Below are 45310 nucleotides of genomic sequence, written 5' to 3' on the forward strand. Positions count from 1 at the left end.
CCATCAGCGCTATACCGATCGGTCAGCTTGAAGCGGCAAAGGCTTTCGGTATGAACGGGCGCCAACGTTTCATCCGCATCATTTTGCCTGCCATGCTGCCCAATGCACTGCCGGGCCTTGCCAATCAATGGATGTCCGTCACCAAGGATAGCGCATTGATTGCCATTGTCGGCTATCAGGAATTGACTTTGGCAACCCGGCTTGCCGCCGGCAACACCAAACATTATTTTCTTTTCTTCCTGACGGCGTCTTTTCTATATCTTGCCATCACCTTGATTTCCAATGGTGCTTTTAAAGCGCTGGAACGTCGCTTTCGTCGTGGCCAGAGGCAAAGTCTGGGAAAGGTGAGCTAGGGCGATGGATTTCACTTGGCTTTCAACCTATGCCCCGCTTTTGCTTAACGGCGCCTATATGACGGTTTTGCTGTTGGCGATTTCGTGTTGTTTTGGTTTTCTATTGGCGCTCTGGCTCGCCTTCATTCAAATCAACGGTTCCGCCTTGGGCAAGCTTATCGCCCGCGGTTTTTGCATCTATATTCGCGGCACCCCGCTTCTATTGCAGTTGTGGCTGATTTATTTTGGGCTCGGCTCTCTATTGCCCTTGATTCCGGGGATCAGAGGCAGTTTCATATGGCCGATAGCGCGGTCGGGTTTTACCTATGCCTGCCTCAGCTTTATCATCAATTACGCAGCCTATCAGGCAGAGGTGATACGCGGGGCGCTGCTTTCTGTCCCCTCCGGCGAACTTGAGGCAGCACGTGCTTTCGGGTTGAGCAAATCGCAGATCATCCGCCGTATCTGGTTGCCAAGGGCTTTGCGCATGGCCTTGCCGACCATTGCGGGTGAAGTTGTGTTGATGCTGAAATCAACGCCTCTTGCATTTACCGTTACAGTCGTAGACCTTTATGCGGTGGCCTATAAAGTGCGGCAGGATACTTTGCTGGTCTATGAACCGCTCATTGTTGTCGCCATATTTTACATTTTTCTCAGCTACGTCATCACCCGTATTTTCAAACATGTCGAACAACGCATTCCGTTGCGCCAGAACTGATAAATAGGAGACCAACATGTCTAAAACCCTTATTCTCGATGGTGGCATGAGCCGTGAATTGCTGCGCTTGGGCGCGCCTTTGAAACAACCGGAATGGTCGGCACTAGCGCTGATGGAAACGCCGGAACTGGTCGAGCAGGTGCATCGCGAATTTATCGAAGCCGGTGCAGACGTTATCACCACCAATAGCTATGCGCTCGTGCCTTTTCACATCGGTGAAGAGCGGTTTCAACGTCAGGGTGCCACCCTGCTTGCCGATGCCGGCCGCTTGGCCCGTCAGGCAGCCGGGCAATTTCCCGCAAGAAAAATTACGGTTGCAGGTTCGTTGCCACCTATTTTCGGTTCCTATGAACCTGAACGGTTCGATGCGGCCCATGTGCAGGACTACCTGAGAATTTTCGTCGATAATCTTGCGCCCTTTGTTGATGTCTGGCTCGGTGAAACCCTCAGCCTAATTGCCGAGGGACAGGCGGTTGCCGAAGCGGTCAAAGCAACCGATAAGCCGTTTTGGATCTCCTTTACCTTGAACGATGACGCAGATGCTTTAAACGGTGCCGAGGCACGACTACGCGGCGGAGAAAGCGTTGAAGCGGCAGCCCATTGGGCCGCGAATGCCGGTGCATCGGCGCTATTATTCAATTGTTCACGGCCGGAAGTCATGCAAAAAGCCGTCGCAACCGCCAAGGCTGTTTTTGACGCAAAGGGTGTAAAACTGCCAATCGGTGTCTATGCCAATGGTCTTGACGATAATGAGGGTCAGGCCAATGAAGGCCTTAGCGATGTGCGAGACGATCTGAACGCATCATCTTACAGCCATTTTGCTTGCGACTGGGTGGCAGCGGGTGCCAGTATGGTCGGCGGCTGTTGTGGCATCGGCGCATGCCACATTCAGGAGCTTGCACACATCGTCAATCGACCGGCCTGATATGAGAGCATTTCCAACAAAAGTTGACAGACTTTTGTGTCAGGACAATGCGGTAAAACAAAGAGTGAGAGTGAATCTATGCCTCGATCAGAAACGGATTCACTCTAAACCGGCCAATGTTACAGTTGCGCACCGAGGAGCGAATGGTGCAATGCGTTGGCCTTGCCCGGAATAGCGGAGATAAGGTCGCGGGTATAGGCCTGTGCCGGATGGGTGAATATCTGCTCCACCGGCCCGCTTTCTATCTCAACGCCGCCTTTTAACACCGTCACCGTATCCGATATCTGGCGCACGACCGACAGGTCATGGCTGACGAAAATATAGGTCAATGCATGATCGCGCTGCAAACGCTCAAGCAATTGTAATATCTGCGCCTGCACGGTCACATCCAAAGCCGACACCGCTTCATCCAGCACCAGAACTTCAGGGTCCAATATCAGTGCACGAGCAATGGCAACACGCTGTCTTTGCCCACCGGAAAGACCACGCGGCCTGCGGTCGAACACTGTTTTGGGCAACTCCACCTGATCGAGTAGCTCCAGCACACGGCGGTGGCGGGCCTGTTTGTCGACATGTTTGAAATTCAGCAATGGCTCCTCAATGATCCGGCCAATCGTATGGCGCGGGTCAAGTGAACCGAATGGATTCTGGTAAACCAGCTGAATGCGTCTGCGGAAATTGCGCAACGCTTCGCCACGCAAGGTCACCATATCGACACCATCAACAGCGATCTCCCCTTCACTCGGCGTAAGAAAGCCGCACAAGGCGCGGATGGTTGTGGTTTTACCTGAGCCGGATTCTCCAACAATGGCATGGGTCGTCCCACGCTTAACGCTGAAATAGAGATTTTGCACAGCACGGAATTTATCTTTACCGGGATAATCGATGCAGAGATTTCTGACATCCACCAGTGTTTTTTCGTTCTGCGCGACCATGCGCCGCGGTACAGCCGGTGTCAAAGAAGGATCATTGGCGACAAGACGTTTGGTATAGTCCGATCGCGGTGAAGACAACACCGCCTGACTTTCCCCACTTTCCTGAATGCGGCCATGCTGCATGACGATGATGCGATCTGCCCGATCTGATGCTACACCCAAATCATGCGTAACCATTAAAAGCGATGCGCCATGCTCGCGGCGGATATCATCAATCAAATCCAGAATGCGCTTCTGCACGGTGACATCCAATGCTGAAGTCGGCTCATCGGCGATGATCAATTGCGGTTTCAGAGCAATGGCAATGGCAATCAACACGCGCTGTTTCATGCCGCCAGACAATTCGTGCGGATATTGGTTGGCCCGGCGTTCCGGCTCGCTTAAGCCTACCTGCTCCAAAAGCTCGATCACCCGTGGTTTGACGAGATGCGATGGTAGCACTTTATGAATACGGAAAATTTCTGCAATCTGGTTGCCAACCTTCATCAAAGGATCGAGCGAAGAAGATGGATCCTGCGGAATGAGACTAATGACCTTGCCACGTAGATTACGCAGACGCTTTGGCGACCAGCCACTGACATCGTGACCGTTTATTGCAATTTCGCCGCTATCAATACGGGCGTTTTCAGGCAAAAGACCAAGGATGGATTGGGCCGTCGTGGTTTTACCCGAACCGGATTCTCCAACCAAGGCCAAAGCTTCTCCAGCATGCAGGTCAAACGATATATCATGGGTGACGCGGTTCCACTGGCGATCATCATGATAAGCGATGGACAGGTTTTTTATTGAAAGAAGCGGTGTTGTCATGACGAACCCTTTCCAGTGATCGCACGGCTGATACGGTTGGCGGCAACGACAAGCGCGATGACAAACACGCCGGGCATGACGGTCAACCACCAACCGGTCGCAATGTAATTGCGCCCTTCGGCAATCAATAGTCCCCATTCAGGTGTCGGTGGCTGGACGCCATAACCAAGAAAACCCAATGTGGCAATTTGTAATAGTGCATGGCCAAATTGCAATGCGGCATACCCCACAACCGTATAAAGTGCGTTGGGTAGAATGTGCCGGTGGAGAACCTGAAAAAAGGTTGCGCCCGAACCATAGGCCGCTTCGATATATTCAGCACTGCGGATGCGGGCAACTTCTGCTCTTGAAAGACGGGCAAAACCCGCAACCGACGTCACGCCCACCGCGACAGCAACCTGCAATGTACCAAAACCCAACAAGGTTATGATACTCAATGACAGGAGCAATGATGGAATTGACAAGAGAACATCGATAAAGCGCATCACCAAAGCATCGACGGCACCCCCCACAGCACCCGCGACCAGCCCCAAAAGCCCGCCTACGATAAATCCGAATAGGACTGCCGCCAAAGCGCCGCTTAGCGAATGCACCGCGCCATAAACAATGCGCGCATAAAGGTCACGTCCCAATTCGTCGGTGCCCAACCAATGCTGTGCATCGGGTGCAGCCATATGAGGCCCGACCTCATCAACCGGACTATAACCGGTAAACAGCCATGGTGCGACAACGAAGGCAAATGCCAATAAAACTATCAAGACCGCTAACACCAGACCGGGACGGATCGATGAAAATACAAGCCGTGATGGCACCTTGTTGAGACTATCGGTCTCGACCGAAATATTATTGCTCATCACACTCTCCCGCTGCGGTTTTTCAACCTTGGGTCGATTAAAGGAAATAGAAGGTCAATAACCAGATTGATCAGGACAAAAGCGGCAGCCGATATGACCACGATGGATTGCAACACGGTTACGTCCTGCGAACGGACGGCCTGTTCCGTAATTTTTCCAATACCGCTCAGTCCAAAAACCGTTTCAGTCACCACAGCGCCACTGATCAATTCGCCAAATAGCAGGCCGGCAATGGTGAGCACCGGCAATGCCGAGTTGCGCAAACAATGCGACCACAAAATGCGAAATCGCGATGCCCCTTTTGCCTCCAAAACCATGATAAATGGACGCGTCTGTATTTCATCAAGCGAGCGCATGAGGATTTGCGCCAAAGGTGCTGAAATCGGAATGGCCAATGCGGTGACCGGCAGGATCATCGCCTCTATAGGCCCGGGCACAATGACGGAAATCCAACCGAGGTAGAATGAAAAAATCTGAACCAGAATAATTCCAAGCCAAAACAGCGGGATGGCCAAAAATAAACCCGGCAGTGCCAGAACAAGGTTCTTGATCCAGCGGAATGGCGCGAAAGAAGAAATCAACGCAATGATGAACGCCAATATAACCGCAGCCAAAAATGCAAAGCCCGCAAGCCTTAGCGTTGATGGCAGATTTGTCGCGATCTGCTCGGCAACCGGCACACCCGCTTGAATGGAAAAACCGAGATTGCCGGTCAGGAAATTCCCCAATGTCTTGAAATATTGCACAAGCAGCGGGTCATCTAAACCATAGGTCGATCTTAGTTCGGCAATCTGGCTTGCATTCAAACCATATTCCGGACTGAGGAACTTAATCAATACCGCATCACCGGGCATGACCTGCAACAGGATAAACGAGACGGTAAATGCTGCCCAGAGCACAATAACAGCCTGGCCAAGCCGGGAGAGACAATATTGGAGCATTATTGATCCTGTTTGCTGTTGTCGTTGGCAGTATGGCGCCTCATCAAGAACTGCACCATACTGCCGAACACGTTTTCAACGGGAGGATAACGAAGCGCCTACTTCGCAATCCAAGTATTGTAAAAGGCTGGTCGACCGACGGATTCAAAGCCTACCCCTTCAACCTTCGGCGAACCGCCATAGACCTGCGGCTCTTCAAAAATCGGAATCGCATAGGCGTGATCGATGATGTAATCGGATGCCTGAATGAGAATAGCATTGCGTTTCTGCTTGTCTGTTTCCGCCGTGACATCTTCCAATAGCTTATTCAAATCAGGGTCGATGAAGCTCTTGACCTTGTCACTCAAGCCACCTTTTTGCAAAAGGGCATCGCGGTTTTTAGGGTAGAACAGGCTTTTGAGAACATCGGGGTCTGCACGCCCCACCATGAGCGGCATGACAGGTGCCTTTTGCGGATCAAGATTGTCAATCACGCTGTTCGCGCCGTCATAGGCCTTGACGTTCAATATAACGCCCGCGCGCTTCCATTGCTGCGCAATCAATTGCAGCATGGCTTTGCTCTGCGGCTGTTGTGCAGCTTCATAAGCGGTCAAGATCAACTGGTTGCCGTCTTTAGCGCGGATACCATCCGCCCCCACCTTCCAACCCGCTTCATCGAGAAGGGCTTTGGCCTTATCCAGATCAAAGGTTAGCTTGGCGCTCTGGTCGGAATAACCGAAAGCATTATGTGCCATCAATGAAGTCGCCAAAGGGTAATTGCTGGAATAAAGGGTTTTGACGATTTCTTCGCGGTTGGTGGCATGCAACAACGCTTCGCGCACTTTTATGTCGGCAACCAAAGCATTATCCGGCCGAAACATGATCGAATTGTTGATGCCGCGTGTGCCAACCGAATAAACCTTATTGCCTGACTTTTCTACCCGCGCCTCATCATACGCCTGAAGTTGGCGGATAAAATTGGCTTGTCCGGCAATCAACGCTCCGATGCGCACGCTATCTTCCGGCACTGTCAGATATTTCATCTCGTCAAGATAGGCGCGTCCCTGATGGGCTGATTTTTCTGGCGCCCAATTATAATCTTCACGCACTTTGAGGTCGATTTGTTTGCCCAGCGTTTCACTCTGCACAACGAATGGACCGGATCCGATAATTTTTGTTGCATCTCCCATCTGGTCGAAGGGCAACGCCAATGTCTTCAGCGAGATTATACCGGAATTGATAACCGATGTGCCCTGCAAAAAGCCCGGCGAAGGACGTTTGAAATAGAATTTCACCGTCAACGGATCGATCACTTCACTATGATCGTAATTGTTCACAACCTCGGAAACCGGCTGGCGCAGCTCTTTATTGCCCAAGCCATAAACATCGAAATTCTTGGCAACAACCGTTGCATCCAACGGTGTTCCATCGGAGAATGTTACACCGGGGCGCAGTTTGAACGTGTATTGGGTGGCGTCATCATTCACCTCCCAAGACTGCGCAAGCCAAGGCTCGATTTCCAGCGTCTTTGGATTTTGATAGGTCAGACGGTCAGTAATCTGGTTCAAGATACCGCCATTGGTATAGGTGCCTGCAAGCGGGGGATAGAGATTTGTATGTACCTGCTTGTCAAGATAAACGAGTACCCCGCCCTTGACCGGCTCGTCAGCCTTGGTCGCGACCATGGAAAGACTCAAAACCCCAGCAAGCGAGGTGGCCAGTAAAAGAGATTTCAAAAAAGGTTTCATGCGAAGCGATCCTCTAAATAAGATATGCGATAAGGATAAAGCTTTCGTTCAGCTTTTGAACGCATGACCGAATTGCTCTTTAAAGAAAATTAAAAAATTATTCTCTTTTTCAAGACTAAAATGAAAATGGTTGCCTCATTTTTTCTAACAAAGCATTTTTTGAAAACAGAATTTTAAATTCCGCCCATCAATGAGCATGTCATACCAATCGCGGCCCGCCTTGAATATCAACAAGACCATATGAACAAGGCTTTACTGGATAGCATAACCAAAGTATTGCGGTTTTTTCAGCTTTTCTGAAAAGCAGGTAAATCAATCCCCAAAACAGCATAATTGCAGAAATTTATATTCAGCTTTCGCGCCTTTGTGAAAAGGATGTGCTAGCGAGCGCTGTTTTTCCTATGCTACCGTCATAAAAATTGAACAGAACACAACAGGACGCGATCAATGACACATCCGGTAAAAGGTATCGACCATTGCTATATTCTGGTGGATGACCTTGAACAAAGCGCTGCAACTTACCGCCAGCTTGGTTTCACCCTTTCGCCACGTGGATTGCATAGCAAACACAAAGGCACCGGCAATTACACAATCATGTTCAAGCATGATTATTTGGAGCTCCTGGGTATCGTCCATGAAGCAGAAGGCAATATCAAGCAACGCCAAAGGCTGGCTGAACAAGGTCAGGGCCTGCATGCCATTGCAAGCCGCATAGATAACGCTGTTGCGGGGCGTGAAGCACTGGAACAGCTTGGGTTCGACATGGATGTTGTGAATAGCTTTTCCAGACCGATCACTCTGCCGGATGGAAGTGAAGGCGTCGCGGCATTTGATACGGTCATGTATGGAGAGCGCGAGGTGCCGCAAGGGCTGTTGTTTATGTGCCAGCATAAAACGCGGGATATGGTTTGGCGCCCTGAACTGCTCAACCATGCCAATGGTGCCCAGGGTCTGGCCGCTATTTCTGTTATATCATCATCACCGGATGAGACGGCCAGCGGTTATGCGCGGCTCTATGCCCATGGCAAAGTGCATGAGAAACATGGCCTCTATCACGTTGAGACAGGACCGGATTCTGCACCGATTCTGGTAATGGATAAAATCGCGATCGAAAAGCGCTTTCCAGGTTTTGACAGCACCAAAACACCGGCCAAAGCCTATGCCTCACTCGCCATTTCTGTCGATAGTCTGGCACATACAAAAACGGCGCTTGATGCTGGTGGCATTATCTGGAATGACACACCGCGCGGCACCATTGCTGTCTCACCCGAGCAGGCATGTGGCACAATTCTTGAATTTATAGCATTATAAATAGCGGGCTTTTAGAAGGAGGCGGAATATGGCGATTGAAAATTGGGTGTCACAGCAACTGGACGATCTTATAGCCTTTCGCCGCGATCTTCATGAAAATCCGGAATTGCTTTATGACCTCCCCCGCACATCCGCCCATGTGGCGCAGGCCTTGCAAGCCGGCGGACTGGATGAGGTTGTCACCGGGATTGGCAAAACCGGTATTGTGGGTGTCATCCATGGCCAAAGCAATAAATCCGGAAGGACCATTGCCCTACGGGCAGATATGGATGCTTTGCCGATCCATGAGAAAACAGGCAAGCAGTGGGCGTCGAAAGTTGATGGCAAGATGCATGCCTGCGGCCATGACGGCCACACCGCTATGCTTTTGGGGGCAGCCCGTGAACTGGCGGCAAGCCGCAGCTTTGACGGTACTGTCCTCGTTATCTTCCAACCGGCAGAAGAAGGTGGTGCGGGTGCTCGCGCGATGATTGAGGACGGACTTTTTACCCGATGGAAGGTGGATGAGGTTTATGGCATGCATAACCGGCCCAACCTGCCAGTGGGGCATTTCACCATTAATTCCGGTGCCATTATGGGTTCAGTCGACCTGATTGACATAACAATTGAAGGCGTCGGCGGTCATGCTGCCGCACCCCACACCTGTATCGATCCCATACCCGTTGCAGCATCGCTTCTTCAAGCCATTCAAACATTGACGGCCCGCACCATCGACCCCATCGATTCTGCTGTTATATCACTCACAACACTGAGCGCGGGTGACGCATTCAACGTCATTCCCACATCCGTACACATGACCGGAACTGTTAGAACCTTGAAAGAGACCGTACGCGACCATATTGAGGTGCATTTGAGAAGAGCTGTTACCCATATTGCCGAGGCATTTGGAGCAAAAGGCACATTGGTTTATGACCGGCGCTATCCCGTAACAGTCAACCATCGCCAAGAAACTGAATTGGCGGCTGAAGCGGCGCTGGCAGTAACCGGTGGGGTAAACGTAACGCGCGACATGCCCCCAACCATGGGCGGCGAAGATTTTTCCTTCATGCTGAATGAAGTACCCGGCGCAATGATTAAAATAGGCAATGGCCCGAGTGCGGAGCTTCATCATCCTGAATATGATTTCAATGATGATATCATCGCCTGGGGTTGTTCCTATTGGACAACGCTTGTGCATCAGCGTCTGCCAATCATTTAGGCTTTCGTTCTGTTCACCCGATCACAGACGTATCAACACCTTTCCTCAACAGCTTGGTCAATGCTGCCTGAGCTGTTAAAGTGTAGCTGTAGAGATCTAGATCACGCTTTTCGGATATCAGGCTTTGCTTTGATTTAAGGTCACCACTTTATAATTTGAAACAATGGCCGCGCCATAGAAAAGATTGTTACGTTTTTGCGGACCACGAGGGAAAACATGTGGTGCTTGTTGAAAGCAAGCGATGCCACACAGATCATTTTTCACGCAAAACCGGAAGGGTTGGTCATAAATTTCACCTGAATACGTCCAAAAAATTTCGCAGGAACCACACCGGCTGCGCTTTTTCCTGTTCGACCAAACTTTTTCACCAACGCAACGAATTCTGAAATTGCCACCACGCTCTAAAATGCGCCTTGACAAGCCTTACAAAATATTTAAGTTGACCAAAATTATCATGTATTGAAAAAGCGCTCGCGTTGCAGCTTGGAATAGCGGCATACATTTATGGCTTTTTCATTACAACCTGTAGGTGAAATATTTGGAGTTGAAGAGACATTGGCGTGTTTTCTCGGCTTTTGAAAATGATGGTTCAAACAAGGGTGTTTTGTCGGCTGATTTTCGGATAATTTGTCCTGATATGATGAGATGATGTCGCCTGATATGATGAAATTATGTTGATTGAGAAAAACGGGCCGAAACAGATTCTGATGTGGACCAGTGCCGCCGTAGCGGTCGTTGGTATCCATGTTGGTGCCGGTTATCTTGCGGCATCTCTGCAAGGCGACCGAAATGCTGTCATGGGTGGCCCGGAAGCTATTATGCTCGAATTTGCAGAAGAGCCGATGGCACCGGACGTTGAAGACGTTTCAGAAACCATTCAGGAAGAAACGGTCAAGGACGCTCCCGAAGAGCTGAACGAACAGGAAGAAGAAACACCGCAGGAAGTTGCCGAGGCTGAACCGGAGAAGGTCGAGCCCGAGCCGCTGAAGTCCGACATGGTGGAAGAAATCAAAAAGCCGGAACCACCCAAAGAACCGGTTAAGCCGAAAGTCGAACAGCGTAAAGCCGAACCGAAGAAAACGGCGCCGAAACGTGATGTGAAAAAGGCTGAAAAATCGCAAAAGGCCACCGGTCCGCAGATTGCCGCCAAAAAGGGGCCAACCTTTGCTGCACCGACGACCAATCGCAGTTTTGGCAATAATGGGCGTCTGGTGGCATCGTGGCAAAACAAGGTGCAGCGGCGTATTGCATATATGGCTTCGCGGGCAAAAAGGCCGGGAAAAGCCGGCAGGGCTTCAGCCTATGTCACATTCAACTTCGATCAAAGCGGCAATATCACCAGCGCGCGTACATCACGCTCTTCCGGTGATCCTTCGATCGATGCATTGGCATTGCAGATTGTGCGCAAGGCAAGCCCCATCCCGTCACCGCCCGAAGGTTGGAGCGGTGCGCTCACCGTGCCTGTGGAAGTACGCTGAAGACAAGCTTTCTCAACGTTGAAACGTCACCGGGCGTTTTTCTCTCTCATCAACGCCTAAAGAAAACACATCGGGGCGGGCATAATGGCCAACCACGTCAAAATCGTAACGGGCGGCTACAAGGTCATCAACGTCAATCTCTGCATTGACCAGCGTTGTTTGATTGAATACCGGCTCTGCCAGAATGTCACCCAGTGGGCCAACGATAAACGAACCGCCACGGATCAACGGTGTCTGATCATCCCAACCGGTGATTTTCATGCCCAAGGCATCAGGCGACGGCTGCACCTGACAGGAGCTTATCACAAAACACCGGCCTTCATGGGCAATATGGCGCATGGATGACTGCCAGATGTCGCGTGCATCAACCGTTGGGGCGCACCATATTTGTGCACCTTTGGCATAGAGCGCTGTTCGGAGCAACGGCATATGGTTTTCCCAACAGATTGCAGCGACCGCTTTACCTGCCTTCGTCTCGACTATCGGAAGCGTCGAACCATCTCCCTGCCCCCATATGAGGCGTTCGGTGCCGGTGGGCATGAGTTTTCTGTGTTTGGCAACAAGCCCATCCTTTGGGCAGAAAAACAATGCCGTGCAGTAAAGCGTGCAGCCTTCACGTTCTATGACACCGACAACCAGACTGGCACCCGTTCGCTTTGCCAATTGTACAAGTACCGATGTTTCTTTGCCTGGCACATCGATAGCATTTGCATGATAGGCGGCAAATGCGGCGCGTCCTTCCGGCAATCTGTAACCAAGGAAAGTGCCGAAATTCTCGCCTTTCGGGTAACCGCCAAGCAAGGCTTCCGGCATGACAACCAACGAAGATCCGCTGTTTTTGATATCCTTTTCGAAGCTCAGGATATGGTCAAGGGTAGCCGCCTTGCCTTGCGGCAATGCGCCGATCTGTAAAGCTGATACGACTGATTTCATAGCTCTCCTCCTATTTCATCATGGTATCGCAGTCTGGCGTCGGGGGCTATTATTTTTTTCCTTGGGTCTTTTGCATCATGGCAAGGCTCCGGCTAGCATCAAGGTGCTACGGATACGCATTCGACCAAAGTTGGGCGGCGTTATATCTGCCATTTTTTTGATGTGTAGCATTGGTTTAAATGACATTCGCGGTAAGAAAGCCTCGACCACATCCAACCCGACCAAATATGGAAAGACATACCTCAATGGCGCAACAAAAACTGCCGCGGGCGTTTAACAGGACAAACGCGCCTGCCCGCTCATTGCTTGAGACGGCATGCGCGTATACCAATTCAGCGCGCGGTATCAGTCTTTCGGGCGATTATCAACAATGATCTTGCGCTTCCCAACCGATCGTTCGATTGACATCGGCTTTTGCAGCTGTAAGTCGATAGAAACGCCAACAGTGCTTTTGATATGACGGATGAAGTTGCGGGCATAGTGGCTCCATTTATCTTCCGCGCTGTATTCAGGACGTACCTCGGCCATAACGGTCATATTATCCATACGCCCCGAGCGTGAGAGTACGATTTGGAAATGCCCCGAACACCATTCCGTCGCCAGCAACGCTTCTTCAATCTGGCTTGGAAAAAGATTAACGCCGCGCAGGATGATCATATCATCGGAACGACCGGAAATTTTTTCCATGCGACGCATACCCGGACGGGCTGTTCCCGGCAATAGCCGGGAAAGATCGCGGGTGCGATAGCGGATAATCGGCATGGCTTCCTTGGTCAGCGTACTGAACACAAGTTCACCTTCCTCGCCTTCAGCCACCGGAAAAAGCGTTTGTGGATCGATAATTTCAGGACAGAAACAGTCTTCCCAAATATGCAGTCCATCTTTCGTTTCGACACATTCCTGTGCAACGCCCGGCCCCATCACTTCCGAAAGGCCATAAATGTCGGTTGCGTCCATGTTGAAAGCCGCTTCGATTTCCTGCCGCATGGCATTGCTCCACGGCTCAGCGCCGAAAATACCATATTTCAACGAGCATTCTCGTGGATCAAGTCCGGCTTTGTGGAAACCATCCAAGAGAGCAAGCATATAGCTTGGCGTCACCATGATTACTTCGGGTTTGAAATCGTGGATCAGTTGCACCTGTCGTTCAGTCATGCCGCCAGACATTGGCACCACCGTGCAGCCGAGCCGTTCAGCGCCATAATGCGCACCAAGCCCGCCGGTAAACAAGCCGTATCCATAAGCGATATGGGCGATCATACCAGACCTTGCACCAGCGGCGCGCATAGAGCGGGCGACAAGATTGGCCCAGACATCGAGATCGTTTTTTGTATACCCCACAACAATCGGTTTTCCTGTCGTGCCGGAAGACCCGTGAATGCGGCTGACCTGCTCACGCGGGACGGCAAAAAGGCCGAAAGGATAGTTATCCCGCAGGTCTTTCTTTTCGGTGAACGGGAATTTGGCAATATCTGCCAGTTCCTTGAAGTCGGAAGGATGAACACCGGCCGCGTCGTATTTTTTCTTGTAAAAAGGCACATTGTCATAAGCATGTTTCAAAGACCATGCCAAACGTTGCGTCTGCAATGCTATAATTTCATCACGTGATGCATATTCCCGCGCGTCAAAATTTCCATTGCTGAAATTCACCGTCATATCTTCCTCCTGAACCCGTCAAGGTTCCAATCCCATTGGTTTAAGCCCGCTCTCCCGCAGGCATGCCGATAAAGTTTTTTGCTATTTCGCGCGAAAACCCGCGAAACTCCGCGACAGCTTTTCCGTTTGCGGTGATGTGAACATCATAGATGCCCGAGCGCCCCGTCCGGCTGACTTCCCGCGCTTCAGCGGTCAGAATATCGCCCTTTCGCGTGGGGCGGATATAGGCAATGTGGCATTGCGCCGCGACGTGAACATCGCCATAACTGTTAGAAGCATAAGCAAAAGCACTATCAGCCAAAGCAAAAACGAAACCGCCATGGGCAATATCGTGGCCGTTGGTCATGACATCGGTGATCTGCATCCGCAATACTGCCTGGCCGGGTGCGCATGAGACCAGCTCCATGCCTAAATTCTGCGTTGCTTTATCGCCCGCCCACATGGTTTTTGCAGAAAGGTCTGCAATTTCCTGCTCATTCATGCTTTCCTCCCGCTAAATTCGGGTGGCCGCTTTTCCATAAAAGCTGTTACACCCTCACGATAATCCGGCGTTAAACCAGCCTTGCGCTGTTGATCGCGTTCACAATCAAGCTGCTGCTCAAGCGTATGGCCTGCGGATAGATTCAAAGCCTGTTTTGTTAATGCCACCCCTTGCGTCGGCTGCGTGGCAAACCAGGCTGCAAGCTTGACCGCCTCTTCATGCAAAGCCTCATCATCATAAACTTTCCAAATCATGCCCCACGCTTCGGCTTGTTCCGCTGACACGGGTGTGCCGGTCATGATAATGGCACGTGCGCGCGCCTCACCAATAAGCCTTGGTAGGAAAAATGTACCACCGGAATCGGGCACAAGACCTATCTTCGCAAATGCCTGAATGAAGCGGGCAGACCGGGCTGCCAAAACCACATCGCAAGCAAGTGCGATATTGGCTCCTGCACCCGCAGCGACGCCGTTGACTGCACAAATGACCGGCTTTTCCAACGCCCGCAAACGGCGCACCAGCGGGTTATAAAATTGCTCGATTGTGGCGCCTAAATCATAGGGGCCTTCCTGTCCTGCACGCATGGATAAATCTTGTCCCGCACAAAACCCGCGCCCTGCGCCTGTCAACAATACAGCACGGCATTCTTCCACGCGCGCATCATCAAGGGCTCTGGCCAATGCCAGATGCATGCCTTCTGTGAAAGCATTCAATTTATCTGGCCGGTTCAGGACAATTTCATGCCATCCATCGTGAACAATCACGCGTATCGGCTGATCGGTTTCCTCCACTCGCTCCTCCTATTTCAAGCATCATTCATATTTTACTTGAATTAACCGAATGATCGGTTAATAATTGATCGAATTGGGATGTCTGTCAACACCCAAGTTGAGGTTTGGGAGAAAATTATGTCACAATTATTTGTCAAGCATGAGGAAAAGCTCACGGATGCGCTTGAAGCCCTGAGCGTGCGCGGGTTTTATTGTGCTTACGCCGAAGATGAAAAGGCTTACGATCCTTCGCTGGCAATGGCTGCCCAAGCCGATTTTGACACTCTTCGCGACCATAACTTCCCTCTTTCTGGAACAGAAGCGGCAGACTATGTTGGCGATGAACAGTCGCCCTTTGGCCTACTTTTGAATATCCGTTATCCTCACACAGACATTGATATACTTTTGGCGCGTGCCGAGGAAGCCTATCGGCAATGGGCCAAAATGCCGCTGCGGACACGTACCGGCATTGCCTGCGAGATTGTCGATCGCTTGAATGCGCAATCCTTTTTGATGGCTTTGGCAACCCACCATACGACGGGACAAGGTGGCCCGATGGCTTTTCAAGCAGGCGGGCCACATGCGCAGGACCGTGCATGGGAGGCGATTGCGCTTTGCTACCGTGAACTATCCAGCATCCCCGAAGACGCTGTTTGGAACAAAGGCGAAGGAAAATATGCAGTCCATCTTGAAAAACGATACCATTTGAAGCCGCGCGGCATAGGCCTTGTTATCTGCTGCGCAACCTTTCCAAACTGGAATTCCTATGCGGCAATATTTGCCAATCTGATGACGGGCAACGCAACGCTGATAAAGCCGCATCCGCAAGCCATTCTGCCCTTGGCATTGACAGTGAAGATCATGCAGGACACCCTCGAGGAATTTGGTTTTTCGCCTTATCTTGTTCAGCTTGCCGTTGAAAAACAAGGTGCGCCATTGGCCGGCATTTTGGCTGCCCATGAAAAGATCGGGCTGGTTGACTATACCGGCTCATCGGTATTTGGAAGGTGGCTGCATGACAATGTCGTCGATAAGCCTGTCTTTACAGAAGAATCGGGATTGAATTCCATTGTTGTTGAAAGCACCGATAGCTTCGGCCCTATGTGCCGGAACATAGCTTTCTCTCTAGCTCTTTATAGCGGTCAGATGTGTACGACACCGCAGAATATTTTTATCCCGAAAAACGGCATTGAAACGGACGAAGGTCATAAAAGCTTTGATGACGTGGCAGAGGGGATTGCGAAGGCAATCGACGGTCTGTTATCCGATCCCGCCCGTGCTGCCCATGTCTGCGGTGCGCTTTATAGCGCTGATGTTGAACATAGGCTCATCCGCGCGCGCAAAAAAGGCCGGATCATGCGCGATAGTGCACCGCTTGAGCGGTCCCCGGAAGCGAGGCAGGATGGAAATTGCGTCGCAAAGCAAACCGATGGTCAATTTCGGCCGCTTACTGCAACACCGCTTTTGGTTGCACTTGATGCCAATGATAGTACCTATCTTGCAGAATGGTTTGGCCCGATCAGCTTTCTTATTGCTTGTGAAAACGCAGATGATTGCGTCACGCGGGCGACGCTTTCAGCAATGAGTTTTGGCGCTATTACCGGTGCTCTTTATAGCAATGATGACACATTTATTGAAAGCGCCGTAGAGGATTATGTCGATGCTGGATTGGCCCTATCGATCAATCTCGTCGGCAACATATGGGTCAATCAAAGTGCGGCTTTCAGTGATTACCATGTCAGTGGTGCCAACCGCGCTGGCAATGCCACATTGACCAACACCGCCTATATCGCCAGCCGTTTCCACATAATTTGTATGAGACGCCCGTTTAAGGGCTAATTCTTGGGAGGATGTCTTATGACCGAAGCCTATATTTGCGATTTTGCCCGAACAGCTGTTGGCCGTTATGGCGGCATATTAAAAGATGTCCGTGCTGATGATCTTGCCGCCCATCCCTTACGTGTCCTGGAGGAACGCAATAGAGACATCGATTGGGAAGCGCTCGACGATGTCATTATGGGCTGCGCCAATCAGGCGGGCGAAGATAATCGCGACGTGGCACGCATGGCAGTATTGCTTGCGGGCTACCCTATCACGGCACCCGGCACGACCATAAACAGATTGTGCGGTTCCGGCCTTGATGCTGTCGCCATGGCAGCGCGTGCCATCAAAACCGGCGATGCCGACCTTGTTATCGCAGGCGGCGTGGAAAGCATGACGCGTGCACCGTTTGTCACCGGGAAGGCAACCAGTGCATTTTCGCGTCAGGCTGAGATATTCGACACAACGATCGGCTGGCGGTTCATCAATCCGCTAATGCAGCAGCAATACGGCACGGATTCCATGCCCGAAACCGCGGAAAATGTTGCACAGGATTTTTCCATCAATCGCGCCGATCAAGATCTTTTTGCTTACCGCTCACAACAGAAAACCAAAGCCGCCAAAGATGCGGGGTATTTTGCGCGGGAAATTGCACCACTGGAAATCAAGGACAAAAAAGGCAACAGCGCCCTTATCCAGGAAGATGAACATCCTCGTCCCGAAACAACGCTTGAACAGCTGGGCAAATTAAAAACGCCGTTTCGAAAAGAAGGTGGTTCTGTCACCGCTGGCAATGCCTCTGGTGTCAACGATGGTGCTGGCGCATTGTTGATTGCATCGGAAAGCGCGGTCAAAAAATATCATCTGACACCGAGAGCTCGCTTTGTTTCAGCTGTCAGTATTGGTGTTGCACCACGCATTATGGGAATGGGCCCTGCCCCTGCAACATTGAAACTCTTGGCAAAAACCGGCCACAGCCTGCATGACATCGACCTCATCGAGCTGAATGAAGCCTTTGCGGCGCAGGCCTTAGCAGTATTGCGGCAATGGGGCCTGCAAGATGACGAGGCCAAGGTCAATCCGCATGGCGGTGCCATCGCGCTTGGCCATCCGCTGGGTATGTCGGGCGCGCGGTTGGCGATGACAGCGGTCAATGGGCTTGAAACGTTGAAAGGCAAGCGGGCCATAGCCACCATGTGCATTGGCGTTGGACAAGGCATCGCTGCGATGATCGAACGGGTGTGATGATGGATAAGATTGTCGCCCTCAGCCATCAAGATCGCATTGCCATCATGACGATCAGTAACCCGCCGGTCAATGCATTGTCGCAAACTGTACGGCAAGGTTTGGTTGCCTGCATTCATGCAATAAAAAAAGATGATACGCTGGATGGTGTGGTCATTTCCGGTGGAACCGGCCGGTTTATTGCCGGTGCAGACATTAAAGAAATGAATTCGCCGCCTGATGCACCGTTTCTTCCCGATATTGTTGCCGCCATTGAAGCGATAAAGATACCGGTTGTTGCGGCGATTGATGGTGCGGCCTTGGGCGGTGGTCTGGAAATCGCGTTGGCCTGCGATTTACGGCTTGTTTCAAGCAATGCAAAGCTCGGCCTGACGGAAACCAATCTTGGCATCATCCCGGGTGCGGGCGGCACGCAGAGACTGCCTCGGCTTACCGGCATTGCCAAAGCCATCACCATGATAGGCGAAGCCCAAATCCTGTCTGCCGAACAGGCGGTAAAGGCAGGGCTTGCCGATGCGCTGGTTACAAGCAATATTCTGGAAACAGCCATCCAAAGAGCCAAAACGGCGAAAAAGCGGCGTGTCAGCCAACTTGCCATTCCGGCTGACCGTGCAGAAGATATCGAAGCAGCCGAAACATCCGCCCTTAAAAAAGCGAAAGGGCTTCCTGCGGTAACACAAGCTATAAAAATTATCAGGGACAGTGCGGATAATAATTTTGAAACCGGCCTTCGTCAGGAGCGAGAGAGCTTTTTGACATTGCGCGAAAGCATCGAGGCCAAAGCATTGCGCCACCTGTTCTTTGCTGAGCGCCAATCCTCCAAAATTCCGGGAATAGAACCGAAAAAAGGTCAGGATATTACCAAAGCTGCAATTGTTGGCGCAGGTACAATGGGAAGCGGTATTGCGGTTGCGCTTGCTGACGCCGGTATTGAGACCCTAGTTCTTGAAATGGATGATGCAGCGGCATTGCGCGGACAGGAAAGAGTAGAAGCGCTCTACGACGCGCAGGTAAAACGCGGACGTTTAAGCGAAACCGAACGGGAAAAGAGGCTGGCGCGCATCGGTGTTACTGCCAATTGGAACCATGTTGCCGATTGCCAATTGGTCATTGAAGCGGCCTTTGAAGACATTGACGTAAAAAAAACCATCTTCCAAAAGCTTGCAACGCTGACCAGGCCCGATTGCATATTGGCCTCCAATACATCCTATCTCGATCTGGACAAGATTGCCTCGTTCAGCCGATATCCAGAAAATGTTGTTGGTCTGCATTTCTTTTCACCCGCCCATATTATGAAGCTGCTGGAAATTGTGCGGGCTCAAAAAACCAGCATCGAGACGCTTTCGGCCGCACTGGCTATTGCCAAGAAAATAAAGAAAATCCCTGTTATTGCCGGTAACTGTGATGGTTTTATCGGCAACCGTATCTATGCCGTCTATCGCCGTCACGCCGAATATCTGGTGGAAGACGGCGCCATGCCTTGGGAAGTTGACGCCGCCCTTGAAGAATATGGATTTGCGATGGGTATCTTTGCCGTGTCCGACCTATCGGGATTGGATATTGCATTGGCCATGCGCAAACGCCGCGCCGCCACCCGTCCAAAAGACGAGCGTTATGTGACACTGGCCGATGAACTCTGCGCGCTTGGTCGCCTTGGTCGGAAAACCAATGGCGGCTGGTATGACTATGACGACAAAGGAAAACGCATGCCCTCGCCGCTTGTGGCGGAACTGATCGAGAAAACGCGGAAAGAAAACGGTATCAGCACAACAAAATTCAGCAAGGAAGCCATCCAGCGACGGCTTCTCGCTGTCATGGTCAATGAAGGTGCCAAAGAGTTGGAAGAGCATATCGCCCAGCGGCCATCCGATATCGATCTGGCATTCGTCAATGGCTATGGCTTCCCACGTTTAAAGGGGGGCCCGATGTTTGCCGCTGACGAGACCGGTTTGCAAACGGTGCTTGATGAAGTCGAGCAAGCTTTCACCGTTGGAGGTGCGGGAAGCGAACCTGCCGCATTGCTGCGCGACTATGCGCGAAACAATCAAAAATTGACTGCGTGAGGTCGACCCAAGATCGCGCAAGGAGGATACGATGTCTTTAATATTAAAAAGCTACGTGAATGATGAATGGTTTGAACCGGCAACCGGTTTCAAAGATGTGCAAAGCGCGGTTGACGGATCTGTGGTGGCAAAGATCTCCAGCACGGGCATTGATTTCACAAAAGTTCTTGCCCATGCGAAACAGACCGGTGGGCCAAATCTGCGCAAAATGACATTTCACCAGCGCGCCGATATGATCAAAAAAATCGCGCTTCATCTCGATGCAAACAAGGACAAATTGTACGAATTGTCTTTTCAAACGGGTGCCACCAAGCGCGATAGCTGGCCCGATATTGATGGCGGTATTATTACACTTTTTGCCTATGCATCACGGGCGCGCAAGGAATTGCCCAGTGAAACCTTTATTGTCGAGGGCACGACTGAGCGCCTGTCTAAAAACCAGACATTCAGCGGCCAGCATATATTGACATCACGGGAAGGTGTGGCCGTGCATATCAACGCGTTTAACTTTCCCTGCTGGGGCATGTTGGAAAAACTGGCTCCAGCCTTGATCGCCGGCATGCCGGTTATCACCAAACCAGCAAGCGCTTCGGCCTACGTTGCGCAGGCAATGGTGGAACTTATTGTACAATCCGGTGCTCTGCCCGATGGCGCATTGCAACTGATTTGCGGCCCTACAGGCAATCTTCTTGATCAATTGGACGGACAGGATGTCGTGTCCTTTACCGGATCGGCATATACAGCCGAATTGCTACAGAGCAACCCTGTTATTGCACGCAATGCCGTGCGCTTTATTGCAGAACGCGATTCCCTTAATGCCGCAATCTTGGGTACGGATGCTGACAAGGACACGCCAGAATTTTCATTATTCATCAAAGAAGTAACCCGCGAAATGACGGCAAAAGCCGGACAAAAATGCACGGCCATTCGTCGCATTATAATACCGCGCATTTATCTTGCCGATGCCACCGCAGCGCTGCAATCACAATTGGCAAAATATATTCCGGCAGATCCTTCGTTGCCAGATACGCGTATGGGGCTTCTGGTTTCGACTGCGCAACGCGATGATGTGATAAAAGCCGTTCGTCGCCTACAAAAAGAAGCTGAGATCGTGTTCGGTTCGCTCGATATTACCGACAGCAAAAGTGCAGCCTTCGCGCCCATACTGCTAAGCTGCGACCATCCATTGCAGGCTAAAGCGATCCATGAAATCGAGGCCTTTGGGCCGGTTGCAACACTTATGCCCTATGATACAGCAGACGAAGCCGTTGAACTGGTTAAAAAAGGCCAAGGCAGCCTTGTGGCATCCATTTATACCTATGATGACGCATTCGCCGACAAGCTTGCTTTTGGTATCGCGCCCTATCATGGCCGACTTTATTTTCTAGACCGTGATGATGCTGCCGAGGCAACAGGCCATGGTTCTCCGTTGCCTGCCCTTGTGCATGGCGGCCCCGGACGTGCCGGCGGTGGTGAAGAAATGGGGGGCTTGCACGGCGTTTTCCATTATATGCAACGCACGGCCCTTCAGGCGTCTCCCAAACGTTTGACAAAGTTGTTGCATCGGTGGACCTATGGAAGTGAAATCCATGTAACAAATGAACATCCGTTCCGTCGAAACTTTAATGCGCTTCACATAGGCGATACAATTGAGACAGCCGCACGTACCATTACGTTGGCGGATATTGAACATTTCGCAGAATTTACCGGCGATAAGTTCTATGCCCATATGGATGAGGAAGCTGCTGCTGCCAATCCGTTCTTTCCCGGACGTGTGGCCCATGGCTATTTGTTGTTATCCTTTGCGGCCGGTCTTTTCGTCGAACCGGCACCCGGCCCGCTTTTAGCCAATTATGGCATAGAAAATCTTCGGTTTCTCAAACCCGTTTCACCCGGTGATGCGATCCATGTGCGCCTGACGGTGAAGGAAAAACGTGCAGCCCGCGGCCCCGAATATGGCGAAGTGCGCTGGGATGCGGAAATCTTCAATCAAAATGATGAGACCGTAGCCCGATACGATCTTTTGACGATGAGCGCACGCGATATTTGATTGAAGTCGATAAGGCTTATGGCGTGTCTATTTGACACGCCCGCACTGCCAACGTTATGAATTATGCGTATCTGCTTTTGACCAAGAAATTCATAATGTCGATCATCAATCCCGTTATCCGATCCCTTTTCGATCCATCGCCGAGATGTGCAAGATTTATCGTGACTATCTACGGCGATATTGTAGAGCCGCGCGGTGGTGTCTTATGGATGGGCAACCTCATTGACCTTTGCGCCATTGCAGGCCTGAACGAATCTCTTGTACGCACATCGGTATCGCGCCTGGTCAGTGCCGGACAACTCGTTGGCGAGCGCGACGGTCGGAAAAGCTACTATCGCCTTGCACCGGAAACCCGCAGTGAATATCGGGAAATGGCCCAGCGCATTTACCATTCCAAAGCGCCACCTACAGACTGGATGATCATCGCGCGCCGCGACGTCGAAACTGATGAATATCTAAAATCTCGCAAATTTGCCGTTATGAATCGCAATTTGCTTTTTGGCCCGAAAACCACCGAAACTTATCCTGATGCGTTGATTTTTGAGGCGAACGTCGTTCATGATCAAAATCGCTTACCAGACTTTGTTTCAACATTTTGGAACATTGAAGAGATCGCCACAAATTACCACGCTTTTGTCCAGAAATTTGCAGCATTGGACGAGATGATAATCGAGAATTTGACGGCGCTGGATTGCTTGATGGCGCGTCTGGCACTGGTTCATGACTATCGACATGCACTGGCGGAAGACCCCGACTTACCGCGCAATGCCCTGCCTGGTGATTGGCCGGCCGATGAAGCCCGTTCTCTTTTTGCCCGCCTTTATCTGAGTTTATCGGTTATTGCTGACAGTTACATTCCATCCAACCTTACCGGGGAAGCGGGCGCATTGGCGCGTTCCACAGAGCTAAGCGACCGGCGCAAAGCATCGCTGGAAAAAATAATTGACTGTAAGAACAATTAGTTATGTAAAAATATCTTTAAACATTACATCTTTTCTAAAAAATATCTTTTTTTGTGATCTTTCTTGTTGTATAATATGAACGATCGGTCAATGAATTGGAGGATATCGTTGTCTGACTTGGCGCTTCGCCTTTAAGCACGATTCCACCAAGACATATGGCCAACCTTATGATTGCCTTTTCGTGATTGTCACGAGAGCGCCGGAGGAACGTTCATGTATGCCCAGATGGTAAAAACTGACAGCAACAAGGTTAAATCGCTCGATGAAATGGATGCACAGGAACGCGCATTTCAGGAGCGTATCGACCGTAATGAAAAAATTGAACCGAAAGAGTGGATGCCGGAAAACTACCGTCGCACACTTATTCGACAGGTTGGCCAGCATGCCCATTCCGAAGTTGTGGGGCAATTGCCGGAAGGAAATTGGATCACCCGTGCGCCGACATTGGAACGTAAGGCCATTTTGCTTGCAAAGGTGCAGGATGAAGCCGGTCATGGCCTTTATCTTTACAGCGCTGCCGAAACGCTTGGCGTCTCGCGCGATGAGCTGATTGAACTTTTACATTCGGGCAAGATGAAATATTCTTCGATCTTCAACTATCCCACCCTGACATGGGCCGACATTGGTGCAGTGGGTTGGCTGGTGGATGGCGCCGCCATTATGAATCAGGTGCAATTGCAAAAGACATCCTATGGGCCATATAGCCGCGCGATGATCCGTATTTGCAAGGAAGAGAGTTTTCATCAGCGCCAAGGTTATGACATCATGATGAAAATGTGTGCTGGAACCAGTGCACAAAAGGCGATGGCGCAAGATGCGTTGAACCGTTTCTGGTATCCGTCTTTGATGATGTTCGGCCCCTCTGACAAAGATTCAGTCCACTCGGCACAATCCATGGCGTGGAAGATTAAAATCAATACCAATGACGATTTGCGCCAGCGCTTTGTAGATCAAACCGTCCCGCAAGCCGAATTCTTGGGGCTGACAATTCCCGATGAGAATCTGCACTGGAATGACGAAAAGGGTGGTTATGACTTTACCGATCCTGACTGGAGCGAATTCTTCGACGTGATTGCCGGTAACGGCCCTTGCAACCGTGAAAGGCTGAATGCGCGTGTGAAAGCTTGGGAAGACGGCGCATGGTACCGCGATGGCCTTCAGGCGCATGCTGAAAAAGAAGTCGACAGGCAAGCCGCAGCCCGCGTTGCTGCGGAATAAATCAACCGATACCACCTGTTTTTTGGGAGAATGGACATGTCACATCAATGGCCCTTATGGGAAATTTTCATCCGCGGGCAACATGGTTTGAACCACCGTCATGTCGGAAGTCTGCACGCACCTGATGCTGAACTGGCAATCAAGAATGCCCGTGATGTTTATACACGCCGCAATGAAGGTGTCAGTATCTGGGCGGTTAAATCAAGCGACATTGCAGCTTCGAGCCCTTCAGAAAAAGGGCCTTTGTTTGAGCCATCAAACTCGAAAGTCTACCGTCACCCGACATTTTTTGAAATTCCTGAAGAAGTGGGGAAGATGTAATGGCAAAATCGTCTCAAACCGATAGTGCTCTTGTCGAATTCCTGCTTCGTATGGGCGATAATACGTTGGTGCTTGGTCACCGCATTTCAGAATGGTGTGGGCATTCTCCAGTTCTGGAAGAGGATATCGCGCTTGCCAATCAGGCGCTTGATCTTATTGGGCAGACCCAATTCTGGCTGGGCTTGGCCGGTGAAGTCGAAGGTCGAGGCCGCACAGCCGATGCGTTGGCATTTTTGCGCGATGCCTGGGATTTCAGAAATGTTTTACTGGTCGAAAAAGACAATGGCGATTTCGGGCATACGATGATGCGACAGTTTCTTTTCGATGCATGGCACATTGAAATGCTGCGTGCCCTATTGCAATCGTCCGATCGCCGTGTGTCAGAGATTGCAGCGAAAGCCTTGAAAGAAGTTTCCTATCACCTTGAGAAGTCTGCCGATATCGTTGTCCGTCTCGGTGATGGGACGTCGGAAAGCCATCAACGCATGCAAAATGCATTGGATGAACTGTGGACATATACGGGCGAATTGTTTGTTGATGATGAAGTGGATGAAGCTGTTGTGGCAGCTGGTATCGCACCTTTGCCTTCCGGTTTGAAGAAAAAGTGGGATGCAACCGTACTTACCGTTTTAGAAGATGCGACCCTGACATTGCCACAGAATAGCTATGTGCATAAAGGCGGCAAAAAAGGTGTCCACACGGAATATTTGGGGCATATGCTGGCAGAAATGCAGTTTCTCCAACGCGCCTATCCTGGCTGTACCTGGTAAGTGGTGGGATGATGAGCATCACCGAGAAACCGACACAACAGCAGATTTGGACATGGCTTGATGCTGTGCCGGATCCTGAAATACCGGTTATATCGGTCACTGACCTAGGCATTGTACGCGAGGTTTCGTGGGTGGATGACACACTCATCGTCAAGGTTACACCGACTTACTCGGGATGCCCGGCAACATCCATCATCAATCTGGATATCGAAACGGCATTAAGGGCGCATGGCATCGACAATCTTCGGATTGAACGTCAATTGTCACCGCCTTGGACAAGCGACTGGATTAAACCGGAAGCACGCGAAAAATTGCGTGACTTCGGCATTGCCCCGCCAATCGTTGGCACAGCTGCCGATGGGCGACTTATCAAGCGGGTTGAGCGTCTACGTGGTGGTAATTTGACGATCGCTTGCCCACGTTGCGGCTCCACCAACACCGAAAAAATCAGCCAATCCGGCTCTACGCCATGCAAGGCGTCCTATCGATGCAAAGATTGTCTGGAACCCTTTGATTATTTTAAATGTATCTGATGATACGGGAGGTAAGCATTTCATGGCCCGTTTTTTCCCTCTGACTATAACCGACATCGTCCGTGAAACGCGCGACGCCGTCGCGATCACCTTGCAGCCCTCTACCAATGACAAGAATTCATTCGATTTCATTCAGGGGCAATATCTGACATTCCGTAAAGATTTCGATGGTGAGGAGATCCGTCGTTCCTACTCGATCTGCGCCGGCAAAGATGAAGGCATTTTGCGCGTAGGCATAAAACGCGTTGATGGTGGGCTTTTTTCCAATTGGGCAAATGATGACCTTAAAATTGGTGACACGCTGGACGCCATGCCACCTATGGGCAAATTCTACACGCCGATCGAACCTGATGCACACAAGCAATATATCGCCTTTGTCGCAGGCTCAGGAATTACGCCCGTTTTATCCATCATAAAAACTGTCCTCGCACGCGAACCTCTGGCACAATTCACGCTGATCTACGCCAACAAGCAGGCGAACTCCATTATGTTTCGCGAGGAGTTGGAAGATTTAAAAAATATCTATCTTGACCGCTTTTCTCTGGTTCATGTGTTGAAGGGCGAAGGGCAAGACATCGATCTTTTTGCTGGCCGTATCGATCATGATAAGCTGGAAAAACTGTGCGAAAGCTGGGTAGACCTGACATCAACCGATGTTGCCTATATTTGCGGCCCCGAACAGATGATGTTGACGGTTGCCGATTTTTTGCGAAATCATGGCATGAGCGACGGGCAAATCAAATTCGAACTATTTGCTTCGGCACCTCGGACGCAAAAAAACCATCAGGTCAAAACAACACTCAACCCAAATGCGTCAAACAGTACGGCCACGGTCACCGTCACCCTTGATGGCTCGACACACCACTTTGATATGCCAAAACAAGGCATCAACCTTTTGGATGCCGCCTTGGAAAATCAAATGGATGCGCCCTATGCCTGTAAAGCCGGTGTTTGCTCGACCTGCCGAGCAAAGGTGCTGGAAGGTGACGTTGAAATGGTTACCAACCACGCCTTGGAAGATTACGAAGTTGAGCAAGGATATGTCCTGACATGTCAATGCTATCCACTCAGCGACAAGGTTGTCGTCAGTTACGATCAATAGGAGGACAAGACCATGGCCGAAGACGATATGACGGTGGATGATTATCTGCAAAAAGGTGGTGTACTGTCCTCCCCTGCCAATGTGCCGCCGCGTTACCGGGCAGAGCTGTTGCGCTTGATGGCATCGTTTGTCGATAGCGAACTTGCTGCATCGGCTGGCTTTGCGTCTGTCATCAATACAGCACCAGGCATCAAACAGCGTATTAATGCCGCGCGTATTGTAATGGAAAAGGCGCATCATGCCGAAGCGGTATTGGCGTTGATGAGCGAATTTGGAGCCGATGCCGAACGTTACGCCAGCCATCATCCTTGGGATGAGCGCATCAAGCGTGAAGAAGATATTGGCACGGCTCGTATTAACAATCATGATATGCGTCTGTCTGTCTTCTATTATCCGTTGGAAGGCTGGATTGACGCCGTAGCAATGAACGCATTGATGGGCATCGCCTCATCTATCCAGCTGGAGGAACTTGCCAAAATATCTTACGCACCGCTTGCTGAAATTTTTCGCGCGCTCATTCCACAAGAAGATGCCCATACGAAAATGGGAATTTCCGAGCTACAACACACCGTCAAAAACTCGGATCATAAACTGAGCGTTGCAAAGTCAATTGCCTATTGGCTGCCAAGAGTGGAAGCCACATTCGGGCGTATGGACTCGCAACGTTTCGAGCGATTGAAAGCGTTTGGTCTGCGTCATGACAGCAACCAGCACATGTTGGACAGGTTTCGAAAAGAAGTTGGTGGGATCTTGCATACATACAACTTGGATTAGAATAGTTCCCGATTGATGTGAAACATCAATCGGATAAGATACCGCGACAAATTAAAAGCTTGAGACGCGCCGGCCGTATGCTATCTGGTCGAAAAGCGCACTAAAAACCTGATGTTGACTGAATTCAGCACGCTTATTTGCCGATTTACATCACGAAAAAGCTAATAAGCTTGCACTTGCGAAAGACTTGATCCAATACAAGGGGGACTTTTAAAAGGCTGATTCATAAGGAACAGTGTTCATGGCCCGGCCGCGTGCCCAAGATTACGAAGAAAAACAAACCGGTATTCTATCAGAAGCTGCCAAACTTTTCGCACGATACGGTTTCACCGGTTCGTCAATCAACATGATTGCTGAAGCCTGCGGCATGTCGAAGGCGCTTCTCTATCACTATTACCCCGACAAAGATTCCATCCTGTTTGCAGTATTACAGCAACATCTTGCTGAGCTTGTTGGCGCAGTTGAAGCTGCTGCTGCCGAAGCGAAAACACCAGAAGCGCGTGTTCTGGCCATTGCCAGCTCGCTATTGGATTCCTACAAAAATGCCGACGCTGAACATCAGGTTCAGATATCGAGCCTCAAGCTTTTACCACCTGACAAGCAAGCCACACTGGTGGAAATGGAAAGACGCCTTGTCGTGCTCTTATCCAATGCGCTAGCCGAGTGCTTGCCGCATTTGCACGAAAGCGCCAATCTTAAACCTTTAACCATGTCGATGTTTGGCATGTTGAACTGGCATTATCTCTGGTTTCGTGAAGACAAAGGTCTCAGCCGCGATGAATACGCCAAAATGGTCACGACTCTTATTTTAAGTGGTAGCAAGGATTTATAGAGCCGGCCGGCCGACAAAACGTGTCACATTCTTCAAGTCATTTATCGAAGCCCTGCCGAGCATGGTCATGGCTTTTTGCAATTCCACTGCCAAAATGGCAATCATGGCATCAGCTCCCTGTTCATCTGCGGCAGCCAATCCCCAAAGCGGTGCTCTGCCAATAAAAACAGCGTTGGCGCCATAAGACAGCAGTTTTAATACGTCACTGCCGCGGCGCACGCCGCTATCGGCAAACACCGCTATCTGACTGTTTAGAGTTTCAACGATCCGGCCCAGCACATCCAAAGGTGTGACAGCAATATCCAAATTCCTGCCACCATGCGCGGAAACCACAATGCCGTCTGCGCCGATTGCCTGTGCTTTTTCTGCATCGTTGACACTTAAAATCCCTTTGACGATGATCTCGCCGCGCCATTTCTTACGCAGCTCTGCCACATCGTCCCAATTCAACAGATTTTCCAGCTGCAAATCTGGTGATTGCACCGCCGATGTAACGTTATGGCGGAAGTCTTGCGGGTAATGCCCGTAAGATGGCATTCCTCCAGCACGCAGATATGGCAATAAAACGCGAAAGAACCAGTGAGGATGGGTTGCGACATCCATACCGGCCCGTATGGAAGGCCGGAATGGTATCGAAAAACCGTTCTTCAGATTATATTCGCGATTAGGCGAAACGGGTGTATCGGCCGTTATCACCAGCGTTGTAACGCCGCTTGCCCAAACACGATCCAACAACTGATCGGTCAATGCGCGGTTTTTCCAGACATAGAGCTGAAACCATAAATCTGCATCAGGTACCGCTGCCCTAATATGCTCCACTGGTGTGACCGATTGGGTAGATATCGTAAATGGTATCCTGGCCCGTGCTGCAGCGCGCGCCAGTTTTACTTCCCCGTCAAATGACACAAGTCCTGCCAATGCTGTAGGTGCTATCACCAAAGGCAGCGCGTGAGTTTTTTCGGCAAATGCAAAATCTGTTTGAACCGTTTCCAATCCGGTCAAAACTTCAGGAACGAAGCGCACATTATCAAGCGACTGACGCAGTTCTGTCAGAGCGATTTCATCTTCCGTCCCACGGTCGATATACTCAAAAAGAAGACGGGGAAGTTTCTTTCGTGCATAGGCTCGAAAATCATAAAAATTATGCAGCTTTGTCTTCATGTCCCTCCTCCCTGTCTTTAGCTATGGTTTTCTATTTAGGCCTGCCTGCGGCGCGTAGGAATTAAACTTGGAAAATGAAATGGATGTAGCCGCCACTTGTACATGTGGGGCCAGCTCTTCTTCTGCCCGCTCTATTGTCCAGCGTGTGGTAGGCACGGCAATGTTCAAGCCTGCTACCGCCACCCCGTGTTCATCCGTGATGGCAGCTGCAATGGAAATATCGCCCATAACCGTTTCATTCGTCACTATGGCATAACCTCGTTCAGCTGCCTGTTGCACGCGGTCGCGGATTTTTTGTGGATCGGTGACTGAAAACGGCGTCAATGCCTCAAGCCTAGTCTGCCCCAACACGGTATCGAGATCCTCTGAAGGACGGCGCGAAAGGATCGCCGTGCCGGTTGCTGTAAAGACGGCAGGCAACCGGCTGCCAACAGTGATATCGACATTTACCAGATGCTGCCCGGGGAAACGTGCGACAAACACCACTTCACTGCCGTCCAGTTCCTGCAGATTTGTCGTTTCGCCAATATCACGGCTGATGGCCAAAAGATAAGGCGCGGCTTTGTCAATCAATTCGTTTGAGCGCAGATAATCATATGAAAATTGCAGTATTTTGGGCGAAAGTGCATAATTACGCGTTTGATGCACTCGGCGCAAATAACCCAAGGTTTCCAGAGTATAGACGATGCGTTGGGCTGCGCTCCGATCCAAACCAGCGCGCTTTGCAATGTCGGATAAAGGCAAATGGCGCTGCGGCCCGTCAAAGGCATGCAGCACCCTGAATGTTTTTTCCGTAGACCCGATGAAAAGCGAAGAATCTTTCGGATCCTTCCCTTCCTTTTCCGGTTGCTTGTTTACATCTGCCGGGGGTCTGCCCATTCTGCCACTTCCACTGCCAATAATGTTGTTGCGCTTATAAAGACCCGCACGCCAATATGCAAAATCTTGCGAACGACACTATTTGCCCGAATACTCGAAACGTTCAAGCAATTCGCCATAAACTTTACGTAAAGAAGCGCGTAATGTCTCAGCAGGCTGCTCTAATGGCATAAGAACATGGGGAGCGTTTACGCCGACCATATCCAGTACCGACTTCATAGGACCCGGATTTGTTTCGGCAAATGCCAAATTCATCATCGGAATTAATGCCCGGTGAACCTTCAAAGCTTCATCAAGCTGCCCTTGTGAACACAGGTCAAACACTCTGCGCCATGCTTTGGGCAACATGGTTGCTGTCACCACAATGCCGCCGACCGCACCTGCCGCAATATGGAGAGGAAACAATGTGTCTTCACCGCTTAAAACCGCAAAATCCGGCCCTACACCTGCCATGATACGAAGGAAATGATACATATCCGTGTTACATGCCTTCATACCGATAATGTTTTCATGTCTTGATAGCTCATGCAAAACTTCCGGACTGATTGCTACGCGCGTTCGATAAGGAATTTCATAGATCAACACAGGAACAGGCGATGCATCGGCGTAACGCATGAAATAGTCACGAAGACCATTTTGTGTAGGATTGGTATAATAGGGCGTCAGAACAAGCAGAGCATCCGCGCCAGCGCTTGCCAGTTCCTTTCCTGATGCACAAGCATCATAGAAACCGGTATCAAGAACGCCGGCAATAACGGGCACCTTCTTGTCCATTGCCTGCGCGGTCAAATTGACAAAGCGCGCACGCTCTGTCCTTGACAAAGCACCATATTCACCGGTTCCGCCAAGCGGCAGGATACCATCTATGCCCTGTTTCGACAGCCATGAAAACATTGCGTTTGAGGCTTCAACATCCACGACATTGTCCGTGGTCACGGGTGTAGGAACGGCGGGGATGATGCCTTTAAGGCTTTTTGCGTTCAACATGATAATCAATAACCTTTCAAAAAATGTATAAGCTTGTTCAACGCTTCATGCTGCGTTGACGCAATTTATCGGCAACAAAGATCAGAATAGCGATAAAGACCAAAAGTCCGCTTGAGACCGCCGCAATAACCGGCGAAACGGATAGGGTGACTTCATCCCAGAACTGTTTTGGCAAAGTTGTTGTCACGCCGCCCGTCGAAAACAGAGCAATCGTCAATTCATCGAACGAGGTGGCAAAAGCAAATAGAAAAGACGAGAACATGCCCGCGCCCAAAATCGGGAATGTTATGCCTTTCAAGACCTTCCAGGGTCGCGCGCCCAAGCTTTGCGCTGCCAGATCCAGCCGCACATCATAGTTGCGCAGAACCGCCATCATCGTCATCACCACATAGGGGACCGCAACAACGGTATGTCCAAGAATAAGACCAAAAATTGTGCCGACCAAACCCAATTGGGCAAACACATAGAACAAGCCCACAGCGACAATGATACGCGGAACGATGACCGGAGAAAGGATGAAAGCCAGCATAAAAGCCTTCCCCCGCATCTGTGAACGCACCATCAGAAATGCTGCCGGTACGCCGATCAGCATTGATAGAATACCCGTTCCCAATGCGATCACCAATGAACGCCATATCGCCTGCATCCAAACGGGTGAATTCCATACAGCTTCATACCATTGCAACGTAAAGCCATTTGGCGGCCATGAAAGGTTTGCGGTACTAAAGGATAGCGGTATCATCAAAAACGCCGGTAGACTGATCACAACAAGCAAAAGCCATACAAAAAGACGCGTACCGAAGGCCGCCTGTTGCTTCTCACTTTGACGACGGGGAAAGAGCGACAAGACACGGTCGCATACGTCGCCGATCAAGGATAGCAAGCCATTACCAAAGCGGCGTAGCCATGAATCGCGCTGGGCGCTATTGGCAGAATTATCACCGGTCAAGCTTTCGAAACCGAATATACGGTCGTAAATGACGAAGATGATGATAACGACCAAGAGTAGAAAAACAGAAACCGCGCCTGCAAGCCCCCAATTCAGGGTCTGTTGTATCTGGTCGATAATCAATTGGGTAATCATCGTTTCACGGCGTCCGCCGAGAAGCGCAGGCACGATGAAGAAACCGATAGAGGTGACAAAAACCATGATGCTTGCGGCAGCAACACCGGGCATGGACAATGGGAAATAGACTGTCCAGAAGGCTTTTGCCGGTCGAGCACCCAAGGTGCCTGCGGCTCTCGGCAAGTTACGATCAATATTTTCCATGACTGACAGCATGGTCATCACAGCCAATGGCAACATGGCATGGACCATACCGATCAACACAGAATTGAGCCCGTAGAGAAGGTTGAGGGGTTGGTCGATAATGCCTGCCGACATCAAAGTGCTATTGAGCACACCGTTACGCCCCAATATGACAACCCATGCAAAGGCACGCACCAGAAAGCTTGTCCAAAAAGCAAGCAAAACCCAGAATATCAACCGACCCTTCGACTTCTCGCTTGCCGTCGATATGACATAAGCTACGGGATAACCAAGCAGTACCGCAAAAAACGTCGTCAAAAACGAGATTTTCAACGTCAGCCACATAACATTAAGATAAAGCGAGGAAGCAAAGAGCTGTTTATAAGGAAGAAGAGACCAACCATCCTTGCCCCAGACACTGAGGAACAGAAGCTGCGCTACCGGATAAACCAGAAAAGCAACCAAAAGGAGCACAATGGGAGCGCCCATGAGCATGGGTTTGCGCCAACGCGGTGATGGTTTTGAGGAAGCAGATGCATGTGCCATTCGTTTCCCTCCATCAAGCCGGTATGACAACGGCATCACGACCGCGCCAGGAGAGGTTGAGCACATCGCCAGCCTTGTAATGCGCGGCGTCGTTGCGCGTCGGGAATGATGCAACAAGTTGTGCTTGCCCATCTGCGATTGGATCGAAGTATATTTTCGTCAAACTGCCGGTCACCATAACATCGTGGACACAGGCTTTGATTGTATCCGCGCCCGCTTCGTCGGAAATAACGATATTTTGCGGTCGTATCATGATCTGGACATTTTGCTGATTTTCCACATCAACATCATTGCGCATGGCTTTGATTGTTGCGCCCGAGCTCGGAACCTTCAGTGTAATCTCTTCGTCACTATCGGAGATGACATCAGCCGAAATAATGTTGGATTCACCCAGAAATTCGGCAACAAATAAAGACCGTGGGCGAAAATATAAATCGGCCGGTGAGCCGAGCTGCGCTATCTGTCCGGTATTCATGAGGCAGATGCGATCAGACATCGTCATCGCTTCTTCCTGATCATGGGTAACGTAGATAATCGTGGTGCCGAGATCGCGATGCAATTGCTTGATCTCGATCTGCATATGTTCCCGCAGATTTTTGTCCAACGCACCAAGCGGCTCATCCATCAAGATGATTGATGGACGATAGACCATGCAACGCGCCAAGGCGATACGCTGTTGTTGACCGCCCGATAGCTCTTTGGGGTAACGTTTGGCCACATGCGGCAACCGCACCATATCCAACGCTTCCTGCGCCAGTCGCAATGCTTCACTGCTTGCGACTTTGCGCATGCGCAGCGGAAAGGCGATATTTTCTAAAATTGTCATATGTGGGAAAAGCGCATAATTTTGAAACACAACACCAAAGTCACGTTCATGTGGCGGACGATAGGTCATATCGCGTTCTCCTACCACAACAGATCCCGCATCTGGACGGGCCAAGCCGGATATAAGATTAAGCAATGTGGTTTTGCCTGATCCCGACGGCCCCAAAAGCGTAAGAAACTCACCCTCTGGTACAAACAGGTCGGTTGGTGCCAGCGCGACAAACTCGCCATAGCGCTTTTCAAGTTGTTTGACTGTCAAACTGAATGAAGACATGCCGTGTTCCTCTTATTGTTTTTTGCGAGATTTTCGTTTGAGCGGAAATGGCAGAGGGCAAAAGCCACGCACCATAGGAGTGGCCTAAACCGATCACCATTTATGTTGGGGAAAAGGTTACCCTCCCCCCCCCCGCCATTATCAGCTCAAAAGCCATTGATTATATTGTTCAATTACCTTGGCTTGATTATCGCGCCAATAAGCCGCATTGATCTGCAATCCCTTTTCGCTATTGGCCGGGAAGCTCGGTGAATTCTTTGCAATTTCAGGCTTGATGAAATTGAACGCATCAACCTGCGCAACGCCGGCTGGAAAGAATTTCATCAAGCCTGCATTGCGCTCGGCATCGGAGGCAAAAATGATAAATTCGCGGCACATGTCTGCGTTTGGTGTTCCTTCCAATATGGCCCAATTATCCACGCCCCAGATATTCTGTTCCCAAACAACACCGATATCGGTGCCGGCGGCCATCGCCGAGTGGGCGCGCGAAACCCAAGTCGGCACCATATCGACCTCACCCGATTGCAACATTTGTTCCACTTGGGCACCGCTTGTCCAGAAAACGTCGATATCCTGCTTGATCTGGTCGAGCTTCTTAAACGCTCTGTCGATATCGCAAGGATAAATATCGGCGCTGGCCACACCATCGGCAAAAAGTGCTTCTTCGATGGTATCGAAAGGATGGCGGCGCAATGCACGACGACCTTCAAATCTATCCGTATCAAAAAAGTCCTTCCAAGCGGAAGGTACGGTTTTACCTTTAAACGCTTCGTTCCGATAGGCCAGAATGGTCGCATAAATATTATTTCCAACGCCCCATTCACTCATATATTTTTGCGGGATCGTGGCAATCGTCGGATTGCTTTCCAAATTATGCTTTTGCAGATATTTTTTGTCTCCGCTTGTCAGCATCAAGATTGTCGGCTGGGAAATCTTTGCCATATCCCAAGTGTAGCTTCCCGCCTCAACCATTGAACGGATTTGGGCAGCAGGTTCGGCATTGGCAGGAACACTGATAACCTCAATACCGGTTTTTTCTGTAAAAGGACGATAAAACACCGCACTATAGGCAAGGTTATAGATACCACCATCATCGCGGATCGTAATCCGCTTTTTCCCTTGCGCCTGCGATGGGCTCCATATTGCGGGCATAGCCAAGGCCCCCATCGTCAAGGTTGCGGTCTTCAATAATTTTCTTCGTGAAATTTGGTTCTTCATCATGCTCTCCTCATCATGTTTAGATTTTATTGCAATGTCGGTCTCAACCTTGATCTGCAGGCAATAATTTGCCGGGATTGAGCAAATTCTTCTCGTCAAAAACGGACTTTATTGCATGCATCAACCTTAGCTCTACCGGCGACTTGTAATGGGCCATTTCGGGCAATGAAACACGTCCGACACCATGTTCGGCACTGAACGTTCCATGCAGGTGCATCGCCGCATCGTCCACAGCACGACGTAGTCGAACAGCCAGAGCATCTCTATCCGCGCAATCCTTCCAATATTCGAATGATAAAAGTGGAATAAAATGGATATTGCCATCGCCGAGATGACCGACAACAATGATGGGCAAATCGGCAATAATCGCGTGAACATTTGCGGTCGCTTGGCGAATAAAGTCCGGGATAGCTGAAAGCGGTACCGCACAGTCGGTTGTCAAGCCAATACCAGCCTTTTTATTGGCTTCGGATACGCTATGCCGCACTTCCCAAAAGGTCAAACGCTGCGTTTCGTTTTGCGCGATAACAGCATCCTCTATCAAACCCGCTTCGAACGCTTTTTCTAGTACGGTTTGCAACGCAGCATCCAGCGCTTGCGGTGCGCCATTATCGGATAATTCAAGCAAGAGTTGCCACTCGAAGGCGGTCTCTAACGGCGCACGCCTATCATGCACATGCTCGACCACCAGGTCGACTTGCAGTTGGTTGAGAAGTTCAAAAGCTGATAGCCGCGAGCCGCATTCTTCCTGCACAAGTGGCAAGAGCTGCAATGCTGCATCAAGCGATGTCAGCCCGACCCATGCCATGGCATGATTTTTTGATAGGGGATGCAGCTTTAAAACAGCAGCAGTGATGATGCCTAAGGTACCTTCTGAGCCGATAAAAAGCTGTTTAAGATCATAGCCGGTATTGTTTTTACGCAACCGATTAAGCCCGCTCCATATGCTGCCATCGGCAAGCACAACTTCCAATCCCAGAACGTTTTCACGTGTATTGCCGTAACGCAGAACGGATGTCCCACCGGCATTTGTGGCTATCGTACCGCCAATCTGGCACGAACCTTCCGCACCCAAACTGACAGGATAGAAGCGGTCGTGTTTCAGCGCAGCCGCATGGATGTTAGATAAAATGCATCCGGCATCAACATCCATCGTGTTGGTCACAATGTCGATATGGCGAATGCTGTTCATACGGTCAAGATTAAGGATAACTGGTACCTGTCCTTGCGCATCAGGAACCGCACCGCCACATAGGCTGGTATTGCCGCCCTGCGGAATAACCGGAATATCATGCTCGAAACAATAGCGCATCGCCTTGGAAACTGCCTGCGTCGTATCAGGTCGCAATAGGCACAATGCTTCCCCACGGTAACGGCCGCGCCAATCTTCGGTCGCAGATTGTAGTGCGATTTCGTCTGTTGATACGGCTTTCTCACCCAATAGCTGAACGAGCGCCCCAATATGCTCTTTATTCCCCATTTTAATCTCATTACGATTGGATTAACTTTAATAAGAATACAATAATCGAAATGAATATTAATGCAAATGAATCTTGCATCTATCTATGAGGATTTTTTTGGAACGAGGCACCGTGGAATTTAAAATATGCGCGTTGCTTGATTTTGTCATACCGCGAATACATTCTCGGCGTTGCTAGATTAAGCTTAAGACATGTTAGAGTATGGTACGCTTTCCAATGCCCATGTGATTTGGGATCAATGTAACACGGTAAATACTGCTAAAAAATCATTACTCTTGCAACGCATTTCGTTTACCAGCGTCAAGGCTCGCGCGACAGCGGTTGCAATATGGGTATGAGCAGGAAAATACCTCTCAATGCGCTAACTGACTGTCCCTGCTTTTCATCATAAAAAGAAATGCCGATATGCGAAGGGTGCATATCAGCATTCCATTCTTTTACAAGGCGTTATGAAAGCTCACGTCGCATCTGGTCAAATCAGACCAGCGCATGAGAGAATTAATCATAGAATTCCGGTGCTTTTTTGAATGCCTTCCAGCCATCAGGATCATGACCCGTTACTACCATTGCCCCGGTTTTATCTGCAAGCATGCGTAATTTTTGAACCGAACGCACACTGTCCACCGCAGAAGCCAAGAAACCCGGCAATGCTTTTTCTTCCCAATGATCGGTTGTATACGCAGCATCGACAGCCAGAATAATCGGTCCATTATTTGGAAGATTGACGAGAAATGATTGATGACCCGGCGAATGACCGGGTGTAAAAACTGTCGTCAGCGTGCCATCACCATAGATATCATAATAATCATCTGCTTCTGCATTTAGGAATTGCCATTTCAAATTCGGACGGTCAAAATCCTTATTGATGTAGCCGCCATCAGCAAACCAATCGGGCGCATGTGCATATTCATATTCACGGCGTTGCACAATGTGTGTGGCATTCGGAAAACGCCCCACCGCGCCTGTGTGATCAAGATGAAGATGGGACTGAACGACATAGCGGATTGACTCCGGCTCTACACCCAGACGCTTCAACTGATCGACACAGCCATCTTTTGGGTCTAGAACGGGCCAATAGACATCACAAATGCCTTCCCAATATCCACGCGGATCAGTTGCAACCTCCACAGCGTTTCCACCATCAATAATGATGTTGCCCTTCGGGTGGGTTATCAAATAGAATGGTACTGGAATTTCATAATCGGTATTGGCTCCCGCATTCATCTTGATATTATGCAATTTACACTTCAAGCTGCCTGATTGCAGCATATAGAGCTTTATATCACTCATTTCTCTCTCCCCAATGTTTCTTAGAATGCTTGACGATATAGTTCCAGAGCATCCGCATCTGTTACCTCAACCGGATTATTCACCAGTAAACGGGTTTGCTTCATGGCATCCGATGCCAACAACGCCAAACTATTATCGGTGACACCCACATCTTTGAGATGACGTGGCGCACCGGTTTCCGTCATCAGTTCATCCATGAAATTCACAAAAGCTTCCGAACGTTTTTCAACGCTCCCCGTAACACCTGTACCAACGACATCACCAAGTTCAGCGTATAATGAAGCGGCTCCCCGCATATTGAATCGCAAAACGGGGCCGAGCATGAGTGCATTTGAAAGACCGTGAGCAATATGATAATGGCCACCTAACGGATAAGCGAGTGCATGGACGGCCGCTACAGGTGAGTTGGCAAAAGCCTGTCCTGCCAGATTCGCGCCGAGCAACATGGCCTCTCGTGCATGTCTATTATGACCGTTCTTGCAAGCTTCAACAATATTGGCTGACAAAAGCCGCAACGCTTCACGTGCAAAGACATCGGACAACGGATTCTTTTTCACTCTGCTTGTATAGGCCTCAATAGCGTGAACCATCGCATCAATACCGGTCGCAGCGGTGTGGATGGCCGGCAGGCCTATCGTCAATTCAGCATCCAGGACCGCTTTATCGGCATATAGCTGAGATGAAACAACACCCATCTTTGTGGTTTCGCCCGTAGTCAAGATAGTAATATTGGTAGCTTCAGAACCGGTTCCCGCTGTCGTCGGAATTTGTATCAACGGCAGCCGCCTGCCTTTAACCTTGCCAATGCCATAGAGTTCTTGCAGATTTTGCTGAGATATGACTAGCACAGCGGAAAGCTTAGCCACGTCCATTGATGAACCACCACCAATTCCCACGACGATGTCGACCCCTGCAGCTTTTGCTTGCTCGACACAATCCATAACAATTTTTTCCGGGGGGTCGGCCACAACCTGATCAAATATCGTGACATTGAAACCGGCAGCCGCCAGCGACGCCTTCGCTGGCTCTAAGACACCCGCCGAATGCAACCCTTTGTCGGTGACGAGAAGCAAATTGCGCTCCTCATACCAACCAGCAATCAGCTCTCCCAAACGTCGCACACCACCCCATTCAACATTAATGGATGGTACAGCGTCAAAAACAAATCCCTGCATGCCAATATCTCCTCATTAAGCATATCTGATCCATATCAATGGACAGTTTCATATACATATAAGCGGGCGAAGTTGATCATCCGCAATTAAAGCGTAGAAACAGCACTACAGAGATATTTGATTTCCAAATATTCTTCGATGCCATATTTCGAACCCTCACGTCCCAAACCTGACTGTTTGACACCACCAAAAGGTGCCACTTCGTTTGAAATCAAACCGGTATTATGTCCAACCATACCGTATTCCAGTGCTTCACTGACGCGGATAGCACGGTCGAAGTCACGCGTATAAAAATATGATGCCAAGCCGAATATCGTGTCATTGGCCATCGCAACGGCCTCTTCCTCTGTATCGAATTGGAATAATGGTGCAACCGGACCAAAAGTTTCTTCCTGCGCAAACCTCATTGACGAGGTAATGCCCGTCATGATTGTCGGCTCAAAGAAAAGCCCGCCAAGCCTTTTTCCACCAAACATGATTTTACCGCCTTTTGCCAAGGCATCTTCAATGTGCTCTTCAATCTTGATCAAAGCTTTCTCTTCAATCATCGGCCCGATTTGTACTCCCGCTTCGGTACCATTCCCGACTTTCAAAGCCTGTACGGCAGTTTTTAACTTCTCGGCAAATGCATCATAGACGCCCGACTGTACCAATATGCGGTTTGCGCATACACATGTTTGGCCAGCATTACGATATTTGGATGCCATCGCCCCTTCTACGGCGGCATCAAGATCAGCATCATCAAACACGATAAAGGGCGCATTGCCCCCAAGCTCAAGTGATATGCGTTTAATCGAATCTGCACATTGCGACATAAGCTGACGCCCAACTTCCGTCGATCCGGTAAATGATAATTTTCGCACCACTTTACTGTCAGTCAGGATCTTGCCGATCTCGCGAGCTTTGCCGGTAATGATCTGCAAGACGCCTTTCGGAATCCCCGCACGCTGAGCGAGCTCTCCCAGCGCAAGCGCAGTAAGAGGTGTAAGGTCGGCTGGTCGTACGATCATTGTACAGCCTGCCGCCAATGCAGGCGCTGCCTTGCGCGTTATCATGGCCGCCGGAAAGTTCCACGGAGTTATCGCAGCGGTTACACCCACGGGTTGCTTGATAACAGTAATACGCTTATCGGCCTGCGGTGCGGGAATGGTATCGCCATAAATACGTTTGGCTTCTTCAGCATACCATTCGACGAATGAGGCAGCATAGAGAATTTCACCACGTGCTTCAGCAAGCGGCTTACCCTGTTCTGTCGTCATAATCATTGCCAGATCATCAGCATTTTCAACCATAAGATCAAACCATCTGCGCAAGATAACGGAGCGTTGTAGCGCCGCAAGGCTGCGCCATTTGATCAACGCGCTTTGTGATGCGTCGATAGCTCCTTTGACCTGTTCTTCCGTCAGCACCGGAACCTGCCCTACCAAACTGCCATCAAACGGGTTGCGTACTGCGATGGTCTCGCCATCATCTGACGCATGCCACCCACCATCAATCAAACAGCGGTTCCTCAAAAGGCTATTGTCTTTTAAGCGCATTACTGAATCCTCCTCGAGAAACGTTCCGTATAATGAACAATGTTCTGTATATTGATTATTTCGCACAAAGTTTGAGGTGTCAAGATTTAAAGATTTTGCTATAGGCTTTTGAGATAGAAACCGAAAAGGTAGCCATGTCGGAAGTTTATAAAACTAGTTCTGTTCCAGCCGTCGCAAAAATGATCAAACTACTGGACCATATCGCAGCTACAGAAGATGGGGCAACTGTATCGCAGCTATCGCGCGATCTCGGCATGGCCAAAAGCAGTGTTCATGCGCTTTGCCATACGCTGCTGCAAGAAAACCTCCTGACAAGCTCTGATACCGGACGGTACATAATGGGGCCGCATGCAATACGTTGGAGCAACGCCTATCTTAAAAATAATCGTCTGGCTGATGGATTCCGCCAAATTATCCGCAATATGCCCGAACTAGACAATTACACTCTAACATTATCATTGCGGGAAGGTGCAGATGTTGTCTATATTGATACACGCAACTCTCTGTCACCTCTTGGCGTCACATTTCGCATCGGGATGCGTATAGCGGCGGTTTTTTCTGCCACAGGTAAGGCGATTTTATCCCGTCTGCCTGAAGAAACGCTGAAACAAATTACGTCTGAACCCTTGCCGGAACCAATGACCCAATACAGCATACAAACTGTAGCAGCGCTCAAGCGGGAACTCGATAAAGTGCGAACACAAGGATATTCGCTGGATAATGGGCAAATTCATCCGGAAATGATATGCGTCGGCGCGCCGATATTAAACAGAGACGGTTATGCATCAGCAGGTATAGCGCTTTCAATGCCAAGATCGCTCGCAACCGACATGCTGATTGCAGAACTAGGCCCCAAAGTCGCCCATATTGCCGACCAGTTAACTGAACGTTTCAGCAGGATTCTTGATTAAATTAGTATTACATTACAACAAAACGTACAATCATTACGTTCAATGACAATGCTATCCCGCCCTCTTAAACCCTGCGATATATTTTAGCGTCTATCAGATTTGTAATGCCCGAAACATCGCCGGCAAAGCTAAAAAACAAGAGTGCTAAAAAGTCTATCTTACCTATAGATTTTGAGCATTGCGCATCAGAGTACGAATAGACGCCCCGACACCGCATCCTTGTTGCCGGTCACCCCTTAAACATGTTTTTGAAATTTGATTTTCCGTCGAAAGAATTTTTAGAACAAAATTATCATGGTTTTTTCGCAATTTAGCATTATATTTTTATATAGAGCTACTCATTAGAAAATTAAAATCATAATTTTAATTTATGTATCAAATTGATACATTTAGACACATTTAATGTCAAAAGATGTATTTTCAAAAGCTTTCTTAAGTATTGAAGAATCTCTCGAAATATGGTAGATACCCTCCCCTTGCAGTCAAGTTAGCGGAATTTTGCGACAAAAATTGTCGTTTTCAATTGTTTTTCGTGGGCTATGATTAGAATGAACGCTTCATTTGGCTGCTCGGCGCTCATCCATTGTTGAAATACGGTCTCATTCCGTTTTCACTATGGCTTTAGCGTTTTACATACATTCACACTGTATTAAAATACAGTACTTATGTTTAATCATCAGTTGGCGATAAACGCGGGTAATTGTCTGACTTTAACTTAAGAACTACTGAAGATATGGATTGATATTGTTTATTATGTGTATTCATTTCGTTTTTTACCCAGAATAAATAAGCAATCCCTTCACGTATTTGTCTCAATTCCTCATAGTTTGTGGGTCTACAAATGTTTAAATGCCGATTAACCTCAGCGCAAAAGTGCTGTGGATCTAGCGCTTCACACTCAACGCGCATCACAGTTAACAAGACTGCCTCCATACGCTCTGCTTTCATCTTGATCCTCTCAAGTTCAGCAGCGTTTATGGTATCCGCACCAATGAGTGCATATGCTGGCACGATCTTAAGCGGCGGATCGACAGGCGGGTCTAACGGTGGCGGCGGAACAGGCGCCACAACAGGTGACCTTGGACAATCGTACGTCGGCTCAAGTGGTTTAGGCACTGCAATTACTGGAGACAATGACTGTGTTAGTTTGTCAAATAGTCGGGTGGTACAAAATGTAGATAACTTATCTTGGTTATTATCATTGACGGCGCAAACTTCGACGCCTCCAACGCTATATCCATCAGGTACTATCAATGGAACCACTGTTGCCTATGTTAACGCAAATGCAAATTGGAATAACGGCGGAAATGCAGTGCCAAACTTCGCAACAAGCGAGAACAACGGTAAAACCGTTGCTTGGGGTGTAAACTCAAACGCTTTTGGTTGCGGCAACAGATCTCTCGGTGCAGGTTCATCGACCATGGGCATGAACAACTACGCGCAATTAACCGGTAGTACGGCGATCGGCGTAGGCAACAATGCACGCGGTGCTGGTGCAACAGCAATGGGTATATACAACACTGCAAATGGTACAGGCAGTATCGCAATGGGTATAGGCTCTCAAGCGATGGGAACTGGTTCTGTTGCAATGGGATATGGCGGCGACGGTACTGCAACGAAAGCGACAATCGCATCTGGCCAATATGCTGTTGCCATTGGCGGTAATGCAACGGCTGGCGCAAGCGCGACAAATACCAACAGCATTGCACTGGGGGGACAATCCGTATCGCAAGGTGTTTCATCAATCGCTATTGGTACAGATTCTTCAGCCACTGGCGATTCCTCGATTGCGATTGGCGTTGGCAACCGAGTAAGTGGTAAACAGTCCGGCGCGATAGGCGATCCCACAACGATTACGGGTGATGGTTCCTATTCCCTTGGTAATGACAACACAATCAATGCGAACAATGCCGGTGCATTCGGCAATAGCAATACGATTTCCGCAACTGCAACCGCAAGCAGGATCATCGGTAATTCTGGTAGCATAACCGCAGCAGATGGCTTCATATTGGGCAATTCCGCGAGCGTTTCTGCCGCAGGCGGTATCGCTCTTGGCACGAATTCTGTTGCGTCGGTTGCCTCTGGCATTGCTGGATATGACCCGTTGTCAAATGCGGCATCAACGACCGCAAGTGGCGCATGGGCCAGTTCGCAAGGTGCTGTCAGCATTGGCAATGGTTCGTCAGTATCGCGCCAACTGACAGGACTGGCAGCGGGTACATCGGATACGGATGCCGTGAATGTTGCTCAGCTTAAACAACTTCGTGAATTTGCTTCCCAAGGTTGGAGTCTTTCTGCTGGTGGTAAAAACGCGACTGGTGTTGGGGCTGGTGAATCCGTTGATTTCAAAGTGGGTAGCAGTAATCTGACGGTTTCTAAAGATGCGGACAGCAATGATATCACTTTTGATTTAGCGAAAACTATATCTGTCGATAAAGTTACAGCTGGAGATTCTGTTTTGGATACCAACGGCCTTACCATTACAGGTGGGCCGAGTATTACCAAAACCGGCATAGACGCAGACGATAAGAAAGTTACTTCTGTAGCTTCGGGAACTTTATCTGCTGATTCTACCGATGCTGTTAACGGCTCTCAGCTGTTTGATACGAATACAACCGTATCTACACTATCGACACGGGTGACATCAGTTGCCACCAACACCTCGACCTATCTGGGCGGCGGTGCGGATGTTGCTGCCGGAACGGCACCCACATACACAATTCAAGGAACGGACTACAACAATGTCGGTTCTGCTTTGGGCGGCGTCAATACATCGCTGACCAGCCTTAACACGTCCGTAACCGGATTAAATAACAACGCTCTTTTGTGGGACACGACTGCAGGAGCTTTTAGTGCAAAGCACGGTACAGATACAAAGACAAACAGCAAGATTACCGATGTAGCTGCAGGCACTCTGTCCGATACTTCAACCGATGTTGTTAATGGTTCACAGCTTTATTCAACCAATACAAAGGTCGACAATCTGAGTGATCGGGCAGTCACCTATGACGGTGCTGTT

The 45310-nt window shown here is 49.8% G+C and carries 37 protein-coding genes and 1 pseudogene (1 of these 38 cut by a window edge); 20 read left to right on the forward strand and 18 right to left on the reverse strand.

From position 1 onward, the window contains the following. The 3 genes in view from ACYSNS_RS13235 to ACYSNS_RS13245 are tightly spaced (at most 16 nt apart) and all read left to right on the forward strand, a layout consistent with a single transcriptional unit that may run on beyond the window. Positions 1 to 353: the final stretch of an ABC transporter permease gene (locus ACYSNS_RS13235; RefSeq protein ID WP_461723680.1), read on the forward strand. 382 nt of this gene lie to the left of the window's left edge; the window shows 353 of its 735 coding nt (coding positions 383–735); the start codon falls outside the window, past its left edge; it ends in the stop codon at positions 351 to 353. A gap of 4 nt (positions 354 to 357) precedes the next feature. Continuing rightward, positions 358 to 1050, forward strand: coding sequence for an ABC transporter permease (locus tag ACYSNS_RS13240; protein ID WP_461723642.1), 693 nt, complete (start codon positions 358 to 360; stop codon positions 1048 to 1050). Between the two features lie 16 nt (positions 1051 to 1066). Next, complete coding sequence (locus tag ACYSNS_RS13245) at positions 1067 to 1975, forward strand: homocysteine S-methyltransferase family protein (RefSeq protein WP_461723643.1); 909 nt, start codon at positions 1067 to 1069, stop codon at positions 1973 to 1975. 119 nt (positions 1976 to 2094) lie between these two features. Here the strand turns inward: ACYSNS_RS13245 and ACYSNS_RS13250 are convergent, their stop codons facing one another. The 4 genes from ACYSNS_RS13250 to ACYSNS_RS13265 form a co-directional block, all read right to left on the reverse strand. Beyond that, positions 2095 to 3717: a dipeptide ABC transporter ATP-binding protein gene (locus ACYSNS_RS13250; protein ID WP_461723644.1), complete on the reverse strand. Its 1623-nt coding sequence runs from the start codon at positions 3715 to 3717 to the stop codon at positions 2095 to 2097. Then, positions 3714 to 4571, reverse strand: a complete 858-nt coding sequence (locus tag ACYSNS_RS13255; RefSeq protein WP_461723645.1) for an ABC transporter permease — start codon at positions 4569 to 4571, stop codon at positions 3714 to 3716. The genes ACYSNS_RS13250 and ACYSNS_RS13255 overlap by 4 nt, the downstream gene beginning before the upstream one ends. Further along, positions 4571 to 5512, reverse strand: coding sequence for an ABC transporter permease (locus ACYSNS_RS13260; RefSeq protein WP_461723646.1), 942 nt, complete (start codon positions 5510 to 5512; stop codon positions 4571 to 4573). The genes ACYSNS_RS13255 and ACYSNS_RS13260 overlap by 1 nt, the downstream gene beginning before the upstream one ends. Before the next feature lie 98 nt (positions 5513 to 5610). After that, positions 5611 to 7239: a TIGR04028 family ABC transporter substrate-binding protein gene (locus ACYSNS_RS13265; protein ID WP_461723647.1), complete on the reverse strand. Its 1629-nt coding sequence runs from the start codon at positions 7237 to 7239 to the stop codon at positions 5611 to 5613. Positions 7240 to 7686: 447 nt separating this feature from the next. Here ACYSNS_RS13265 and ACYSNS_RS13270 point away from each other — a divergent pair, with 447 nt between their 5' ends. The 3 genes from ACYSNS_RS13270 to ACYSNS_RS13280 all read left to right on the forward strand — a co-directional run bounded on the left by ACYSNS_RS13270 (position 7687) and on the right by ACYSNS_RS13280 (position 11226). After that, positions 7687 to 8550, forward strand: a complete 864-nt coding sequence (locus ACYSNS_RS13270) for a VOC family protein (RefSeq protein ID WP_461723648.1) — start codon at positions 7687 to 7689, stop codon at positions 8548 to 8550. A 28-nt stretch (positions 8551 to 8578) separates the two neighbouring features. Further along, the gene (locus ACYSNS_RS13275; protein WP_461723649.1) at positions 8579 to 9748 is read left to right on the forward strand and encodes a M20 aminoacylase family protein; all 1170 of its coding nucleotides are present in this window, start codon (positions 8579 to 8581) and stop codon (positions 9746 to 9748) included. Positions 9749 to 10419: 671 nt separating this feature from the next. Next, positions 10420 to 11226, forward strand: a complete 807-nt coding sequence (locus ACYSNS_RS13280; protein WP_461723650.1) for an energy transducer TonB family protein — start codon at positions 10420 to 10422, stop codon at positions 11224 to 11226. Between the two features lie 12 nt (positions 11227 to 11238). Here the strand turns inward: ACYSNS_RS13280 and ACYSNS_RS13285 are convergent, their stop codons facing one another. The 4 genes from ACYSNS_RS13285 to paaG all read right to left on the reverse strand — a co-directional run bounded on the left by ACYSNS_RS13285 (position 11239) and on the right by paaG (position 15087). After that, positions 11239 to 12159, reverse strand: coding sequence for a nitrilase-related carbon-nitrogen hydrolase (locus tag ACYSNS_RS13285; RefSeq protein ID WP_461723651.1), 921 nt, complete (start codon positions 12157 to 12159; stop codon positions 11239 to 11241). Positions 12160 to 12504: 345 nt separating this feature from the next. Next, on the reverse strand, positions 12505 to 13815 hold the full coding sequence (gene paaK, locus ACYSNS_RS13290; RefSeq protein WP_461723652.1) for a phenylacetate--CoA ligase PaaK: 1311 nt from the start codon (positions 13813 to 13815) through the stop codon (positions 12505 to 12507). A gap of 40 nt (positions 13816 to 13855) precedes the next feature. Further along, entirely contained in the window at positions 13856 to 14296 is a 441-nt protein-coding gene (gene paaI / locus ACYSNS_RS13295) for a hydroxyphenylacetyl-CoA thioesterase PaaI (protein ID WP_461723653.1), read from the reverse strand. Then, a complete protein-coding gene (gene paaG, locus ACYSNS_RS13300) occupies positions 14293 to 15087 on the reverse strand; it encodes a 2-(1,2-epoxy-1,2-dihydrophenyl)acetyl-CoA isomerase PaaG (protein ID WP_461723654.1) in 795 nt (264 codons plus the stop codon). Before paaG ends, paaI begins: the two co-directional genes overlap by 4 nt. A 117-nt stretch (positions 15088 to 15204) precedes the next feature. Here paaG and paaN point away from each other — a divergent pair, with 117 nt between their 5' ends. The 12 genes from paaN to ACYSNS_RS13360 all read left to right on the forward strand — a co-directional run bounded on the left by paaN (position 15205) and on the right by ACYSNS_RS13360 (position 28757). Then, complete coding sequence (paaN, locus tag ACYSNS_RS13305) at positions 15205 to 16905, forward strand: phenylacetic acid degradation protein PaaN (protein WP_461723655.1); 1701 nt, start codon at positions 15205 to 15207, stop codon at positions 16903 to 16905. A gap of 18 nt (positions 16906 to 16923) precedes the next feature. Beyond that, positions 16924 to 18132 (forward strand): 3-oxoadipyl-CoA thiolase, encoded by a 1209-nt coding sequence (pcaF, locus tag ACYSNS_RS13310; protein ID WP_461723656.1) that lies wholly within the window; start codon positions 16924 to 16926, stop codon positions 18130 to 18132. Further along, a complete protein-coding gene (locus ACYSNS_RS13315) occupies positions 18132 to 20195 on the forward strand; it encodes a 3-hydroxyacyl-CoA dehydrogenase NAD-binding domain-containing protein (RefSeq protein ID WP_461723657.1) in 2064 nt (687 codons plus the stop codon). Before pcaF ends, ACYSNS_RS13315 begins: the two co-directional genes overlap by 1 nt. A 31-nt stretch (positions 20196 to 20226) precedes the next feature. Continuing rightward, a complete protein-coding gene (gene paaZ, locus ACYSNS_RS13320) occupies positions 20227 to 22245 on the forward strand; it encodes a phenylacetic acid degradation bifunctional protein PaaZ (protein ID WP_461723658.1) in 2019 nt (672 codons plus the stop codon). A gap of 95 nt (positions 22246 to 22340) precedes the next feature. Then, positions 22341 to 23207, forward strand: a complete 867-nt coding sequence (locus tag ACYSNS_RS13325; protein ID WP_461723659.1) for a PaaX family transcriptional regulator C-terminal domain-containing protein — start codon at positions 22341 to 22343, stop codon at positions 23205 to 23207. Between the two features lie 213 nt (positions 23208 to 23420). Further along, entirely contained in the window at positions 23421 to 24425 is a 1005-nt protein-coding gene (paaA, locus tag ACYSNS_RS13330; protein ID WP_461723660.1) for a 1,2-phenylacetyl-CoA epoxidase subunit PaaA, read from the forward strand. Between the two features lie 36 nt (positions 24426 to 24461). Beyond that, complete coding sequence (paaB, locus tag ACYSNS_RS13335) at positions 24462 to 24746, forward strand: 1,2-phenylacetyl-CoA epoxidase subunit PaaB (RefSeq protein ID WP_461723661.1); 285 nt, start codon at positions 24462 to 24464, stop codon at positions 24744 to 24746. Next, positions 24746 to 25516, forward strand: coding sequence for a 1,2-phenylacetyl-CoA epoxidase subunit PaaC (gene paaC / locus ACYSNS_RS13340; protein WP_461723662.1), 771 nt, complete (start codon positions 24746 to 24748; stop codon positions 25514 to 25516). The genes paaB and paaC overlap by 1 nt, the downstream gene beginning before the upstream one ends. 11 nt (positions 25517 to 25527) lie before the next feature. After that, entirely contained in the window at positions 25528 to 26049 is a 522-nt protein-coding gene (paaD, locus tag ACYSNS_RS13345) for a 1,2-phenylacetyl-CoA epoxidase subunit PaaD (protein WP_461723681.1), read from the forward strand. A gap of 22 nt (positions 26050 to 26071) precedes the next feature. Then, positions 26072 to 27151 carry a 1,2-phenylacetyl-CoA epoxidase subunit PaaE gene (gene paaE / locus ACYSNS_RS13350; RefSeq protein WP_461723663.1) on the forward strand — a complete coding sequence of 360 codons (1080 nt, stop codon included), beginning with the start codon at positions 26072 to 26074 and terminating at the stop codon, positions 27149 to 27151. Positions 27152 to 27163: 12 nt separating this feature from the next. Beyond that, entirely contained in the window at positions 27164 to 27925 is a 762-nt protein-coding gene (locus ACYSNS_RS13355; RefSeq protein ID WP_461723664.1) for a Phenylacetic acid catabolic protein, read from the forward strand. Between the two features lie 241 nt (positions 27926 to 28166). Continuing rightward, on the forward strand, positions 28167 to 28757 hold the full coding sequence (locus tag ACYSNS_RS13360) for a TetR/AcrR family transcriptional regulator (protein WP_461723665.1): 591 nt from the start codon (positions 28167 to 28169) through the stop codon (positions 28755 to 28757). On the opposite strand, the gene ACYSNS_RS13365 is transcribed toward ACYSNS_RS13360, so the two are convergent. The 10 genes from ACYSNS_RS13365 to ACYSNS_RS13410 all read right to left on the reverse strand — a co-directional run bounded on the left by ACYSNS_RS13365 (position 28752) and on the right by ACYSNS_RS13410 (position 41380). After that, positions 28752 to 29918 (reverse strand): alpha-hydroxy acid oxidase, encoded by a 1167-nt coding sequence (locus ACYSNS_RS13365; RefSeq protein WP_461723666.1) that lies wholly within the window; start codon positions 29916 to 29918, stop codon positions 28752 to 28754. The genes ACYSNS_RS13360 and ACYSNS_RS13365 overlap by 6 nt on opposite strands. A gap of 21 nt (positions 29919 to 29939) precedes the next feature. Next, a complete protein-coding gene (locus ACYSNS_RS13370) occupies positions 29940 to 30797 on the reverse strand; it encodes an IclR family transcriptional regulator (protein ID WP_461723667.1) in 858 nt (285 codons plus the stop codon). Positions 30798 to 30875: 78 nt separating this feature from the next. After that, on the reverse strand, positions 30876 to 31784 hold the full coding sequence (gene dapA, locus ACYSNS_RS13375; RefSeq protein ID WP_461723668.1) for a 4-hydroxy-tetrahydrodipicolinate synthase: 909 nt from the start codon (positions 31782 to 31784) through the stop codon (positions 30876 to 30878). A gap of 37 nt (positions 31785 to 31821) precedes the next feature. Further along, a complete protein-coding gene (locus ACYSNS_RS13380; RefSeq protein ID WP_461723669.1) occupies positions 31822 to 33579 on the reverse strand; it encodes an ABC transporter permease subunit in 1758 nt (585 codons plus the stop codon). A 13-nt stretch (positions 33580 to 33592) separates the two neighbouring features. Beyond that, complete coding sequence (locus tag ACYSNS_RS13385) at positions 33593 to 34678, reverse strand: ABC transporter ATP-binding protein (protein WP_461723670.1); 1086 nt, start codon at positions 34676 to 34678, stop codon at positions 33593 to 33595. Positions 34679 to 34819: 141 nt separating this feature from the next. Further along, positions 34820 to 35899: an ABC transporter substrate-binding protein gene (locus ACYSNS_RS13390; RefSeq protein ID WP_461723671.1), complete on the reverse strand. Its 1080-nt coding sequence runs from the start codon at positions 35897 to 35899 to the stop codon at positions 34820 to 34822. Between the two features lie 40 nt (positions 35900 to 35939). Next, the gene (locus tag ACYSNS_RS13395) at positions 35940 to 37376 is read right to left on the reverse strand and encodes an FAD-binding oxidoreductase (protein ID WP_461723672.1); all 1437 of its coding nucleotides are present in this window, start codon (positions 37374 to 37376) and stop codon (positions 35940 to 35942) included. A gap of 499 nt (positions 37377 to 37875) precedes the next feature. Further along, complete coding sequence (gene attM, locus ACYSNS_RS13400) at positions 37876 to 38667, reverse strand: AttM family quorum-quenching N-acyl homoserine lactonase (RefSeq protein WP_461723673.1); 792 nt, start codon at positions 38665 to 38667, stop codon at positions 37876 to 37878. A gap of 20 nt (positions 38668 to 38687) precedes the next feature. Beyond that, a complete protein-coding gene (locus tag ACYSNS_RS13405; RefSeq protein ID WP_461723674.1) occupies positions 38688 to 39842 on the reverse strand; it encodes an iron-containing alcohol dehydrogenase in 1155 nt (384 codons plus the stop codon). Between the two features lie 86 nt (positions 39843 to 39928). Then, positions 39929 to 41380, reverse strand: coding sequence for an NAD-dependent succinate-semialdehyde dehydrogenase (locus ACYSNS_RS13410; protein WP_461723675.1), 1452 nt, complete (start codon positions 41378 to 41380; stop codon positions 39929 to 39931). A 179-nt stretch (positions 41381 to 41559) separates the two neighbouring features. Between ACYSNS_RS13410 and ACYSNS_RS13415 the strand changes: the two genes are divergently transcribed. After that, positions 41560 to 42291: an IclR family transcriptional regulator gene (locus tag ACYSNS_RS13415; RefSeq protein WP_461723676.1), complete on the forward strand. Its 732-nt coding sequence runs from the start codon at positions 41560 to 41562 to the stop codon at positions 42289 to 42291. A 976-nt stretch (positions 42292 to 43267) separates the two neighbouring features. Continuing rightward, positions 43268 to 45310: pseudogene (locus ACYSNS_RS13420) on the forward strand (hypothetical protein); the annotation flags it as partial.

It is taken from the genome of Bartonella sp. LJL80 (assembly GCF_054871565.1).

Coding starts and splice junctions, on each gene's coding strand:
- ACYSNS_RS13395 (WP_461723672.1), bottom strand. CDS start 37,376: ATGGGGAATAAAGAGCATATTGGGGCGCTCGTTCAGCTATTGGGTGAG.
- ACYSNS_RS13275 (WP_461723649.1), top strand. CDS start 8,579: ATGGCGATTGAAAATTGGGTGTCACAGCAACTGGACGATCTTATAGCC.
- paaC (WP_461723662.1), top strand. CDS start 24,746: ATGGCAAAATCGTCTCAAACCGATAGTGCTCTTGTCGAATTCCTGCTT.
- ACYSNS_RS13380 (WP_461723669.1), bottom strand. CDS start 33,579: ATGGCACATGCATCTGCTTCCTCAAAACCATCACCGCGTTGGCGCAAA.
- ACYSNS_RS13245 (WP_461723643.1), top strand. CDS start 1,067: ATGTCTAAAACCCTTATTCTCGATGGTGGCATGAGCCGTGAATTGCTG.
- paaD (WP_461723681.1), top strand. CDS start 25,528: ATGAGCATCACCGAGAAACCGACACAACAGCAGATTTGGACATGGCTT.
- ACYSNS_RS13355 (WP_461723664.1), top strand. CDS start 27,164: ATGGCCGAAGACGATATGACGGTGGATGATTATCTGCAAAAAGGTGGT.
- ACYSNS_RS13285 (WP_461723651.1), bottom strand. CDS start 12,159: ATGAAATCAGTCGTATCAGCTTTACAGATCGGCGCATTGCCGCAAGGC.
- ACYSNS_RS13360 (WP_461723665.1), top strand. CDS start 28,167: ATGGCCCGGCCGCGTGCCCAAGATTACGAAGAAAAACAAACCGGTATT.
- ACYSNS_RS13415 (WP_461723676.1), top strand. CDS start 41,560: ATGATCAAACTACTGGACCATATCGCAGCTACAGAAGATGGGGCAACT.
- attM (WP_461723673.1), bottom strand. CDS start 38,667: ATGAGTGATATAAAGCTCTATATGCTGCAATCAGGCAGCTTGAAGTGT.
- ACYSNS_RS13265 (WP_461723647.1), bottom strand. CDS start 7,239: ATGAAACCTTTTTTGAAATCTCTTTTACTGGCCACCTCGCTTGCTGGG.
- dapA (WP_461723668.1), bottom strand. CDS start 31,784: ATGTTGAACGCAAAAAGCCTTAAAGGCATCATCCCCGCCGTTCCTACA.
- ACYSNS_RS13260 (WP_461723646.1), bottom strand. CDS start 5,512: ATGCTCCAATATTGTCTCTCCCGGCTTGGCCAGGCTGTTATTGTGCTC.
- ACYSNS_RS13255 (WP_461723645.1), bottom strand. CDS start 4,571: ATGAGCAATAATATTTCGGTCGAGACCGATAGTCTCAACAAGGTGCCA.
- pcaF (WP_461723656.1), top strand. CDS start 16,924: ATGACCGAAGCCTATATTTGCGATTTTGCCCGAACAGCTGTTGGCCGT.
- ACYSNS_RS13405 (WP_461723674.1), bottom strand. CDS start 39,842: ATGCAGGGATTTGTTTTTGACGCTGTACCATCCATTAATGTTGAATGG.
- ACYSNS_RS13365 (WP_461723666.1), bottom strand. CDS start 29,918: ATGAAGACAAAGCTGCATAATTTTTATGATTTTCGAGCCTATGCACGA.
- paaI (WP_461723653.1), bottom strand. CDS start 14,296: ATGAATGAGCAGGAAATTGCAGACCTTTCTGCAAAAACCATGTGGGCG.
- ACYSNS_RS13250 (WP_461723644.1), bottom strand. CDS start 3,717: ATGACAACACCGCTTCTTTCAATAAAAAACCTGTCCATCGCTTATCAT.
- ACYSNS_RS13240 (WP_461723642.1), top strand. CDS start 358: ATGGATTTCACTTGGCTTTCAACCTATGCCCCGCTTTTGCTTAACGGC.
- paaA (WP_461723660.1), top strand. CDS start 23,421: ATGTATGCCCAGATGGTAAAAACTGACAGCAACAAGGTTAAATCGCTC.
- ACYSNS_RS13385 (WP_461723670.1), bottom strand. CDS start 34,678: ATGTCTTCATTCAGTTTGACAGTCAAACAACTTGAAAAGCGCTATGGC.
- ACYSNS_RS13390 (WP_461723671.1), bottom strand. CDS start 35,899: ATGATGAAGAACCAAATTTCACGAAGAAAATTATTGAAGACCGCAACC.
- paaB (WP_461723661.1), top strand. CDS start 24,462: ATGTCACATCAATGGCCCTTATGGGAAATTTTCATCCGCGGGCAACAT.
- ACYSNS_RS13370 (WP_461723667.1), bottom strand. CDS start 30,797: ATGGGCAGACCCCCGGCAGATGTAAACAAGCAACCGGAAAAGGAAGGG.
- ACYSNS_RS13325 (WP_461723659.1), top strand. CDS start 22,341: ATGTCGATCATCAATCCCGTTATCCGATCCCTTTTCGATCCATCGCCG.
- paaK (WP_461723652.1), bottom strand. CDS start 13,815: ATGACGGTGAATTTCAGCAATGGAAATTTTGACGCGCGGGAATATGCA.
- ACYSNS_RS13315 (WP_461723657.1), top strand. CDS start 18,132: ATGATGGATAAGATTGTCGCCCTCAGCCATCAAGATCGCATTGCCATC.
- ACYSNS_RS13280 (WP_461723650.1), top strand. CDS start 10,420: ATGTTGATTGAGAAAAACGGGCCGAAACAGATTCTGATGTGGACCAGT.
- paaZ (WP_461723658.1), top strand. CDS start 20,227: ATGTCTTTAATATTAAAAAGCTACGTGAATGATGAATGGTTTGAACCG.
- ACYSNS_RS13410 (WP_461723675.1), bottom strand. CDS start 41,380: ATGCGCTTAAAAGACAATAGCCTTTTGAGGAACCGCTGTTTGATTGAT.
- paaE (WP_461723663.1), top strand. CDS start 26,072: ATGGCCCGTTTTTTCCCTCTGACTATAACCGACATCGTCCGTGAAACG.
- ACYSNS_RS13270 (WP_461723648.1), top strand. CDS start 7,687: ATGACACATCCGGTAAAAGGTATCGACCATTGCTATATTCTGGTGGAT.
- paaN (WP_461723655.1), top strand. CDS start 15,205: ATGTCACAATTATTTGTCAAGCATGAGGAAAAGCTCACGGATGCGCTT.